56 protein-coding genes (1 of these 56 running past the window's edge) are annotated in these 57,671 nt (G+C 51.3%); 25 read left to right on the forward strand and 31 right to left on the reverse strand.

Going from position 1 to position 57,671, the window contains the following annotated elements:
* Positions 1-193 precede the first annotated feature (193 nt).
* The 5 genes from yqaB (at position 194) to OGW16_RS05130 (ending at position 5,198) form a co-directional block, all read left to right on the forward strand.
* Positions 194-760, forward strand: a complete 567-nt coding sequence (yqaB, locus tag OGW16_RS05110) for a fructose-1-phosphate/6-phosphogluconate phosphatase (RefSeq protein ID WP_043017322.1) — start codon at positions 194-196, stop codon at positions 758-760.
* Positions 757-1,185 carry a YqaA family protein gene (locus OGW16_RS05115; RefSeq protein ID WP_003825961.1) on the forward strand — a complete coding sequence of 143 codons (429 nt, stop codon included), beginning with the start codon at positions 757-759 and terminating at the stop codon, positions 1,183-1,185. Before yqaB ends, OGW16_RS05115 begins: the two co-directional genes overlap by 4 nt.
* Positions 1,186-1,262: 77 nt before the next feature.
* Entirely contained in the window at positions 1,263-2,819 is a 1,557-nt protein-coding gene (gshA, locus tag OGW16_RS05120) for a glutamate--cysteine ligase (protein WP_181231135.1), read from the forward strand.
* 149 nt (positions 2,820-2,968) lie between these two features.
* Positions 2,969-3,484, forward strand: coding sequence for an S-ribosylhomocysteine lyase (gene luxS / locus OGW16_RS05125; RefSeq protein WP_016154160.1), 516 nt, complete (start codon positions 2,969-2,971; stop codon positions 3,482-3,484).
* A gap of 346 nt (positions 3,485-3,830) precedes the next feature.
* Positions 3,831-5,198: a carbohydrate porin gene (locus OGW16_RS05130; RefSeq protein WP_047409242.1), complete on the forward strand. Its 1,368-nt coding sequence runs from the start codon at positions 3,831-3,833 to the stop codon at positions 5,196-5,198.
* A 48-nt stretch (positions 5,199-5,246) separates the two neighbouring features.
* On the opposite strand, the gene emrB is transcribed toward OGW16_RS05130, so the two are convergent.
* From emrB to OGW16_RS05200, 14 genes are all read right to left on the reverse strand, one after another.
* Complete coding sequence (gene emrB / locus OGW16_RS05135; RefSeq protein ID WP_181231137.1) at positions 5,247-6,785, reverse strand: multidrug efflux MFS transporter permease subunit EmrB; 1,539 nt, start codon at positions 6,783-6,785, stop codon at positions 5,247-5,249.
* A 15-nt stretch (positions 6,786-6,800) separates the two neighbouring features.
* Positions 6,801-7,973: a multidrug efflux MFS transporter periplasmic adaptor subunit EmrA gene (emrA, locus tag OGW16_RS05140; protein ID WP_043017319.1), complete on the reverse strand. Its 1,173-nt coding sequence runs from the start codon at positions 7,971-7,973 to the stop codon at positions 6,801-6,803.
* Between the two features lie 130 nt (positions 7,974-8,103).
* Positions 8,104-8,634: a multidrug efflux transporter EmrAB transcriptional repressor EmrR gene (gene emrR / locus OGW16_RS05145; protein WP_003037300.1), complete on the reverse strand. Its 531-nt coding sequence runs from the start codon at positions 8,632-8,634 to the stop codon at positions 8,104-8,106.
* 90 nt (positions 8,635-8,724) lie between these two features.
* On the reverse strand, positions 8,725-9,060 hold the full coding sequence (gene ygaH / locus OGW16_RS05150; protein WP_043017318.1) for an L-valine transporter subunit YgaH: 336 nt from the start codon (positions 9,058-9,060) through the stop codon (positions 8,725-8,727).
* Positions 9,050-9,787 (reverse strand): AzlC family ABC transporter permease, encoded by a 738-nt coding sequence (locus OGW16_RS05155; protein ID WP_047409251.1) that lies wholly within the window; start codon positions 9,785-9,787, stop codon positions 9,050-9,052. The genes ygaH and OGW16_RS05155 overlap by 11 nt, the downstream gene beginning before the upstream one ends.
* A 122-nt stretch (positions 9,788-9,909) precedes the next feature.
* Positions 9,910-11,094: an MFS transporter gene (locus tag OGW16_RS05160; RefSeq protein WP_043017316.1), complete on the reverse strand. Its 1,185-nt coding sequence runs from the start codon at positions 11,092-11,094 to the stop codon at positions 9,910-9,912.
* Positions 11,095-11,286: 192 nt separating this feature from the next.
* Positions 11,287-12,282: a glycine betaine/L-proline ABC transporter substrate-binding protein ProX gene (gene proX, locus OGW16_RS05165; protein WP_043017315.1), complete on the reverse strand. Its 996-nt coding sequence runs from the start codon at positions 12,280-12,282 to the stop codon at positions 11,287-11,289.
* 93 nt (positions 12,283-12,375) lie between these two features.
* On the reverse strand, positions 12,376-13,440 hold the full coding sequence (gene proW / locus OGW16_RS05170; protein WP_043017314.1) for a glycine betaine/L-proline ABC transporter permease ProW: 1,065 nt from the start codon (positions 13,438-13,440) through the stop codon (positions 12,376-12,378).
* Entirely contained in the window at positions 13,433-14,635 is a 1,203-nt protein-coding gene (gene proV / locus OGW16_RS05175; RefSeq protein ID WP_003037282.1) for a glycine betaine/L-proline ABC transporter ATP-binding protein ProV, read from the reverse strand. Before proV ends, proW begins: the two co-directional genes overlap by 8 nt.
* Positions 14,636-14,989: 354 nt before the next feature.
* Positions 14,990-15,949, reverse strand: a complete 960-nt coding sequence (nrdF, locus tag OGW16_RS05180; protein WP_172862307.1) for a class 1b ribonucleoside-diphosphate reductase subunit beta — start codon at positions 15,947-15,949, stop codon at positions 14,990-14,992.
* Between the two features lie 10 nt (positions 15,950-15,959).
* Positions 15,960-18,104: a class 1b ribonucleoside-diphosphate reductase subunit alpha gene (gene nrdE / locus OGW16_RS05185; protein WP_193145222.1), complete on the reverse strand. Its 2,145-nt coding sequence runs from the start codon at positions 18,102-18,104 to the stop codon at positions 15,960-15,962.
* Positions 18,077-18,487 (reverse strand): class Ib ribonucleoside-diphosphate reductase assembly flavoprotein NrdI, encoded by a 411-nt coding sequence (gene nrdI, locus OGW16_RS05190; protein WP_047409260.1) that lies wholly within the window; start codon positions 18,485-18,487, stop codon positions 18,077-18,079. The genes nrdE and nrdI overlap by 28 nt, the downstream gene beginning before the upstream one ends.
* The gene (nrdH, locus tag OGW16_RS05195) at positions 18,484-18,729 is read right to left on the reverse strand and encodes a glutaredoxin-like protein NrdH (RefSeq protein WP_043017310.1); all 246 of its coding nucleotides are present in this window, start codon (positions 18,727-18,729) and stop codon (positions 18,484-18,486) included. The genes nrdI and nrdH overlap by 4 nt, the downstream gene beginning before the upstream one ends.
* A 279-nt stretch (positions 18,730-19,008) precedes the next feature.
* Positions 19,009-19,440: a carboxymuconolactone decarboxylase family protein gene (locus OGW16_RS05200; protein ID WP_043017309.1), complete on the reverse strand. Its 432-nt coding sequence runs from the start codon at positions 19,438-19,440 to the stop codon at positions 19,009-19,011.
* Positions 19,441-19,530: 90 nt separating this feature from the next.
* Here OGW16_RS05200 and pdxR point away from each other — a divergent pair, with 90 nt between their 5' ends.
* Positions 19,531-20,865, forward strand: coding sequence for a MocR-like pyridoxine biosynthesis transcription factor PdxR (gene pdxR / locus OGW16_RS05205; protein ID WP_286518040.1), 1,335 nt, complete (start codon positions 19,531-19,533; stop codon positions 20,863-20,865).
* Between the two features lie 123 nt (positions 20,866-20,988).
* Positions 20,989-21,339, forward strand: coding sequence for a DUF2002 family protein (locus OGW16_RS05210; RefSeq protein WP_016154145.1), 351 nt, complete (start codon positions 20,989-20,991; stop codon positions 21,337-21,339).
* A gap of 36 nt (positions 21,340-21,375) precedes the next feature.
* On the opposite strand, the gene alaE is transcribed toward OGW16_RS05210, so the two are convergent.
* The gene (gene alaE / locus OGW16_RS05215; protein WP_016154144.1) at positions 21,376-21,825 is read right to left on the reverse strand and encodes an L-alanine exporter AlaE; all 450 of its coding nucleotides are present in this window, start codon (positions 21,823-21,825) and stop codon (positions 21,376-21,378) included.
* 547 nt (positions 21,826-22,372) lie between these two features.
* Here alaE and stpA point away from each other — a divergent pair.
* Positions 22,373-22,774 carry a DNA-binding protein StpA gene (gene stpA, locus OGW16_RS05220; protein ID WP_047409266.1) on the forward strand — a complete coding sequence of 134 codons (402 nt, stop codon included), beginning with the start codon at positions 22,373-22,375 and terminating at the stop codon, positions 22,772-22,774.
* 36 nt (positions 22,775-22,810) lie between these two features.
* On the opposite strand, the gene OGW16_RS05225 is transcribed toward stpA, so the two are convergent.
* The 3 genes from OGW16_RS05225 to OGW16_RS05235 all read right to left on the reverse strand — a co-directional run bounded on the left by OGW16_RS05225 (position 22,811) and on the right by OGW16_RS05235 (position 23,907).
* The gene (locus OGW16_RS05225; protein ID WP_043017306.1) at positions 22,811-22,990 is read right to left on the reverse strand and encodes a GDFGVC terminal motif YodC-like protein; all 180 of its coding nucleotides are present in this window, start codon (positions 22,988-22,990) and stop codon (positions 22,811-22,813) included.
* Between the two features lie 80 nt (positions 22,991-23,070).
* Positions 23,071-23,598 (reverse strand): rhodanese family protein, encoded by a 528-nt coding sequence (locus tag OGW16_RS05230; RefSeq protein WP_043017305.1) that lies wholly within the window; start codon positions 23,596-23,598, stop codon positions 23,071-23,073.
* Between the two features lie 9 nt (positions 23,599-23,607).
* On the reverse strand, positions 23,608-23,907 hold the full coding sequence (locus OGW16_RS05235) for an ArsR/SmtB family transcription factor (protein WP_181634373.1): 300 nt from the start codon (positions 23,905-23,907) through the stop codon (positions 23,608-23,610).
* A gap of 184 nt (positions 23,908-24,091) precedes the next feature.
* On the opposite strand from OGW16_RS05235, the gene OGW16_RS05240 reads away from it, so the two are divergent.
* Positions 24,092-24,250 (forward strand): YqaE/Pmp3 family membrane protein, encoded by a 159-nt coding sequence (locus OGW16_RS05240; protein ID WP_003037242.1) that lies wholly within the window; start codon positions 24,092-24,094, stop codon positions 24,248-24,250.
* Positions 24,251-24,346: 96 nt separating this feature from the next.
* Complete coding sequence (gene lysM / locus OGW16_RS05245) at positions 24,347-24,796, forward strand: peptidoglycan-binding protein LysM (protein ID WP_016154138.1); 450 nt, start codon at positions 24,347-24,349, stop codon at positions 24,794-24,796.
* A 12-nt stretch (positions 24,797-24,808) separates the two neighbouring features.
* Here the strand turns inward: lysM and csiR are convergent, their stop codons facing one another.
* From csiR to OGW16_RS05290, 9 genes are all read right to left on the reverse strand, one after another.
* Positions 24,809-25,495: a DNA-binding transcriptional regulator CsiR gene (gene csiR, locus OGW16_RS05250; protein ID WP_043017304.1), complete on the reverse strand. Its 687-nt coding sequence runs from the start codon at positions 25,493-25,495 to the stop codon at positions 24,809-24,811.
* Positions 25,496-25,539: 44 nt separating this feature from the next.
* Positions 25,540-26,940, reverse strand: coding sequence for a GABA permease (gene gabP, locus OGW16_RS05255; RefSeq protein ID WP_043017303.1), 1,401 nt, complete (start codon positions 26,938-26,940; stop codon positions 25,540-25,542).
* A gap of 144 nt (positions 26,941-27,084) precedes the next feature.
* Positions 27,085-28,368: a 4-aminobutyrate--2-oxoglutarate transaminase gene (gene gabT, locus OGW16_RS05260; RefSeq protein WP_100194762.1), complete on the reverse strand. Its 1,284-nt coding sequence runs from the start codon at positions 28,366-28,368 to the stop codon at positions 27,085-27,087.
* Positions 28,369-28,393: 25 nt separating this feature from the next.
* Positions 28,394-29,842, reverse strand: coding sequence for an NADP-dependent succinate-semialdehyde dehydrogenase (gene gabD, locus OGW16_RS05265; protein WP_075145752.1), 1,449 nt, complete (start codon positions 29,840-29,842; stop codon positions 28,394-28,396).
* Between the two features lie 23 nt (positions 29,843-29,865).
* Entirely contained in the window at positions 29,866-31,134 is a 1,269-nt protein-coding gene (gene lhgD / locus OGW16_RS05270; protein WP_047409284.1) for an L-2-hydroxyglutarate dehydrogenase, read from the reverse strand.
* Positions 31,135-31,153: 19 nt separating this feature from the next.
* The gene (gene glaH / locus OGW16_RS05275) at positions 31,154-32,131 is read right to left on the reverse strand and encodes a glutarate dioxygenase GlaH (protein WP_043017299.1); all 978 of its coding nucleotides are present in this window, start codon (positions 32,129-32,131) and stop codon (positions 31,154-31,156) included.
* A 240-nt stretch (positions 32,132-32,371) separates the two neighbouring features.
* On the reverse strand, positions 32,372-33,085 hold the full coding sequence (locus tag OGW16_RS05280; RefSeq protein WP_043017298.1) for an MgtC/SapB family protein: 714 nt from the start codon (positions 33,083-33,085) through the stop codon (positions 32,372-32,374).
* A 31-nt stretch (positions 33,086-33,116) separates the two neighbouring features.
* On the reverse strand, positions 33,117-34,352 hold the full coding sequence (locus OGW16_RS05285; RefSeq protein ID WP_043017297.1) for an MFS transporter: 1,236 nt from the start codon (positions 34,350-34,352) through the stop codon (positions 33,117-33,119).
* An 11-nt stretch (positions 34,353-34,363) separates the two neighbouring features.
* A complete protein-coding gene (locus tag OGW16_RS05290; RefSeq protein WP_043017296.1) occupies positions 34,364-35,188 on the reverse strand; it encodes an MBL fold metallo-hydrolase in 825 nt (274 codons plus the stop codon).
* A 338-nt stretch (positions 35,189-35,526) separates the two neighbouring features.
* On the opposite strand from OGW16_RS05290, the gene OGW16_RS05295 reads away from it, so the two are divergent.
* The gene (locus OGW16_RS05295) at positions 35,527-37,701 is read left to right on the forward strand and encodes an extracellular solute-binding protein (RefSeq protein ID WP_286518042.1); all 2,175 of its coding nucleotides are present in this window, start codon (positions 35,527-35,529) and stop codon (positions 37,699-37,701) included.
* Positions 37,702-37,744: 43 nt separating this feature from the next.
* Here the strand turns inward: OGW16_RS05295 and OGW16_RS05300 are convergent, their stop codons facing one another.
* Positions 37,745-38,353: a short chain dehydrogenase gene (locus OGW16_RS05300; protein WP_477100022.1), complete on the reverse strand. Its 609-nt coding sequence runs from the start codon at positions 38,351-38,353 to the stop codon at positions 37,745-37,747.
* A 92-nt stretch (positions 38,354-38,445) separates the two neighbouring features.
* Between OGW16_RS05300 and OGW16_RS05305 the strand changes: the two genes are divergently transcribed.
* Positions 38,446-39,336 (forward strand): LysR substrate-binding domain-containing protein, encoded by an 891-nt coding sequence (locus OGW16_RS05305; protein WP_087050848.1) that lies wholly within the window; start codon positions 38,446-38,448, stop codon positions 39,334-39,336.
* A 41-nt stretch (positions 39,337-39,377) separates the two neighbouring features.
* On the opposite strand, the gene OGW16_RS05310 is transcribed toward OGW16_RS05305, so the two are convergent.
* From OGW16_RS05310 to OGW16_RS05320, 3 genes are read right to left on the reverse strand one after another with little or no spacing between them, the layout of a single operon-like run.
* The gene (locus tag OGW16_RS05310) at positions 39,378-40,892 is read right to left on the reverse strand and encodes a tripartite tricarboxylate transporter permease (protein WP_043017292.1); all 1,515 of its coding nucleotides are present in this window, start codon (positions 40,890-40,892) and stop codon (positions 39,378-39,380) included.
* A gap of 10 nt (positions 40,893-40,902) precedes the next feature.
* Positions 40,903-41,337, reverse strand: coding sequence for a tripartite tricarboxylate transporter TctB family protein (locus OGW16_RS05315; protein WP_193145212.1), 435 nt, complete (start codon positions 41,335-41,337; stop codon positions 40,903-40,905).
* A gap of 14 nt (positions 41,338-41,351) precedes the next feature.
* Positions 41,352-42,329, reverse strand: a complete 978-nt coding sequence (locus OGW16_RS05320) for a Bug family tripartite tricarboxylate transporter substrate binding protein (protein ID WP_047409299.1) — start codon at positions 42,327-42,329, stop codon at positions 41,352-41,354.
* Between the two features lie 153 nt (positions 42,330-42,482).
* On the opposite strand from OGW16_RS05320, the gene tctD reads away from it, so the two are divergent.
* From tctD to OGW16_RS05385, 13 genes are all read left to right on the forward strand, one after another.
* Entirely contained in the window at positions 42,483-43,157 is a 675-nt protein-coding gene (gene tctD / locus OGW16_RS05325) for a transcriptional regulator TctD (protein WP_003826032.1), read from the forward strand.
* Positions 43,144-44,556, forward strand: coding sequence for a sensor histidine kinase (locus OGW16_RS05330; RefSeq protein ID WP_087050851.1), 1,413 nt, complete (start codon positions 43,144-43,146; stop codon positions 44,554-44,556). The genes tctD and OGW16_RS05330 overlap by 14 nt, the downstream gene beginning before the upstream one ends.
* A 440-nt stretch (positions 44,557-44,996) precedes the next feature.
* Entirely contained in the window at positions 44,997-46,412 is a 1,416-nt protein-coding gene (locus OGW16_RS05335) for an undecaprenyl-phosphate glucose phosphotransferase (RefSeq protein ID WP_043017288.1), read from the forward strand.
* A complete protein-coding gene (locus OGW16_RS05340) occupies positions 46,402-47,688 on the forward strand; it encodes an outer membrane beta-barrel protein (protein ID WP_080626196.1) in 1,287 nt (428 codons plus the stop codon). The genes OGW16_RS05335 and OGW16_RS05340 overlap by 11 nt, the downstream gene beginning before the upstream one ends.
* A 1-nt stretch (position 47,689) precedes the next feature.
* Positions 47,690-48,247 (forward strand): polysaccharide biosynthesis/export family protein, encoded by a 558-nt coding sequence (locus OGW16_RS05345; protein ID WP_043017286.1) that lies wholly within the window; start codon positions 47,690-47,692, stop codon positions 48,245-48,247.
* Between the two features lie 2 nt (positions 48,248-48,249).
* Positions 48,250-50,379: a GumC family protein gene (locus tag OGW16_RS05350; protein WP_286518044.1), complete on the forward strand. Its 2,130-nt coding sequence runs from the start codon at positions 48,250-48,252 to the stop codon at positions 50,377-50,379.
* Entirely contained in the window at positions 50,376-51,587 is a 1,212-nt protein-coding gene (locus OGW16_RS05355) for a lipopolysaccharide biosynthesis protein (RefSeq protein WP_075145756.1), read from the forward strand. The genes OGW16_RS05350 and OGW16_RS05355 overlap by 4 nt, the downstream gene beginning before the upstream one ends.
* A complete protein-coding gene (locus OGW16_RS05360) occupies positions 51,584-52,954 on the forward strand; it encodes a hypothetical protein (RefSeq protein WP_047409313.1) in 1,371 nt (456 codons plus the stop codon). Before OGW16_RS05355 ends, OGW16_RS05360 begins: the two co-directional genes overlap by 4 nt.
* A gap of 4 nt (positions 52,955-52,958) precedes the next feature.
* Positions 52,959-53,948, forward strand: a complete 990-nt coding sequence (locus tag OGW16_RS05365; RefSeq protein ID WP_043017282.1) for a glycosyltransferase family 2 protein — start codon at positions 52,959-52,961, stop codon at positions 53,946-53,948.
* Between the two features lie 14 nt (positions 53,949-53,962).
* A complete protein-coding gene (locus OGW16_RS05370; RefSeq protein ID WP_080626199.1) occupies positions 53,963-55,174 on the forward strand; it encodes a glycosyltransferase family 4 protein in 1,212 nt (403 codons plus the stop codon).
* A gap of 1 nt (position 55,175) precedes the next feature.
* Positions 55,176-56,288 carry a glycosyltransferase family 4 protein gene (locus OGW16_RS05375; protein ID WP_087050855.1) on the forward strand — a complete coding sequence of 371 codons (1,113 nt, stop codon included), beginning with the start codon at positions 55,176-55,178 and terminating at the stop codon, positions 56,286-56,288.
* A gap of 2 nt (positions 56,289-56,290) precedes the next feature.
* Positions 56,291-56,698 carry a hypothetical protein gene (locus tag OGW16_RS05380; protein ID WP_043017279.1) on the forward strand — a complete coding sequence of 136 codons (408 nt, stop codon included), beginning with the start codon at positions 56,291-56,293 and terminating at the stop codon, positions 56,696-56,698.
* 31 nt (positions 56,699-56,729) lie between these two features.
* Positions 56,730-57,671, forward strand: the 5' portion of a protein-coding gene (locus OGW16_RS05385) for a DUF4832 domain-containing protein (protein ID WP_220771555.1). The gene runs 450 nt beyond the window's last position; only the first 942 of its 1,392 coding nucleotides appear in the window; the start codon lies at positions 56,730-56,732; its stop codon lies off the right edge, out of view.

Raw genomic sequence — 57,671 nt, forward strand, 5'->3', positions numbered from 1 at the left:
ATCCGTAGCTCAGCTGGATAGAGTACTCGGCTACGAACCGAGCGGTCGGAGGTTCGAATCCTCCCGGATGCACCATCTTCCCCCTTTCGAATCATTTCCTCATACTCCCGGAACACCCCTTAATTCGCTGTCAGCGACAAAATCAATCAATTACGATAAAATAACGTCTGGTCAATCGGCTTGTGAGAAGACGATGTACGAACGTTATGCGGGTTTGATTTTTGATATGGATGGCACCATCCTGGATACCGAGCCTACGCACCGTAAGGCGTGGCATGAGGTATTGGGGCATTATGGACTACGTTTTGATGAACAAGCCATGGTCGCCCTCAATGGCTCCCCAACGTGGCGTATTGCCCAGTCGGTAATTGAGTTGAATCATGCCGATCTTGACCCACATGCCCTGGCACGTGAAAAAACCGATAAGGTGAGAAGCATGCTGCTGGATAGCGTCCAACCTTTGCCATTGGTTGACGTCGTGAAAGCCTGGCATGGTCGCCGTCCTATGTCGGTAGGTACGGGGAGTGAAAGCGCGATTGCAGAAGCTCTGCTCGCTCATCTTGGGCTGCGTCGCTATTTTGATGCTGTAGTCGCAGCCGATCACGTTCAACGCCATAAACCTGCTCCTGATACGTTTTTGCTCTGTGCTGAACGTATGGGCGTTGTTCCGGCGCGCTGTGTGGTGTTTGAAGATGCTGATTTTGGACTGCAGGCGGCGCGTGCCGCGGGAATGGATGCTGTGGATGTCCGGTTATTGTGAGTGATGGACTATCGCTCCTGTCACTGTTTGCCAGCAGTTTTCTCAGCGCTACGCTATTACCCGGTAATTCTGAGGTTGTTTTAGTTGCTTTGCTGGTTTCTGGGGTAAGTCATCCCTGGGTCTTAGTCTTAACAGCAACAATGGGTAATAGCCTTGGAGGGTTAACTAACGTTATCCTTGGGCGTTTCTTTCCATTGCGTAAAACATCGCGCTGGCAAGAAAAAGCCACTGGCTGGCTGCGGCGCTATGGCGCTGTCACACTATTATTAAGCTGGATGCCGGTTGTGGGTGATTTACTGTGCCTGTTAGCTGGATGGATGCGCATCTCGTGGGGCCCGGTACTCTTTTTCTTATGTCTTGGCAAGGCGCTGCGCTATGTTGTTGTCGCAGCGGTTACGACGCAAGGCATTATGTGGTGGCACTAATTGTGTTGTGAGATAGCCTACAGGGTAACCAATACCATTATGCTAATTAAAACGATTTTGACAGGCGGGAGGTCAATTTGATCCCGGACGTATCACAGGCGCTGGCCTGGCTGGAAAACCATCCTCAGGCGTTAAAGGGGATTCAACGTGGGCTGGAGCGCGAAACGCTGCGCGTTAATGCAGACGGGTCATTAGCAACGACAGGTCATCCTGAGGTGTTAGGCTCAGCGCTAACGCATAAATGGATAACCACTGACTTTGCCGAAGCGCTGCTGGAGTTTATTACGCCTCCTGGCGATGATATTGAGAAAATGCTCACGTTCATGCGCGATCTGCATCGTTATACCGCCAGAAATCTGGGCGACGAGCGTATGTGGCCATTGAGCATGCCTTGCTATATTGCCGAAGGCCAGGATATCGAACTGGCGCAGTACGGTACGTCGAATACTGGTCGTCTGAAAACGCTGTACCGTGAAGGCCTCAAAAACCGTTACGGCGCGTTGATGCAAACTATCTCTGGCGTACACTACAATTTCTCGCTGCCGATGGCTTTCTGGCAGGCGAAATGCGGCGTAACGGACGGTGAAGATGCGAAAGAGAAGATCTCCGCAGGTTACTTCCGCCTGATCCGCAACTACTACCGTTTTGGTTGGGTTATCCCGTATCTGTTTGGTGCCTCTCCGGCCATTTGTTCCTCCTTCCTGCAAGGAAAACCGACAACCCTGCCGTTTGAAAAAACCGACTGCGGGATGTATTACCTGCCATACGCGACGTCGCTGCGTCTGAGTGATTTAGGCTATACCAATAAGTCGCAAAGCAATCTCGGAATTACGTTTAACGATTTGCATGAGTATGTGGCAGGATTAAAGCGCGCGATTAAAACTCCTTCCGAGGAGTACGCGGCGATCGGTCTGGAGAAGGATGGTAAGCGTCTGCAAATCAACAGCAACGTTCTGCAGATTGAAAATGAGCTGTATGCGCCTATTCGCCCGAAACGTGTCACTCGTCGTGGTGAAACACCTTCTGACGCGCTTCTTCGCGGCGGTATTGAGTACATCGAGGTTCGCTCGCTGGATATCAACCCGTTCTCACCGATTGGCGTAGACGAGCAGCAGGTGCGCTTCCTCGATCTGTTTATGGTCTGGTGTGCGCTGGCCGATGCCCCGGAAATGAGCAGCGATGAATTACTGTGTACGCGTAAAAACTGGAACCGTGTGATCCTCGAAGGGCGTAAGCCTGGGCTGACGCTAGGTATTGGCTGTGAAACAGCCCAGTTCCCGCTGCCGAAGGTAGGTAAAGATCTGTTCCGCGATCTGAAACGCGTGGCACAAACGCTGGACAGCATCAATGGGGGAGAGGAGTATCAGAAGGTCTGTGATGAACTGGTTGCCTGTTTTGACAATCCTGAACTGACTTTCTCTGCAAGGATCCTTCGGTCTATGATTGATGAAGGCATCGGTGGCACGGGCAAAGCGCTGGGTGAGGCTTACCGAAATCTACTGCGTGAAGAGCCGTTAGAAATATTGCAGGAAGCTGAATTTATTGCTGAAACCGAGGCTTCAAAGCGTCGTCAGCAGGAGATCGAAGCGGCGGATACTGAGCCGTTTAGCGTGTGGCTGGAAAAGCACGCTTGATACAAAAGAAAAAGGCCACTCGGGAGTGGCCAAAATTTCATCTCTGAAAACAGGGATGATGATAACAAATGCGCGTCTTTCATATACTCAGACTCGCCCCGGAACAAAGAGTTCAGATTATTTTTAAAAAATTTATCGGAGGTGGCTAAATGCCGTTGTTAGATAGTTTTACTGTCGATCACACCCGGATGGAAGCTCCCGCGGTCCGGGTTGCAAAAACGATGAACACCCCGCATGGCGACGCAATCACCGTGTTTGATCTGCGTTTCTGCATTCCGAACAAAGAAGTGATGCCTGAGAAAGGTATCCATACGCTGGAACACCTGTTTGCAGGTTTTATGCGTAATCACCTCAACGGTAACGGCGTTGAGATTATCGATATCTCTCCGATGGGATGCCGCACCGGCTTTTACATGAGCCTGATTGGTACGCCGGACGAGCAGCGAGTTGCCGACGCGTGGAAAGCAGCGATGGCGGACGTGCTGAAAGTGCAGGATCAAAATCAGATCCCAGAACTGAACGTTTACCAGTGTGGTACGTATCAGATGCACTCGCTTAGCGAAGCGCAGGATATCGCTCGTCATATTCTGGAGCATGATGTGCGCGTTAACAGCAATGAAGAGCTGGCGCTGCCGAAAGAGAAACTGCAGGAACTGCATATTTAGTCTTACTAATTAGCTGTTTCAGTATTTAAATTAACCCCGGTTTGTAGCCGGGGTTTTTTATTGCTTAACATAATTTGTATTTATTATATTTGTGGAGGAAATACATCACGTATTAACTAAAGCATAGCCAGAGAAATAATAAAATGTGATCTGGTATACAGAAAGTGGCGGATGATTAACGATGCCAGACCGCATTGATCACATAAATTAAAAAACATAAATAATTAATAGAAAAACATAATGGAATGCACCAGATATCCGGGTAATAACAAGACTCTTTTAATAGCCGGTGGATGAGGTTTTTATCAAATCTTATCTGGTATACATTTAACTTTAGGGATAAAAAATGAAGGTGAAATATTTAGCGCTAGTGGTCGGCGCTTGCTTTTCGCATAACCTTTGGGCAGCGAATACCGCTATTGAGCAGCGTCTTGCCGAACTGGAGCAGCGTGTGATTAATGCCGAGCAGCGGGCTGCTGATGCCGAGTCGCAAATCCGTTCGCTGAAGCAACAGCAGGTAGCCACAGCACCGACCGTACAGGTGCAGTCAGCTGAGCCCGTCGCCGCTACGGAAAACCCACCTAAACTAACATTATCCGGTTTTAGCGATATTAAATTCTATGGTGATGTTGAATTTAATATGGACGCAGCAAGCCGTTCCGGCAGCCTGACATCAACGAGAACCTCTGCGAATAAAGATTGGGCGCCAGGAACAAATGAGCGTTGGGATATCAACGGTCGTATTTTGCTGGGTTTTGATGGTTACCAACGACTGAATAACGGTAATTTTGCCGGGTTCTCGGTCCAGCCCCTGGCAGACCTGACAGGAAAAATGAACCTCGATGATGCAGTATTCTTCTTTGGACAAGAAAAAGACTGGCAAATTAAGGTTGGACGCTTTGAAGCTTACGATATGTTCCCGCTGAATCAGGATACCTTTATTGAATATTCAGGTAATACGGCGAATGACCTGTACAGCGATGGCTACGGTTATATATATATGATGAAAGAGGGCCGGGGGCGTAGCGACAGCGGTGGTAACTTCCTGATCAGCAAAACCATCGATAACTGGTATTTCGAAGTGAACACATTGATGGAAAATGGCAGTACGCTCTATACCGAGAAGCAGTACCACGGAATGGACTTAACCAACGATAAAAACGTGGCCTATGTGCGTCCGGTGATAGCCTGGCAAAGCGGACGCTTCTCGACGGCGGTGGCGATGGAAAGTAACGTCGTCAACAACGCCTATGGCTATTATGAGAATGGGAAGTGGATCGATCAGTCCGATCGTACAGGCTATGGTTTTACTATGACCTGGGATGGTCAGAAAACCGATCCAGAAGATGGTGCGGTGATAAACCTGAACACCGCCTATATGGATGCGACCGACGAGACCGATTTTACCGCCGGGGTGAATGCGTTGTGGCACCGGTTTGAGCTGGGTTATATCTATGCGCATAACAACATTGACGCCTTCAACGCCACTAATCTTGAAGCCGTTTGCGAGGAAGATTGTTGGATAACCGATCCTGGCAGTTATGATATTCACACCATTCATGCCTCATATCTGTTCCCCAACGTACTGGATATGAAAAACTTTAACATCTACCTCGGTGCCTATGCCTCATGGGTTGAGGCCGATCCGAATAATGGCGATAACAGCGAAGATGCACGCTACGGCGGGCGCCTGAGATTTAAATATTACTTCTGATCGCGAGTCTAATAAAAAAGGGATCCGCAGATCCCTTTTATCAGAAGCTTAGTGTGCGCCGCCGCCACCACCGCCTGCGCCGAAGGGCGGTTTGGCAAACCACACCAGGCCAAGCAAAACCAGGAAGATCCCCGCCGACATCCAGAAGATTTCGTTGGCGGAAATAATCAGACCCTGATTGGTGATCTGCTGAGCTATCCAGCCTGACGCCTGCTGCTGCGTCATCCCTAAATCCTGCAGCTTATCGTACATGGCCTGCGCATTTGGGTTGTAGGGGTTTACGGATTCCGTTAACTGCGCATGGTGCAGCGACTCGCGGTTCGTCCACATCGTTGTCGTAATCGACGTGCCGATAGAACCTGCCAGCGTTCGCGTAAAGTTCGACAAACTTGATGCTGCGGCCAGACGCTCAGGCGGTAAGCCGGACAGCGTGATGGTCGTCAGCGGCATAAAGAAGCAGGCTACCGCGAACCCCTGAATAAACTGCGGCCAGGCCGATGCGCCAAAGTCCATACCCGGTTCGAACGTCCACGCACGCCAGTAGAAACAGACGGCATACATAATAAAACTGAACGTCACCAACCTACGCATATCCAGCTTGTGCGCAAAGCGGCCGATAATTGGCGACAGGATCACCGGAATGATCCCTACCGGCGCGGACGCCAGACCGGCCCAGGTTGCCGTATAGCCGTAAACCTCCTGCAATAGCTGCGGCAGCAGGACGATTGCGCCGAAGTAGAGCATATAGGCCAGGCTGATACACAGGCAGCCGATGGTAAAATTGCGCGACTTAAACAGCGAGAGATCGACGATGGGGTGCTCGTCGGTAAGCTCCCAGACGATCAGGAAGCAGATAGCGACAACCGCGACCACCGTCAGGATGATAATCTCCTGCGAGGCGAACCAGTCCAGCTCTTTGCCGCGGTCGAGCATAATCTGCAAACTGCCGATACCGATGACCAGCAGAGCCAGACCAATGGCGTCGATGCGCCGCTGCTCGGTTTTGGTTTCCCGTCCGCGCAGGGTTTGCAGGGTCATCAATACCACCGCAGCACCGATTGGCACGTTGATGAAAAATATCCAGCCCCAGTGATAGTTGTCGCTGATATAGCCCCCAAGAATAGGGCCACATATCGGAGCAACAATTACCGTCATCGACCATAGCGCGAGGGCGATGGAACGCTTGGCGGGAGGATAGTTATTCAGCAACAGGCTCTGTGACAGAGGAATTAATGGACCGGCGACAATCCCTTGTATCACGCGGAAGAAAATGAGCATGTTCAGGCTGGTGGACATCCCACATGCCCAGGACGCAATGACGAAGGCAATTGTGGACCACATGAAGAGCCTGACTTCGCCAAAGCGCTTTGCCAGCCAGCCGGTGATCGGAATAGAGATAGCGTTCGCCACCCCGAAAGAGGTGATCACCCAGGTTCCCTGGCTCAGCGAAGAGCCCAGGTTCCCGGCGATAGTGGGGATCGCCACGTTAGCAATGGTGGAGTCCAGCACCTGCATGAATGTCGCCAGGGACAGCGCGATCGTCATAATGACGAGCTGCGCGCCTTCCAGCGGTTTTTGCTGTTGCATCACACGCACCTTTAATTAGCCCGCGTTGGCCCGCACGATCTCTTCGATCATCTTATTGACCGGAGCAAGGTCGATTTCACGTGCATTACTTTCTGCTACCGGCGTGGTGCGAACCTGGCTTGCCAGAATCTGCCCGTCACGATTAGCGGTATCAACGGTTACCAGCGTAGACAAACCAATACGCAGCGGATGCTGCGCCAGTTGCTGCGCATCCAGTTCGATACGTACCGGCAGACGCTGGACGACTTTGATCCAGTTACCGGTCGCGTTTTGCGCTGGTAACAGGGAGAAGGCGCTGCCCGTACCCATATCCAGGCCGACTACTTTACCGGTGTATTTCACGTCATCGCCGTAAATATCACTGATAACGGTCGCCGGTTGGCCGATACGCATGTGCGCGAGCTGTGTTTCTTTAAAGTTAGCATCCACCCACAGATTAGTGGCCGGAACAACTGCCATCAGCGGCGTGGTTGGGCTAATTTGCGCGCCAGGCTGCACGGCACGACGGGAAACATAGCCGGTCATTGGGCTGACAATTTTAGTACGTTCCAGTGCCAGCCAGGCATTGCGCACTTCAGTGGCAGCCTGTTGCACGGCGGGCTGGTCTTCCAGCTTGCTACCCAGAATCATCGCCTGGTTAGCATTATATTGTTGAATTGCGACATCAAGCTGGGCCTGCGCGCTGGCGACAGCATCACGCGCATGTTGCAGTTCTTCGCGGCCAATCAGGTTGGCGTTGCCCAGTGGAACACGGCGATTAAAGTCGCTTTGCGCCTGCGCCAGTGCGGTTCTCTGCACTTCAATGCTGGCCTGTAACTGCTTGCTGTTGATCATCAACTGGTGCGTCTGACGCACGCTGGAAGCCAGCGCAGTTTTGGCTTTTTCAAATGCCTGTTTTGCGTCCGTCTGATCAAGGGTGACCAGTACATCGCCTTGTTTTACAAAGTCAGTGTTATCAGCCCAGACTTTCGTCACGCTGCCTGATACCTGCGCCATGATTTGAACCTGGTTCCCTGCCACGTACGCATCGTCTGTCTCTTCGACATGACGCAGTACTAAAAACCAATAAATCCCATATGCCACGGCAATGATAATAAAGAGCAAGGTCAGAAGGAGCAGCGTACTTTTACGTTTGCCATTCTTCTTGACCGGTTGCTGCGGGGTTTGAGTCTCCGCATTTGCGCTCATGTTGTTCTCCACGATCTTCTTTTTTTTCACATCGGCTGAGCCGACCTGTTTATCAGACAGGCCAGCAGTGTGCGTGCTGGCCTGTCGGTTTTTTCATTTATAAATCTGGATTTCTGAGCGAGTCGGCGCCTTAGCGCAGCGCTTCTAACACCGCACCATCCTGCTCCATCTGATCAAGACGGGTCAGAAGTTTACGGGTAATTTGCTCGAGCTGATCTTTTTCGGTGGTGCTGAGAGACGACCAGAGCTGATGCAGGCAGTTGTGCTGAGGCGGTAATACCTCTTGCAAAAATGCATGGCCTTTCTCGGTCAATTGCAGATGCAGACAGCGGCGATCGTTATCGCTTTCGCGACGTTCGATCCAGCCACGTTTTTCTAACTCATCCGCGATGCGGGTAGCGTTAGTGCGTGACGAGCCGAGCGCGCAACTCAGTTCAGAGGGCTGAATACTGTGGTTTTCCTGAGACTCCAGCGTAATCAACGCCATAAACAACGTCTCGTTAATCCCTTGAGCTTTCAGCATTTTATTGCGGTTTTCCAGCAGCTTGCCCTGCATGTGCATGCAGAGACGAGTCAGAAGCACTTCCTGATAAGGGAACTCTTCGTAGCGGCTGGCGCGAAATTTTAGCATTTGTTCAATGGGCGTAAACGAACTATCCATTTGGGTATAACCTCATTAATTTCAGCCGATATAGTAACGACAGTGACAAATAAAGTAAATGTATTATTTATTTAAATTGATTTCTTTTATCTATAAGCCAACCAGCATTTTCCAGGCTAATCCGTAGCCCAGAGCACTCAGTAAGGTTGGAATGATGATGCTGCGGGTCTTATAGAAGCTTGCGCCCAGTATGACAAACCCCACCAGCGTCGGTACGAACCGACGAGCGTCGTGCATCACTTCTGGCGCGGTAGACACCACCAACAGGGCGCAAATTGATGCTATGCCAATGGTGTCTAGTAATATGCCCGTTGCGCCGCGCCTGGTCGGGCGAACATTACCCACTCGAAGGCGCAGCGGTAAATAGCGAAAGCAGTAGTTCACGCAGCCGACCAACAGGCCAAGCAGCAGGACCTCATAGCTCATCAGGACCCCCCTGCCAAAATGACTGGATGAGAGCCGTCAGGCATCCGCAGACAATGCCGGCAAGGATGGCGGCAGGAATAGAAAACAGCATAACGCCAGCCAGCGCCCCGGCTAGCGCCGCAGTGACGCAGAGCGCCTGCTGACGCTGGAAAGAGGCCAGCAGGAAGCTCATGAACAGCGCCGGGAGCATGAAGCCCAGCGCCGCCTCAACGGCCGGGTAATCCTTAAGTAAACCGCTGCCGGAAAACGCGCCGATCACCGTGCCAAATACCCAGGAGGCCCATGAGCATAGCGCAATGCCAATCATCCAGTTCTCACTCCAGCGCCGGTTATCCCGTACCAGCTTTGCGGTTGCGGCGGCAAAGACTTCATCGGTGAGGCCAAAGGCCCACAGCGCACTTTTGGGTTTGCTCAGTCGCTGGGCGATTCGGCTACGCAGGGAAGGGCCGTACAAAACATGGCGTACATCCATGGCCATGACGGTCAGAGCGGCAACCCACAGAGAACTGCCTGCAGCGAGCATCGTGGTGATGACAAACTGGCTGGCTCCCGCATAGATAATGCAGGAGAAAAAGACGCTTTCAACGGGAGAAAAGCCAAGGCGAGTGGCATTGAGACCAAATGCAAAAGCGACCGGAATATAGCTAATGACTATTGGCAGGCTGTCTTTGAATCCTTCAGTTAGCGTTGCAGAACTGGGTTCAGACTGGGGTATAGGGCTTTCCATAGGGTTATAGGTTTCATTACCGAAATTAATATAACTTGGTTCAATGAGTTATAACCTTAGCAGACTGATGGGCTCCTTAACACCCTGTGGAGCCCAATCAGCGGTAAACATGCACTATACGCTTAATTTACGGCTTCCTGACGGTGAAAACCTCGCCACCAGACCAACAGATTGAGTAGGGCAACGGTCGTACCGGCCAGACAAACGCCAGCCCACCCGGCATGCTGCCAGGCGGAGGCTGAAATCAGCGACCCTGCTGCTCCGCCAATAAAATAGCTGGTCATGTATCCGGCGGTCAGGCGATTACGCGCGTCCGGATGAATGCGATAGATAACCGTCTGGTTGGTGATATGTACGCCCTGAACGGTGAGATCCAGCACCAGAATGCCGATAATCAGCATGGGGACGGAAGCGTGCCCAAACCAAATAGCTAGCCAGGAGAGCAGCAGCAATAACAGCCCAAGGGTGGTGGTCAGGTGAGATTTACCTTTATCGGCAAAACCGCCCGCCGGACGCGCGCCTAACGCCCCGGCGGCCCCCGCCAGGCCAAACAGACCAATCATGCCTTCTGAATAGTTAAACGGCGGTGCGGCGAGCAAAAACGCCATTGATGTCCAGAGGATACTGAAATTGGCAAAGGTCAGACAGCCCAGCATCGCGCGGGTACGCAGCAGTTTATCGTGGATAAACAGGCTGAATACCGAACCCAGAAGTTGCGGGTAGTTAAGATGCGTTTCTGATTTCATCTTCGGCAGACCGCGCCACAGCGCAATCGCCATCAGCGCCATTAATACCGATGCCACCCAAAACACGGTGCGCCAGCCGCCCAAATTGGCCAGTAATCCCGCTACGGTGCGCGCCAGCAGAATGCCCAACAGCAGGCCGCTCATAATCGTGCCGACGACTTTACCGCGCTTGTCTGGCGTGGCAAGTGTCGCCGCCAGCGGAACTAAAATCTGTGCGACTACCGAGAACAACCCGGTCAGGGCGGTGCCGAGGATCAGCATGCCCAGCGACTGGCTGCTGGCGGTAATCAGCATGCCGCCTGCCGCTAACAGCGTCATGGAGACGATCAGCATCCGACGTTCGAACATATCGCCAAGCGGGACTAAAAACAGCAGGCCAGCGGCATAGCCGAGTTGGGCCGCGGTGACGATAAACCCTGCGGTACTGGCAGATAGTGAAAAGTTACGGGCGATGGTGTCGAGCAACGGCTGAGCATAATAGTTACTGGCGACGGCGAGGCCGGTGGCGATAGACATTAACAGGATCAGCGAGGGGCTAAGTCCCTGAGTGGTTTTCGTCATTGTTTTCAACTGAGTAATGGGTTGCAGAAAACAATCATAACGGAAGTGATTAAATGTTGCTGATTTGTTGGGTGATGAATTGTGCGATTGGGGGGAGGGCGTCTATGCCGGATAAGGCGCATCGCGCCACCATCCGGCATTGGTATGGTTACAGTGCCTGATGAAACTACGCTCATCAGGCCTGCGAGCCGGTTATTTCTGCGCGGCCAGCGCTTCGTTCACCCAGCCGTCAAACTGCTGCTGGTGGGCTTTGATCCAGCCGTCAACGTGACCCTGCACGTCGGCTTCAGACGCTTTACCGTCATGCATCATCGCGTTCTGCGCGTTGATATCCGCCAGCGGCAGCTTCATGATGGCAAACAGTTTCGCTGCAGCCGGGTTTTTCTCCGCCCAGGCTTTATTGGCGACAATATGCATCGTGTTCACCGGGAAGCCGTAGTTGGCGCCGTTTGGCAGCTTGGTATCAATATCTTTCTGCTCGCCTGGCAGGGAAGAGAACGGTACCTGCAGCCAGACCACATCTTTACCCGGCTTCATGACGTCGCTGACCCAGTACGGTGTCCAGGTGTAGTAAAGAATGGGTTTGCCTTCTTTAAAACGGGTAATGGTGTCAGCCATCATCGCCGCATAGTTACCGTGGCTGACCTCGACGGTTTTTTCCAGATCGAAAGCTTTGTTCTGGTGGTTGATTACTGCTTCACAACCCCAGCCCGGTGAACAGCCCATCATATCGGCTTTTCCGTCACCGTTGGTGTCAAAGATTTTGGCGATCTTCGGATCTTTTAACTGAGCGATGTTAGTGATTTTGTACTGCTCAGCGGTTTTTTTGTCGATCAGATAACCCTGTGCGGCACCCGTAACGAATACCCCCTCGCGATAAAACTTTTTGTCTCCGCCCGCAGCGGCGTACATATCATCATGCAGCGGCTGCCAGTTCACGGCGGTAAAAGTTGCATCGCCAGAGGCAATGGAGGTATAGCCGACGTTGTAATCAACTTCGCTTGTTTTGTTAACGGTGTAACCCAGCTTCTCCAGCGCGCGGGCAACCAGCTGCGTCTGGAAGGATTCTTCAGAGATTGTGCTCTGAATTGGCTGTACGGTGATGCCTTTGCCCGGCAGGTCGGCAGCGAAAGTGCTGGTGGAGACAAGGGTAGCAAACGCTGTGGCAATAATTATTTTCTGTCGCATCGTTGTTCCTTATTACACTTCATCCTGAATGATTTTGTGCAAGTTAATGAATTGTAGGCCCGGTAAGCAATGCGCCACCGGGCAACGGGTGAATTACTTCGTGAAAGGGCGAGTGATAAGCCCAACGGGACCAGTGGTGTACCAGCGACGGTTGCCACGACTACGCGAGTCGCGACCAACGGCCTGCGTCAGGCGGTCCAGAATGATGGCGAGGATTACAATCCCAACCCCACCGACGGTGGCAAGCCCCATATCCAGACGACCGATTCCACGCAGCACCATCTGACCCAGCCCGCCGACGGCGATCATCGACGCGATGACGACCATTGAAAGCGCCAGCATCAGCGTCTGGTTGACCCCGGCCATAATAGTGGGCATCGCCAGCGGGAGCTGCACTTTAAACAGCATCTGACGCGGGCTGGCGCCAAACGAACGCGAGGCTTCAATCAGATCGGCTGGCACCTGGTTAATCCCCAGAATGGTCAGACGTACGATTGGCGGCAGGGCGAAGATAATCGTCACCACCACGCCCGGGACGTTACCAATACCGAACAGCATGACAATCGGCACCAGATAGACGAATGCTGGGGTGGTTTGCATGGCGTCCAGCAGCGGGCGAACAATTTTTGCTGCCCGCGGACTGCGTGCTAACCAGATCCCCATCGGCAGGCCAATCACTACGCAGAACAGCAGAGCGGTCAGTACCAGCGCCAGGGTTATCATGGCCTGCGACCACGCACCGATGGCACCGATGGCAATCAAGGAAATCAGCGTAGCAACGCCCATTCCGACACCGGATATCTGCCAGGCAATCAGGGCGAACAGGATAATCGCCACGGGCGCTGGCATACCTAACAGAAGCTGCTGGAAGCCGTTGAGAATGTAATCCACCGGAACACGAATGCCCTGGAAGACCGGACGGAAATGGGTAACAACCCAGTCGATCCCTTCGGTGACCCAACTATCCAGCGGGATCAGTGTTTTATGGAACGGATCCATAATATTGAAATGTTCTGGCGCCGGCGCAGGGGCGCTGGTCAGCCAGTCTGCGCTACCGCCGTCAGTGGGCGCACCAGATGGCGTGCTCCAGGCATCGGCAGTTTGTGCGGCGCTGTCGGCCGCAGGTGTGGTATCCCACGGATTAGTTTGATCAGCCATTGTTTACCCCCTCACGATCTAAAGCCTGTAACAGCATGCGTTTTGAAATGACGCCCACATACTGCTGTTCCTCATCAACAACCGGCACCGCGCACGGGGCCTGGCCGACATGAGAAAGCAACTCGCTGAGAGGAGTTTGCGCATCTACGGCTAACGGCTCATCGATCAATGCCGCTTCAATACCTTGCGCCTGACTTAACGCTGTTTTTAAGGAGTCGATTGAAACAACGCCAACGAATTTATTGCCGCGTTCGATCACGTAACCATATTCGCGATCTTTGTCCTGCAATAATTGCAGCGCTGAACGTGGACCCACCCCGGGCGTTTTACGAATTAAACCTTCGGGGCTACGGCGTGAAATATCTTTCGCACTGAAGACCTGGCTAATATCAACGCCACGGAAGAAGGTGCGTACATAATCATTGGCTGGATTATTCAGGATTTCATCCGGCGTGCCGACCTGGACCACTTCACCGTTTTGCATAATGGCAATTCTGTCGCCAATACGCATAGCTTCGTCGAGGTCATGCGATATAAAGACCACGGTGCGTTGATGTTTCGCCTGTAGTTTTACCAGTTCATCCTGCATCTCAGTACGAATTAATGGATCGAGGGCTGAGAAGGCCTCATCCATTAATAAGATGTCAGGGTTAATGGCTAATGCACGGGCGAGGCCCACACGCTGGCGCATTCCCCCGGAAAGTTCATCCGGGTATCCGTGAGCATAATTCTCCAGACCAACCTGACGTAGCGCATCTAACGCTTTTTCACGACGTTCATCCGCGCCGACACCGGCTAATTCCATGCCGAATGCCGTATTGTCCAGCACCGTCATGTGCGGCATCAGGGCAAAGGACTGGAACACCATCGCAATCTTTTTTCTGCGCACCTCGCGAAGCTCGGCATCGGATATGCGGGCGATGTCTACGCCGTCAATCAATACCTGTCCGCGGGTGGGTTCAATCAGGCGATTGAGAAGGCGTACCATTGTGGATTTACCCGAACCGGATAATCCCATGATGACAAATATCTCGCCTTCTTCAATGGCCAGACTGGCGTTCTTTACGCCAAGCGATAGCCCTGTTTTATCCAGAATCTGCTCTTTTGAAAGTCCTTTTTCAATATATTTGAAGGCTCTCTGGGGATGCTCTCCAAATATCTTATAGAGATTTTTAACTTCTAATTTAATTGCCATGCAATAGAATGATTCCTGTTATTTGTTTATATCGATATATTACCTGATGGAAATAGTGACCTTTTTCTACCCTAACATACTGAGAATCTGAGACAACCCTGAATTTGGTTGTGGCATGAATATTGCCGAAGGCCAGGCGGCGGGACTTCCCGTGATATAAGGGCTGAGCGCGAATGCGGGCGGGTTAATATTTTTTGTAAATGCCAATGAAAAATCGCCTGAATTGCTGGAATGCAGGCGAATAATGCGGCTGATATTGAGTGTAGATCACACAATTATATTTGCACGACAAAAGTGTGATCCTGTTAAAATATTTCCGCGAAAAATGTACGGTATTTCCCGCAGAAATGATTGCTAGAAATTCCAGTCGTCGTCTTCGGTTTCGACCGCTTTTCCCATCACATATGATGAGCCAGAACCCGAGAAGAAATCGTGGTTTTCGTCAGCGTTGGGCGACAGCGCGGCAAGGATTGCCGGGTTAACCTCGGCCATTTCAGATGGAAATAGCGCCTCATACCCCAAATTCATCAATGCCTTATTGGCGTTGTAGCAAAGGAAGGCTTTGACGTCATCCACCCAGCCTGTTTCTGCATACAATTCTTCCGTATAGCGCGCTTCGTTATCATACAATTCCATCAGCAGATCGAAGGCAAAGTTCTTTAACTCCTCGCGTGCGGACTCGGAAATATGCTCCAGACCTTTTTGATATTTATAACCAATGTAATACCCATGAACGGCCTCATCACGAATAATCAGGCGAATAAGATCGGCTGTATTGGTCAATTTGCCGCGGCTGGAAAAATACATCGGTAACCAGAAGCCGGAATAGAACAGGAAGGATTCCAGAAACACGCTGGCAATTTTCTTCTTCAACGGTTCGTCGCTGGCGTAATGTGCCAAAACGATCTGCGCCTTGCGCTGGAGTGGGGTATTTTCTTCACTCCAGGCGTAAGCTGTATCCACATCTTTGGTCTGGCAAAGGGTGGAGAAAATAGAGCTGTATGAACGGGCGTGTACCGCTTCCATAAAGCTGATATTCGACAGCACCGCCTCTTCATGCGGCGTTAACGAATCGGCCATTAACGCGGGTGCTCCGGCAACATTCTGAATGGTGTCGAGCAGCGTCAGCCCGGTAAAAACGCGGATGGTCAACTGCTGTTCGGCGGCGTTCAACGTTTGCCAGGCCGGGATGTCATTGGAGAGCGGGACCTTTTCCGGTAGCCAGAAGTTACTGGTCAGGCGGTTCCATACCTCGAGATCTTTATCATCCTCAATCTTGTTCCAGTTGATGGCGCTCACGCGGGATAATGTCATTTTCTCCTCCTTACAGCGCGCATGACACGCAACCTTCGATTTCGGTTCCTTCCAGCGCCAGTTGACGTAGTCGGATGTAGTACAGCGATTTGATGCCCTTACGCCAGGCGTAAATCTGCGCTTTGTTGATATCGCGCGTGGTGGCGGTATCGGGGAAAAAGAGCGTCAGTGAAAGCCCCTGATCGACATGGCGCGTTGCTTCCGCGTAGGTATCTATGATTTTTTGTGGACCAATCTCGTAGGCATCCTGATACAAGGCCAGATTCTCATTGGTCATAAACGGGGCAGGGTAGTAAACGCGCCCGGTTTTACCCTCTTTGCGAATCTCCACTTTCGACACGATCGGGTGAATGCTTGACGTGGCATGATTGATGTAGGAGATAGAACCGGTGGGCGGCACCGCCTGTAAATTCTGATTATAAATGCCGTAGCGCATCACATCTTCTCGCAGCTGCGACCACATTTCGCGCGTTGGCAGCGTAAGGCCGCTGGCAGCAAACAGTGTGCGTACCTTGTCGGTTTTTGGCTGCCAGTCGCCCTGCAGATACTGACTAAAATACTCGCCGCTGGCGTAGCGGGATTGTCTGAATCCGGCAAAGGTTTGACCGCGCTCGCGGGCGATCTTCATTGACGTATTCAGCGCATGCCAGGTGATGGTATAGAAATAGAGATTGGTAAAATCCAGCCCTTCCGGCGAACCATAGGCGATCCCTTCCCGCGCCAGATACCCGTGCAGATTCATCTGCCCAAGACCAATCGCGTGCGACGCGCTGTTCCCGGCTTCGATCGAAGGCACGCTGCGGATGTGGCTCATGTCCGAAACGGCGGTTAAGCCGCGAACCGCCGTTTCCACTGTACGACCAAAGTCCGGTGAATCCATGGTATGGGCAATGTTCAACGAACCGAGATTGCAGGAGATATCGTGCCCGGTCTGTGCGTAATTGAGGTTTTCATCGTAGGTGGAGGCGCTGTTAACCTGCAAAATCTCCGAGCACAGGTTGCTCATATTGATCCGACCGGCAATCGGGTTGGCGCGATTCACCGTGTCTTCAAACATGATGTAAGGGTAGCCAGACTCAAACTGGATCTCTGCCAGCCGCTGGAAGAAATCGCGGGCGTTAATGTATTTTTTGTGTACGCGTTGGTCAGCAACCAATTCGTCATACCGCTCGCTCACGGCGATATCACCGAATGGTTTGCCGTAAATTCGTTCCACGTCATACGGTGAAAACAGCGCCATCCGGGCGTTTTCTTTCGCCAACTGGAAGGTGACGTCCGGGATCACCACGCCAAGCGAGAGCGTTTTGATGCGAATTTTTTCGTCGGCATTTTCACGTTTGGTATCAAGAAAACGCAAAATATCCGGATGGTGCGCGTGCAGATACACTGCCCCCGCGCCCTGACGCGCCCCGAGTTGATTCGCATAAGAAAACGCATCTTCCAGCATTTTCATTACCGGGATCACGCCGGAGGACTGGTTCTCAATGCGCTTAATGGGCGCACCTGCCTCGCGCAGGTTAGAGAGCAAAAATGCCACGCCGCCGCCGCGTTTAGAGAGCTGTAGCGCCGAGTTTACCGCCCGACCAATTGACTCCATATTGTCTTCGATGCGTAACAGGAAGCAGGAGACCAGCTCGCCGCGTTGCTGTTTACCGCAGTTTAGAAAGGTTGGCGTGGCGGGTTGAAAGCGCCCGGAGAGCATTTCATCAGCCAGTTGCATCGCGAGCGCTTCATCGCCCTGCGCCAGCGTGAGCGCCACCATCGTGACCCGATCCTCAAAGTCTTCGAGATAGCGCTTACCGTCGAACGTTTTCAGCGTATAGCTGGTGTAGAACTTCCATGCGCCGAGGAACGTCTGGAAACGGAATCCGCTGGCGTGGGCGTGGGTGAATAGCTTCAGCACGAACGCGCGATTGTAGCGGGCTAACACGCTGGCATCGTAATAGCCTTCATCTACCAATGTGTCCAGGCGCTCCTGCTGGCTGGCAAAAGCCACCGAGTTGGGGCGGACGTGGGCGGCAAAGAAAGCCTCCACCGCCTGATGGTCTTTGTCGAACTGAATGCGTCCGGCTTTATCGTACAGATTCAGCATGGCATTCAGGGCATGGTAATCCAGCGTTGGCTGCATTACGCGTTCTGCGGTTGTCGTTGCCAAAATTCGCTCACTCCTTTCCGAACGTTGTCGATATCGCTTTGGGTGCCCATCAGCTCAAAGCGATAGAGCCACGGCACGCCGCATTTTTGTGAGATCACATCACCCGCGCGACCATAAGCATCCCCGAAATTGCGATTACCGGAGGCGATCACTCCACGGATTAACGCCCGGTTGTGCGTATCGTTTAAAAAGCGGATCACCTGTCTTGGGACCGCGCCAGCCGTACCGCCGCCGCCGTAGGATGGCACGATTAATATGTAAGGTTCGTCTACCCGGATCCGCTCGCGTTCGTTAAGCGGAATGCGGATGGCAGTCAGCCCCAGACGCTGGATAAAGCGGTGCGTATTTTCGGAGCTGCTGGAGAAGTAGACGAGCTGGCTCATGCGCTGGCCACTTGGGGTTCCGGGCGCAGACGGTTGATCATGTCCGGGCGAAATCCTGACCAACTGGCTTCCCCTGCGACCACGACCGGTAACTGGCGAAAGCCTTGCTCGCGCAGGCTATCAGCCAGATCGGGCTGTAAATCGACGTTCACCATCTCGAAGTTAAACCCGCGGCTTTCCATCGCCCGCCTGGTGGCGTGACACTGAACACAGTTGTTGCGAGTGTAAATAACAATGCGCATGATTCGTATTTCCGCTTATAAGTAAAAGATCGACGCGATAGAGGGCGTCGGGTTGTGTGCGTCTTGATACAGAAGATACTAGATGTAGTTTTAAAAAGATTCAACCATACAAGATATGGGAATTTTAGATTAATGAGGGCCGGGTGAGGAGCGTGACGGGGGAAGTGATATGTATCATCGCAGGTTGCTGGATGGCGGCGCGTCGCGTCTAATCCGGCCTACAGGAAAGGACTTCCCAGGCCGGATAAGACATTTATGCTGTCATCCGATAGCGCAGAATCACATACGCATCCCTACCGCCAGACGGTTAAAGCAGTTCATCAGGCTAATGGCAAACGTCAGGTCGCTAATTTCTTTCGCGCTAAAATGGGCGAGCAGCGGCAGATAAACGTCATCTTCGGCATGCGTACTGGCGATATGGGTGACGGATTCAGCCCACGCCAGCGCCGCACGTTCCTTTTCGCTGAAGTGGTGACTCACCCGCCAGCCTGCCAGTGCGTCCAGTTTGGCCTGCGCAACACCGGATTTACGCAGCGCCTTACTGTGCATTTCCAGGCAAAAGGCGCAGCCATTGATTTGCGAGACCCGTAAGTAAATCAGTTCCGTCAGCGTAGGTTCCAGCGCGCAGTTTTCCAGCGCTTTGCTTGCCTGAACCAGGGCGTTATAGATTTCAGGACTGAGTTCATAATAGGGCTGGCGTAACATTGTCATGGTATTTCTCCTCGTTTGGCTGACCCGCAATGTAGCACTATAATGGACTGCTAAAGAGAGCCATATTGTTGCAAAAAAAGCAGACCATAAATGCCGCGCTATCAGCAAATCGCCCGTCAGTTAAAAAACGCAATTGAGAACGGTGAACTCAAGCCAGGTACCAGATTACCTTCCAGTCGGACCTGGGCCCAGGAGCTGGGCGTATCACGCTCGACGGTGGAAAACGCCTATGCAGAGCTGGTGGCGCAGGGCTGGCTTGCGCGACGCGGACAAGCAGGAACGTTTGTCAGTGAACAACTGCGGCCTCAAAGCGCGCCAGCATCACCTGCCATCTTCGCCGGAGAAAAACCCAGACCGCAGCTTTTTCAGATGGGATTACCCGCACTCGATCTCTTCCCGCGCGACGTCTGGGCGCGGGTAATGGGGCGGCGTTTACGCACCCAAACGCGTTTTGATCTGGCGGTGGGCGATGTTTGCGGCGAACGGGTATTACGTCAGGCGATTGTTGATTACCTGCGCGTTTCACGCAGTATTGAATGCCAGCCGGAACAGGTTTTTATTACTTCAGGTTACGCAGCATCAATGACGTTAATTCTGCGCGCTTTGTCTCAACCCGGTGAGGGGATGTGGGTCGAAGATCCTGGCTTTCCGCTGATTCGCCCCGTGGTCGCTCAGGAACGCATTGAGCTGATGCCGGTGGCGGTTGATGCTGATGGTCTGGACGTCTGCGCTGGGATCCGCGATTTCCCGCAGGCGCGTTTTGTACTACTCACGCCCGCACACCAAAGCCCGCTGGGCGTGGCCTTGTCATTAGACCGTCGCCACCGGTTGCTGGAGTGGGCGACTCGCGCGCAGGCGTGGGTAATCGAAGATGACTACGACAGCGAATTTCGCTACCACGGTAAACCGTTGCCGCCGCTAAAAAGTCTGGATGCGCCCCAGCGGGTGATTTATGCCGGAACGTTCAGCAAATCTCTGTTTCCGGCTTTGCGCACGGCATGGCTGGTGGTGCCTCTGACTCAGGTCGAACATTTTCGTCAGCAGGCGGCGCTAACGGCCTGTAGCGTTCCGGTTTTATGGCAGCAAACGCTGGCGGATTTTATGCAAGACGGCCACTTCTGGCGACACTTAAAACGCATGCGTCAGCATTACGCCTTGCGACGACAATGGATGGAAAACGCCCTGACCGAACAAGGATTTAGCGTCATTCCTCAGGAAGGTGGGATTCAACTGGTAATGAGTGTAGACGGAGATGATGTTGCGCTGGTGCGCAAAGCGAATCAGGCTGGACTGGCGGTTCAGGCGTTAAGCCGCTGGCGAATAACTTCAGAAGGAAAGGGAGGAATATTGCTGTCGTTTACCAACATTAGCTCGCTGGAAATGGCGCAGCAGGCGGCATATCAGCTGCGGCTGGCGCTGGACTGAATCAGCACGGTTCTTAAGATATTCGTCCCACCATCGCCACTCGTTTATGGACTTTTCTGAAAGCGTTGCTAATGCTGAATCAGGTAAGGTAAGCCCGCAGTAAAAGATAACGAGGAAAAGAATATGTATTTACGACCAGATGAGGTGGCGCGCGTACTTGAAAAAGTGGGCTTTACCGTTGATGTTGTGACGCAGAAAACGTACGGCTATCGTCGTGGCGAAAATTATGTGTACGTTAACCGTGAAGCACGCATGGGACGTACCGCATTAGTCATCCATCCCACGCTAAAAGAGCGCAGCTCTTCGCTGGCGGAACCTGCTACGGATATTAAAACCTGCGATCACTACCAGCAATTCCCGCTGTATTTAGCCGGAGAGACCCATGAACATTATGGTATTCCACACGGCTTTAGTTCACGAATTGCACTTGAGCGCTATCTGAGTGGGTTGTTTGGCGACGTTAGCTCAAACTAATAATGCGACTGGCAGGGCCAGTCGCAAAGAATCGTATCAAGCTTTAGCCTGGTGATAGCTGCTGACCTTAAACAGGCGGCGGCAATAATCAAGAAAGTAGCCATAGACAGCGCCCATCAGCATTGACACCACGATGTTCGAACTTACTGCAGCCGTAATCTGGTGCCAGTCTGCGCCAACCGTTAACAGAATAATCACATATACCGGCGACTGGAAGGTGACGTAAGCCAACACGTCTGCCAGGTTTTTCCCCCATCCTGCCTGCGTGGCTTTCCGCGCCGCACGCATAAATAAATCGCGGTACATGCCGTAAGGCCATGCGATCAGGATGTTGACGGGGATAGCCACCAGTCTGGAGTACAGTGACTGTTCGAAGCTCATTCCTGAAAGGAATATTTCGATCAACATGTTCACGACAGAACAATAAACAACCATCGCGAACGTGTCTGCTACTGCATGACGCAAGCGTGACTGCGGAGAGAACATGTTAATGCTCCTTGTAAAAAGGGAAAAAAAGGTTTTGAATGCCTTCTTGCTAGTGATTTGTCTTGCTGCTTTCGCGTTTGAATAGGATATCTGTCTGGATAATAACTGGCAACTAGCTTAAAATTTTTATTTATAACCTTTTTGTCGATAAAATGCTCTGCAATGGTCTGTTTTTTGTTCGTTTTGGTATTTTCGTTGCTGTGTTAATTAAAGGTATTTTAGATCAATGGGTTATAGGAATTTGTTTTTCTGAATTTTTTGCGCTCCTTTTCTGAATGTTGACCAATGTGCAATATGTAGACGAGTTGCCCCGTGCGATGCCGTGGTCTGTTTCTCAAGTGACGTGCAGAGATAGCTTGCAGGTATATTCCTGGCAGCTATCCGGTAATGGAATATATTGCATGGACGATAGCAAAATAGATGCTATAAATACCAGGGTTGGCTATTTGTTTAATAACTCTCGAAGAAATTAGACTGGAAATATAATAAGCAGTTGCATACAATATTTAGCGTAATACTGTTTTTACGTTAAAGAGGTTTTGTTAATATGAGTTCAATGTTAAAAAACTTAAATAATATCCGCTCGCTGCGTGCAATGGCTCGTGAATTTTCCGTTGATGTACTGGAAGATATGCTTGAAAAATTCAGGGTAGTGACCAAAGAACGGCGCGATGAAGAAGAACAACTGCAGCGCCAACGTGCAGAACAGCAGGAAAAAATTAGTGCCTTGCTGGCGCAGATGCAGGCAGATGGGATCAGTCCGGAAGAGCTGTTGAGCATAACGCCTGCGACGGCACGTTCAGTTAAAAAACGTCAGCCACGCCCGGCGAAATATCGTTTTACCGATTTCAATGGTGAAACGCAAACATGGACCGGACAAGGTCGCACACCGAAGCCAATTGCTCAGGCGTTGGCTGCCGGTAAATCTCTTGATGACTTTTTGATCTAATTACGACGGCGGTGAGGGTGTCCTCACCGCTTATTTTCAGCAAACGCCGAAATCACCTTCTTCGGTATATCGCGTCACATCAGCTGCTTTCAGCGTGAATTTATCACCGCTTTCATTACTGGCTTGTACCGCCACAATTTGATCGCCATTGACTTCGATAACTTTCAGTTTGGGTCCGCCCATGCGCGGTTGAACCAGATCGCCAGGTTGAAACATATTGCTCTCCTTTATTTATCGCAGAACTCACCATAGATCACGTCATTCAACGGGTACAGCGCTGTTTCAATGATTACCGCTTAATGAGTACGTCGGTTCCAGGGCATGATATTCAGTACTCGCGCCATGCCGCAAAAGCCGGTCACGCCAGCGAGAATCAGCCCGGCGCCAACAAAACCGCTCAGCAGGAAGAACGCGCTGTTAACGGCGTAACCCAGAATGACGCCAAGTAAAGCAAGGCTGCCTGCGGCTATCTGTACCTGACGCATCAGCGGTAACGGTTGTGAACTGTCTTTCGCCACCGGCAAACCAGCGGCTTTCCAGCCGTCAATTCCGCCTTCCAGCAACCAGACCTGCGCAGGCGCGGCAATGGCGCTCAGTTTTGTCGCTGCGTTTTGTGTACGTTTGCCGGACTGGCAGTGAAAAATTACCTGACCGGCGCGTAAATTCTCAGGCAGCACTCCGTGCTCAAGCGTGGGTAACGGCACCAGATGCGCCTCAGGAATATGCTCGTACAGATACTCATCAGCATCGCGGATATCAATCAGTTTTGCACCTTGTGCGAGGCGCGTCTGCGCCTCGCGCGGGGAAATCGTCCCAATGGTCATGATGGCTCCTTATGGGCAATACAGTGTTTTTAATGTGGCGATCAGCGAATTCACGGCCGCATTTTTAATGGAGTAGAGGATGCGCTGGGCATCGCGCTGGCTCTCTATCAGACCTTCTTCGCGCATACGCGCCAGATGCTGGGAGGTGGCGGAAGGGCTCAGTCCGGTAGCGCGGGCTAACTCGCCTGCGCTGGTACCGGGCGAACCGCAGAGCATGCACAAAATCAGCAACCTTTTCGGGTTACTCATCGCTTTGAGCAGAGCGGCAGCCTGTTCCGCGCTGGCCTGGAGTTGTTCAAGTTCTGTCATATGTATTTAAGTATAGTCTAAATTAAGTAAATTCTAAAATAAAAAGCCAACGTATGCCAGCGTAAAGAGCGTAAAAGAGGGTAAAACAGCAGGGCGAGACGGACGGAGTTAGCTACACTGATTAATCTTAGAGATAAAATCTCTTTTTAAACAATGATTAACTTTTTGCTTGTAGGGAGTGTGTATGGGTTTCTGGAGAATCGTTTTTACTATTATTCTGCCCCCGCTTGGCGTGCTGCTGGGGAAAGGATTCGGCTGGGCATTTATCCTCAATATCGTTCTGACGCTGCTGGGCTACATCCCCGGTTTGATCCACGCCTTCTGGATACAGACGCGTAACTAATCCTCCTTCTGCTACGGCGCTTTGGCGCCGTTTTCTTTGCGTCTCGTTCTCCTCTGCTACACTTTTGGGTGTTGATTGTTAATAACCGAGGTGGATATGGGACTTTTCAATTTTGTAAAAGATGCGGGTGAAAAACTGTGGGATGCGGTCACTGGAAACCATGACACAGCCGATCTGGCAAAAAAGGTGCAGGAACACCTGAATAAAACCGGCATCCCGGATGCGGATAAAGTGAACGTGCAAATTAACGAAGGCAAAGCCACCGTTTCTGGCGATGGTTTAAGTCAGGAAGCGAAAGAAAAAATCCTGATTGCGATCGGTAATATCTCCGGTATCGCCAGTGTAGACGATCAGGTTAAAACCTCTGCGCCCGCGAGTGAAAGCCAGTTTTATACCGTAAAATCTGGGGATACCCTGAGCGCTATTGCCAAACAGGTTTACGGTAATGCCAACCTGTATAACCAGATATTTGAAGCGAATAAACCGATGTTGAAAAGCCCGGATAAAATCTATCCTGGGCAGGTTTTACGTATTCCGGAACAGTAATATTATTCAGGCTTATTCCGTCAGTAATTTGCCGGACATCGCCTGTTGAATAATCGGAATTGGCGTCAGCAGGTGCTGGCGCATTAATTCGCTGGCGCGCGCGGTATCGCGTGCCAGAATTGCTTCGGTCAGCGTCTTGTGTTGATCGTGTTTATCTTCCAGCATTTCAACTGACAACACCGTTTTACGCAGCCAGATAAACCGGTAGCGCGCCGCCAGAGAGAATAGACGTTCGCGCATTTGCAACAAGTATTGTGAACCGCAGCCGGCGACAATCGCCGAGTGAAACGCCTGATGGCGCTGATCCCACTCGTCGAGCATCTGTTCACTGGCGTCAATGGCTTCAAGTTTGCTGAGCATATGCGCCCGCGCCAGAATTTCAGCTTCCCAGGCGTCATCGCCGCGTTCAATCGCCAGCGCGACCAGCATGGCTTCCATATTGGCGCGGGCATCGAAAATATCGAGCAACTCTTGTTCTGACATCGGGGCGACACGATACCCTTTCTGATTAACCACCGTCACCAGCCGCTCCGCGACCAGTTGCGAAAGCGCTTCACGCAGCGGTCCCACGCCAAGATCGTAGCGCGAGGTCAGCAGACTCATACGCAGTTTTTCATCAGGCTGATAAACACCGCGAATAATGTCGTTCTTCAGCCAGCGGTATCCATCAATGGCCGTCGGTTGGGGAATGGCGGTCATGGTCTTACTCCTGAACGGATCCCCGGCCTGCGCCGGGAACAGGTTTAATGCGTATTTTGCAACGGTGCTTTTTGCCACGATAGCAGTTTTTTCCAGCGTGACATAATGGGCACGGTACAAATAATTCCTATGGCTAACAACCCGGTAGAGATAACTTCCAACTGTTGTGCTGGCCGAAATAACATGACTACCAGTACAAAGATAATAAACGCGATGACCAGCCAGGTAAGCCACGGATAGAGCCACATTTTCAGTTTAATTTCGCCGCCTTGCGCCAGTAGGATTTTGCGCATCCGTAGTTGTGAAATCGCAATCACCAGATACACCAGCAGCGCGATGGCACCGGAGCTGTCGATCAGGAATTTAAACACCTTGGCTGGGGCGTAATAGTTGACCACCACGGTGAGGAACGCGGCCCCCGTAGACAGCAATACCGCCACATAAGGCGTTTTACTGCGGTTTGTTTTACCCATAAAGGCGGGCGCATCGCCACGACGGCTCAGGGAGTAGAGCATACGCGAGGACGTATACAGCGCGGAGTTCAGACAGCTGGTCACCGACAGCAAAATAACGCAGTCCATGATCAGTTTCGCGTGCGGGATATGCAGTAACTCCAATACCGAGCGGTACGAACCCACCTCTTTCAGTCCCGGCATATTCCATGGGATCAGTGCCACCACCACGAAAATGGAGCACAGATAGAAGATGGAGATACGCCAGATAACTGAGTTGGTGGCTCGGACGATATGTTTGTCCGGTGTGTCGGACTCGGCGGCGGCGATGGTGACAATCTCCGCCCCCATAAAGGAGAACATGGTGATTAGCATCGCACTGAGCACTGCGCCAAAACCGTTGGGCATAAAGCCGCCCTGATCCCACAAGCGTGAAACGCCGCTGACGTCAGCATAAGGGTAGAAACCGCTAATTGCCGCCGCACCGAGGGTAATAAACGCCAGAATGGCAATCACTTTGCACAGCGCCAGCCAGAATTCGAACTCACCGTAATTTTTGACGCTCAGCAAATTACTGCCAGTTAATGCCAGCGTGATAACCAGAGAAAACAGCCAGACAGGAATGCCCGGCACCCAGGAGTGTAGAATGATGGCGGCGATATTCGCCTCCAGCGGGATAACCAACACCCAGAACCACCAGTACAGCCAGCCGATGGTATAACCTGCCCACGGACCGATGGCCTTATCGGCATAGGTGGAAAAGGAACCGGTATCTGGGGTGGCGACGGCCATTTCGGCCAGCATGCGCATAATCATCACCACCAGCAACCCGGCGAAAAGATAGGCTAATAATACCGCGGGGCCGGCTTCTGCAATCGCCACGCTTGAACCAACAAACAAACTTGCGCCGATAACCCCGGCAATAGACAGCATGGTGACGTGGCGTGATTTCAGCCCGCCCCCTAAATCATGTGATTGTGACACTTGCCCCATCTTTTAAACCTCTCGAAAGTATTTCACTTGGGAGAGCACCCCGGCATTCCCGCGCCGGGGCACGCGTATTATTGTTATTGACCCTGTTTGCCGGATGGCGGCTCCGCCTTATCCGGCTTAAAATTCCCCGTTCGGATACAGGGCTTAACCCTGCTTCGCCTCGGCAAAACACTGAGCGATAATGTCCAGCCCCTGGCGGATTTGCGCGTCTTCAATGGTCAGCGGAACCAGAATGCGCAGCACGTTGTAGTAAGGTCCGCAGGAGAGCAGGATCAGCCCTTTATCGCGTGCACGCGCCACCACTTCCGCAGTCAGTTTGGCGTCTGGCTTCGTGCGATCGCCGTCTTCAAACAGTTCGATAGCGATCATCGCGCCCAGTCCGCGCACATCGCCAATCTCGCGGTGGGTTTCCGCGATAGCCAGCAGGCCTTCGCGCAGGGTTTGTCCCAGCTCGTTGGCTTTTTGCAGCAGATTTTCCTGTTCGAAAATGTTCAGTACCGCCAGCGCGGCGGCACAGGCAATCGGGTTACCGGCATAGGTACCGCCCAGCCCGCCCGGTGGGATAGCGTCCATCACTTCGGCGCGTCCGGTCACTCCGGCCAGCGGGAAGCCGCCGGCGATGGATTTGGCGAAGGTGGTAAGATCGGGGGCGACGCCCATCTGCTCCATAGCGAACAGCGTACCGGTACGGCCCGCACCGCTCTGTACTTCATCGGCAATCAGCATGATCCCGTGCTCGTCACAAATGGCGCGCAGACGTTGCATAAATGCAGGTGAGACAGCGTAGAAACCACCTTCGCCCTGGACGGGCTCAATCACGATGGCAGCAACATCTTCCGGCGCGGCATCGTTTTTGAAGATGCGGTGAATGCTGGCGATAGCATCGTCGTCACTGATGCCGTGCAGCGGGCACGGATATAGCGCGCGATACACGTGGCCTGGCATCAGCCCCATTCCGGCTGAGTAGGGATTGACTTTCCCGGTCAGCGACAGGGTGTAGTGCGTACGACCGTGGTAAGCGCCGCTGAAAGCGATCGTGCCGGTTCGCTTAGTGGCGGCGCGGGCGATTTTTACCGCGTTTTCCACCGCTTCGGAACCAGTCGTTACCAGCAGGGTTTTCTTGGCGAAATCACCCGGCACTTTCTTGTTCATGATTTCGCACAGCTCAAGGTAAGGCTCATAGGCCAGCACCTGGAAACAGGTATGGGACAGCTTTTTCAACTGCGCTTCTACCGCAGAGACGATCTGCGGATGCAGGTGGCCGGTGTTCAGCACCGCGATACCGCCAGCAAAATCGAGGAATTCACGGCCTTCAACGTCCCACACCCGACAGTTTTCTGCCCGCTCGGCAAAAATTGGGTGGATCTGTCCAACGCCACGGGGAACGGCGTTGCTGCGACGTTGCATAAGTTCTTTGTTGGTGCTCATCAGGTGTTCTCCAGTATTTATTTTATTAAAGGCCGATGCACATATATTTGATTTCTAAGTAGTCTTCGATGCCGTATTTCGATCCTTCACGGCCAAGACCGGAGGCTTTGATCCCACCAAACGGGGCGACTTCGTTGGAGATAATGCCGGTGTTAATCCCGACGATGCCGTACTCCAGCGCTTCGCCAACGCGGAAGACGCGGCTCAAATCACGGGCGTAGAAATAGGCGGCCAGACCAAACTCGGTGTCGTTGGCCTGAGCGATGACGTCAGCTTCGTCTTTAAAACGAAACAGCGGAGCCAGCGGGCCGAATGTTTCTTCTTTGGCGACCTTTGCGTTATCAGGCACATCCACCAGAATGGTGGGTTGGAAGAAGTTCCCGCCGAGCGCGTGAGGTTTACCGCCCGCGATAATGCGCGCGCCTTTATCCAGGGCATCGGCGATGTGTTCCTGCACTTTGGCTACCGCTTTCTCGTCGATCAGTGGTCCGGTGGTGACGTCAGGTTGCAGACCATCGCCGAGGCGCAGCTTGCTTACCGCCTGTTCAAGTTTTTCGGCAAAACGCTCATACACGCCGTCCTGCACGTACAGGCGGTTGGCGCAAACGCAGGTTTGCCCAGCGTTACGGAACTTCGACGCCAGCGCGCCTTCCACGGCTTTATCGAGATCGGCATCGTCAAAAACGATGAACGGCGCATTGCCGCCCAGTTCCAGCGACACCTTTTTGATGTCTTTGGCACACTGCTGCATTAGCTGACGGCCAATTTCGGTTGAGCCGGTAAATGACAGCTTGCGCACCAGCGGGTTGCCGGTCAGCTCGTTGCCGACCGCGCCCGCAGAACCGGTCACCACGCTGAAAACGCCTGCTGGGATCCCTGCGCGATTGGCAAGCTCTGCCAGCGCCAGTGCGGAGTAGGGGGTTTGGCTGGCGGGTTTAAGCACCATGGTGCAACCTGCCGCCAGCGCCGGGCCAGCTTTACGAGTGATCATCGCCGCCGGGAAGTTCCACGGTGTAATCGCGGCGGTAACGCCGATCGGCTGTTTGATGACGATCAGACGTTTATCAGCCTGATGGCCGGGGATCGTATCGCCATAAATGCGCTTACCTTCTTCGGCAAACCACTCAATAAATGAAGCGGCATAGGTGATTTCACCTTTGGCCTCTGCCAGCGGTTTACCCTGTTCCAGGGTCATCAGGCGGGCGAGATCGTCCTGATGCTCAATCATCAGGTTGAACCAGCGACGCAGGATGTTGGCCCGCTCTTTGGCGGTCAGCGCACGCCATGCGGGCAGAGCGCGGTTAGCAGCGTTGATCGCTTCGCGGGTTTCATCCGCCCCCATTTTCGGTACGCTGCCCAATTGCTGACCGTTGGCGGGGTTGGTCACCGCGAGGGTCTCGCCGCTGTTGGCGTCACGCCAGTTGCCGTCGATCAATGCCTGCTGGCGGAATAAGGTTGGATCGTTAAGTTGCATAATTGCTTCCTGTCTTAATCGTGTTAACGGGTGAATGCGGCGTGTAATGTCTCCACGCTACGTGCCGCACGCAGCGTGCGTCCGGAATTACTCTGGTTCTCCAGTAACGCATGAACTTTGCTGACAATATGCGCGCCGATAGGGATCGCCGACGTTGCCGCCGGAGAAGGGGCGTTACAGGTGTGAATTGAGCGTGGCGTTGTGACAAACAGGAAATCGTCTATTAGCTTGCCATCAGGTGACACCGCCTGCGCCCGCACGCCCGCAGGCCAGGGCTGCAGATCGTTCTGCGTCAGACTTGGGCAGTACTTTTGCACCAACCGCAGATAGCCGCTTTTGCACAGCGAATTCTTCATTTCGCCAAGCCCTGAACGCAGGTTGTTTTGCAGCACGCGGCGAATGCCAGAAGAACCGAGGATCTCCAGCGTATCGCTGAGCGAGAAGTCGCGTTTACGGTAGCCTTCACGTTTAAATGCCAGTACCGCGTTGGGACCCACGGTGACGCTACCGTCAATCATCCGGGTCAGATGAACGCCGAGAAACGGCATCGCCGGGTCGGGGATGGGGTAGATCAGATGGTTAACTATCTGGTTATGTTCTGACGCCAGGCGGAAATATTCGCCACGGAATGGACAGATGATAAAGCCGGGTTCAACGCCGAGCATTTTCACCAGTCGGTCCGCCATCAGACCAGAGCAGCTAATCAGCGTTGCCCCCTCAAATTCCTGCCCCTGGCGGGTATGGACGATCACGCCCGCAGCGTGCTCCTTTAGCGCGCTGACCTCGGCGTTGTAAATAATCTCGCCGCCTTTGGCCTGGAAAATCTTCGCCATCGCGGCGGTCACTTCACGGTAGCTGACGATCCCGCTCGACGGGACGAAAATGCCGCCCAGCCCGGTGATATTGGGTTCACGCTCACGTAGCTCCTGCGCATTCAGCCATTCGCGCTCCAGGCCGTTAGCGGCGGTGCGATCCCAAAGCGCCCGCATGCGCTCCATTTCCAGTGAGGAGGTGGCAACCAGCATTTTTCCGCAGACGTCGTAGCGGATGCCGTTTTGGTCGCAAAAGGCTTTTGTGGCGCGATTACCGGCCAGGCAAAATTGCGCCTTCAGGCTGCCGGGGGTGTAATAGACCCCGGCATGAATTACGCCGCTGTTATGGCCCGTCTGGTGGCAGGCCGGACCGGACTCTTTTTCCAGCAGCGCTATTCTGGCGTCCGGATAGACATCAATCAGTTGCATGGCGGTCGACATGCCGATAATGCCGCCGCCAATAATCACAAAATCATACATCCGCTTTTTTCCTTCGCGCTTACTGATGAGTCTGGTAGTGGTTTGTCGCGTAAGCGAAATAACCACGTTGGCGCATCAGTTCGCGGCGCAGGTCAGGATGCGAGGTGAAGCGGTCACGACCATGCAGCCAGAACAGGTTGTTGATCAGCAGGAATTTACCCACTGGAACCGGAACGGAAATAATGCTCTTACTGGTTTCCAGCGCATCGGACAAATCGCTCAGCCAGACGCCTTCTTCATAGTCTTTAGGCTGGACGAACTGGTCGATGTAACGCATTACCGGACGCCCCTGCTGGTCAACGTCAAACACCGGATGGAACACTTCCTGGCTGACGTTTTTGCTCGGCGGCGCGGCAAAACGCATCGCGCGACGCGCCAGCGGATGGGTAAAGTAGTGATCCAGATGTTCCCAGTCGTCGAGGTGCAGCAGCAGCGAGTTACCACCGGTCATGTTCTGTTCGTCAATTTTCATCATCAGCACATAGTCGGTGATCTCTTCGAGGTAGGTTCCGTCGTTATGCAGCTCCATGACACGGTGCGGCTGGCGCAGGTAGCTGTCTGAGTTATCAACGTTTTTCACCACAAAACGCGCATAATATTGCCCACTCATCGCATCAAAATTGGAGCGTCCGATCAGATGTGCCACCGCCGTCGCCAGCTTAACCATCTCTTCGGCCTGCGCGACATCATCTACGCCGACGGCATTGATCAACAGCGCGCCTTCGGCACGATCGAGCAACGTTTTCAGCAGCACAGGCTGCAACTGATTACCGCACAGATCATCGAGGATTTTGCCCACTTTGAAGCGCAGGAAGGATTTGTATTCCAGGGCCTGTACCGGCCACTGCGCAACGGCCTGTATAAATTGTTCAGTGGTCTCAGCGGAAAAAGTCAGCTCCAGCAGACGTGGGGACTGGGCTGATGGTTTCAGCGTGAAACCGCTGTAGTGCTGGGCAGGATCTTCAGCGTTCTGTTTTACGGCAGTCAGTGCGTTCATCAAATCGTTCCTCTCAGTAGATTGTCAGGGAGATATGGCGCAGCTCGTTTCGTAGCCATAAATTAAAAATATCTACATTTTTGAAAAACGCGCACAGAATGAGCTTGTTTGTTTATTATTTGTGATCAAAAACAACAATTATTTAACATTGCAAAAGGTGAGGATTTAGAGGCTGGATGGATACTGAGTGGCTATTTCAGGGGCGAAAACCCCTGATTTTAAAGAGGAAGATAAGGTGTGTTAATGTTCCAGAGCGATGGCGCAGACGTGTTCCACATGGGTCAGATCGTGGTATAAGTCGGGCAAGGTCATCTTTTGACGAATTACGATTTTGAGATTGACCTCAATTTTGCCCTTCTTGATATCCCTGATCGTGATGTTTTCGATAATGTTTTTCTGTTGATGAATGCGGGTTATCAGACTTTCAAGAGCGTCTCGTTCATCAAGAATAACCCGCACTTTAACTTTTCCGGGAAACTGGTTTCTGGTCTGTAAGAAAATTATGAATGGGCTTAGTTTGATCGCTAATAAAAATAAAGCCGTGGCAAAAACAGCATGCAAATAAAAACCGGCTCCGCAGGTAATTCCCACCCCTGCAGATGCCCAGACAATTGCCGCAGTAGTGAGACCAGAGATAGCATCGTCGTGTCGGTGCAGAATGACTCCCGCACCGAGAAAACCAACGCCGCTGATAATCTGCGCCGCCAGGCGCATAGGATCGCTACGGATATTCATCGAAATTTCAGCATAGTATTCAGCAGATTGTATTGATACGACAGTTAACACACAGCTGGCTACGGATAAAATAACGCAGGTTTTGAAGCCGACCGGTTTCCCTTTCGATTCTCTTTCCAGGCCAATAATGCCACCCAGAATAAATGCAATACTGATTTTGATGATCGTAGTTAAAGGCAACAATCCTTGCTCATTGATGATGGCGGCCAGATTATTCATGCAATTACCTTAATAAGAGAGTCTTTAACGATCAGGAGTTTGCTTTTTTCAATGTGAGGTCCGTTTTGCGTTTCGAAATATCGTCCCGGAAGAAAATCAGGAAGAATACGCTGACCACTGCAGCAACGCCTGCTGAAACTAGCCAGAATGTCTCCCATTGTGGCAACGCCTCTGGACCTTGTTCCGTCACGGTGTTGTTAAAGATTTGCCCGCATACGGTGGAAGCAAATAGCAGACCAACGCCGTTGGAGACGATAAATCGCAAGCTTTGGGCTTGTGCTTTAATCTCTGGCGCTGCTTTACGGTCAACATAAATGTCGCCCACGGTAAAGAAAAAGTCCCAGCAGAATCCTTGTAACATCAGGCCGATCAGCACAAACATCATGTTGGCATCCAGCGAGGCATTAGCAAATAATAGTGTGCGGATAATCCAGCAAACGGCGCCTAACATCAGCGTGATTTTGAAGCCAGCTTTCAGTAAGAAGAACGACAGCAGGAACATGAAAATGACTTCACAGGCGATGCCAACCTGCATCATTGAGGCGGCGTTATCGAATCCAAGCGCTTTTAAAAAGACCGGGATATAGGCGGAATAAGCCGTTTTAGGGATCATCAGGACAAAAATACTGAGCATCAAAACCGAGAAACTGCGGTCTTTGAAGAGCGCCAGAGCATCCAGACATAACAGATCGCGAAGCGTAAACACACTTCCTTTTGCTTTCGGTGGGGTATTTGGCAACGTAAAACAGTACAGGCCGAGAACGACACCGGAAGCCGACGCGATATACCAGGTGATGGTATTTCCAGAATAACCCATTTCACCAATGATAAAGCCGATGACCATAAAGCCAAATGTGCCGAATACACGAATAAATGGGAAGTATTTTACCCCGTTAATGTGGCTGAAACTGATACTGTTCGCCAGCGCAGTTGTAGGATAAAACAGCAGACCAACCAGGAAAATCATGGTTAACGTCATACCTGTATTTTGTGCCTCAATAAATTGCGGAACAAACAACAGTACACCAGCATTAATTAAATGCAGGATCGCCATGACTTTTTGTGACGAAAAAAAGCGGTCGGCGACCATGCCAATAAATAGCGGGGAAAGAATAGTCGCCAGGCCAAGCAAAGCATAGGATGAGCCAATAATTGTCGCCATACCATAGGTGCTCAATACCAGCCCCATGGTCATATTCCAGGCACCCTGCATGAAATATTGTATGAACATCATAATCAACAGGCGTGGTGTTTTATTAAGGTCCATATTGCATATCCTTATTGGTTGATGCTCAGGTTAAGCCCGTCCCAGGCGACAAGAATGTTCTCTTTGTCGCATGCCGCAACGAGATCGTCGTGCAGCAGACCTCCGCTGTGTGAAATATGCGAGACGATAAGTTGGCTATTTTTCTCGAGGCAACCGAGTTCCGCAAGCCTGTCTCTGGCGGCGAAGACGGTTTCCAGGCTCATGTGGTTATTCGTACGATTATCACCATTAAAACCGTAGGTGCACTCCAGGACAGCCAGATCGATTTTTTTCCCTTTCAGCCACTGCCATGTGAGCTCAGGAAACCAGCCTGAATCATGTCCGTAGAAAATTGACTGGCCTTCTTTTTCGATAAACCAGGTATAACAAAGCTCCCACTTGGCATGGTTAGCCAGCAGCGGAGTGATGCGGTATCCGCGAGTTTCAACGGTCACGAAAGGAACCAGACAATGAAAAGCAAATCTTTCAGCGCTGTAGCCCGGTAGCACTTCCGCGGCACCGTTAATTGCACGGTCATTACCAAAAATGTGCAACGGATGAGTAATTTCAAATCCATACCCTTCCATTCGGCTAAATAGATCGCCGACGTTGAAATGATCGGGATGAGTATGTGTGAACAATAGCGATCTGATCTCTGTTGCGTCCAGGCCATCTCGCAGCAGTTGTTGGCTGAATTCAGGCGCCACGTCAATGAGCAGTTCATCGTCGATAATCGCTGAAGAGTGTGTGCGTAAGTCTTTGCCTTTCCGAATGCGGGCTTGCTGGCAGTGCTCACAACGGCAAAAAGGATTGGGGATCCCTTCAGATGCAGCGGTTCCCAGAAAATGAATCTTCATGTTTCCCTCTTAATGACAAATGTGATCGTTGTTTTTTTAGGCAATAATGTAATAAAACGTAATTGGAACGTGTCAATTATGATTCCGGCGTTTTATATGAACAACGATCTTTTTCTTCAGAAGTGATCCTCTTCAAGTATTATAAAATTTATACTTATATTTCATTGTGTTAATGTTTTTATGTTATGAGACTTGTCTATCAACAACATCAGGCTTTTTTATTATGACATGTTTATAAAATGCACTTTTTAATATTGTAACGTTCAAATTTAAGTGCTGAAGATAGTTTCCTGATGAGCGCCGTGCTAGCATCAAAGCATCAGGGGAAGGATGTAAAAATGCCAACTATCAAAGACATAGCAAGAATTGCCGGTGTGTCGCATGGAACTGTCTCGAATGTGCTCAATGGCAGAGGGAATGTAAGCGTCGAGAAGATTGAAGCGGTTCAACGTGCAGCCCGAGAAGTTGGCTATCAGTTGAATGCGCAGGCGCAATCGTTGAGAGCCAGCAAAAGTCAGGGATTGGCACTGATTCTGCCCGACATCAATGCCGAACAGTACTTTCAACTCTATCGGGGATTGCATCAGGTTTGGCAGCCTTCATTAAGCGAACCGATTGACCTTTACCTGACCAACGATCTGCCCAATCTTGAGCTGGAGATTCTGCAAACGCTGGCGGCAAAGTCCTACCAGGCTGTTGTCTCGGTCAGTTGCCTGAATGACAGTCAGCCCTATTACGACTTGCTCAGGCTCTCCCCGGAAAATGTTCTGTTTGCATATCGCCAGCCTGTCGGCGCAGTTTGTTATTTTAGCCTTGACTATGTGACTGCAGGCGAAGAAACAGCGAGGAGGGCGCTGGCGCAGCAGCCGGGCCATATTGGTATATTCTGCGAACGTCTGGAATTTTCCCATAGCGCGAGCTTTACTCAGGCGATACAGGAAACCTGCCGGGAATTAAGTCCGCATACGAAGCTAACGATTTTACCTGCACATGCCAGTGAAGCTAACACCGTCGCTTTTGACTTTTTTCGCGGGGCAATTCCCGATCTGTTTATTGTCCAGGACTCTGAGAGAACGCGAGCACTGACGCAAGCAGCCTGGTTTGGTAGCTCCCAGTCCTGCCCGCCGATATTGCAACTGAGTGATAATCTTCCTGCATCCTTCGACGGGATCACAAGCTACCAGATGGATTATGGTCGCTTGGGGACAACTATTGCCTCCAGTATTCGCCTGCCCAAAAGTAAAGAAAAGCATCGTATTCTGACGAATTGCGGTTTTTCCTGGAATGGACAGTACGTGCCGCCGCCTGAAACCGAGGCGACGCTGAATATGTTAATTTTACCAAGTCCTTCGACTGATGCGTTGAAGAAATTGTTACCCCACTTTTATCGCCAGACCGGTATTAAGGTTAATCTGGCGGTTTATCCCTATGATGAAGTTTTTGAAATCCTTTCCCATCTTCATCTACATCCTTATTACGATTTATTGCGAATCGATATGGCGTGTTTTCCCTGGTTTGCTGAGAAAGCACTATTGCCGCTGGAATCCGTCTCTTCTGAGCTTCCGCTGCTGTTGGAAAATTTCTCTGAGCAAATTCAACAGCACTTCAGCATGGTGAATGGGACGGCATGGGCAATACCCTTTGATGCCAGTATGCAGCTTCTGTTTTATCGACGAGATCTGTTTGAAGACGCGACGATTAAACGGATGTTTTATGAAGCAACGGGAAAAGAGTTAACGCTGCCAGAGAGCTTTGCACAATTTGATGAGATAGCGGCTTTCTTTAGTCAATTACATCAGCCAGAAAACAGACAGCGCCCGATGGGAACTGCGGTGACCCTGGGAAGCTCGGGGCTTATTGCTACCGAGTATCTGCTGCGTTACTACGCGCTCGGTGGGCGTTTAGTGCGTGAGGGCGAGCCGGTACAACTCGAGCCTTCACTTGCCGCAACTGCACTCGAACAATATCTACAACAGCTTTCTATCGCCGTGAATCTCCCCGGTGAGTGGTGGAGTGACGCGGTAAAACAGTTTGAGCGTGGAAATCTTGCCATGCTGATCATGTATCTCAATTTGTTTAATGATGTGGCGCACACGGCCATAGCGCCCACTATCGGCTATGCTCCCGTTCCAGGGCAACTTCCACAATTGGGGGGCGGTTCCATTGGAATGTCCCGCTACAGTAAAAAGAAAAAACAGGTTGAGCAGTTCTTTCATTGGCTTTATTCCGATGAAATTGCGCGTCATCTGGTTTTGCTGGGAGGAAATAGCGCCTGGTCTGGAATATGTCACGATCAAAACGTTCTCAATCTCTACCCGTGGTTTAATTTATTGAATGAAAAAGGCATGACGGGAATAAGGGAGTCTGAGGGAAGTAAAGGTGAACCTTTCAACCTGCGCCAGGCAGAGATTATTATCGGGCAAGGTGTGACGAATGCAATTAACGGCATTATGAATGTCACTGAGGCCGTGGAATATATCAATGCGCGAATAAGAAACGAAACGGGTGCCTGAGCCTGCCTCTTCCTGTTGACGTAAGAGGCAGGGTAATGCTTTGTCAGTAACCGACTTTATAAATACGCCCGGTTTGGATGCCTTCCACACTGCGGCGATAGGCGTTGGCGACGGTGGCGGCGGGCACACTTTCAAAGCCCGGGAAGAAATCGTCGTAAGCTTCGGCGGACTCACTGAGCACGGTTGGGCTTATCAGGTTAATACGCTGACCACGCTCTAATTCGCAGGCCGCGGCGCGAACAAATCCTTCCAGACCGGCATTGATCGTTGCCGCATTCGCTCCCTGTGCGATGGGTTCATGGGCGATGATGCCGCTAATTAGCGTAATTGAGCCGCCATCATTGAGAAAATGCTGCCCGGTTAGTGCCAGACGAATCTGGCCTAACAGCTTATCCTGTAACCCCTGATTAAAGTCCTCATCGGTCATCGTCGACAGCGGCCCAAAGAACAGATTGCCGGTGGCGGAAACGATCGCATCTACCCGACCGACTTTTTCAAACAATGCCTCGACACTCTCCTGCGAGGTGATATCAACCTGGTAATCTCCCTGCGTGCGACCTACGCGGATCACCTCATGTTTACGGCTTAACGCTTCTGTGACTGCGCGCCCCACTGTGCCGCTGGCACCAATAATGACGATTTTCATAACCACCTCCGCAATAGTGTGAGCGACTATTCTTTAATGAAAATGAAATCGGATAAACTGGCTAAAAGTTAGATGATTACTAACCAGGGGTTTGTAATATGGATAAACTGCGCGGCATGGAAACGTTTATCGCCGTGGTGGAGAGCGGGAGCTTCACCGTTGCAGCAACGAGACTCGAAATGTCTGCGGTGATGGTGGGTAAATATATTACCCAACTGGAAGCGCAGCTTGGCACGCGTCTGCTGGAGCGTAATACGCGCCGCCAGAGCCTGACCGATGCCGGGCGAGTCTATTTTGAAGAAGCCCGCCGCGTGCTGGAGCAGGTGTCGATAGCCGAACGTTCGGTAGAGCGTTTGCGGCTGGCACCGGCGGGGACGCTACGCATTAGCGCGCCCACTTCTTTTGGCGCTTGCGTGATCTCGCCGCTGGCCGCTGCATTTTTACAGGCCTGGCCAGAGGTGCGCATTGAGCTGGATCTGACCAACCGGATGGTTGATCTGGTGAATGAAGGCGTTGACCTGGCAATCCGTATTGGCGATATCCATCAGACTGACGTGGTGGCAAAATACCTGTGTCCCTACCGTATGGCAATCTGTGCTTCGCCAGAATATCTTGCCCGCTATGGTACTCCCCGGACGCCCGCGGAACTGGTGGACCATCTGTGCCTGTCCCATACCGTGTGGACGGCTCGCAACGAGTGGATACTGCCTGGCGTGACGGGTGAGGTCAGATGGAAACGCGATGCGATCCTGCGCTGTAACGATGGCCACGGCCTGCGTATGGCGGCGGTCGCGGGGGCCGGACTGTTATTGCAACCGGAGGTGTTGCTGGCGCAAGAACTGGCTACGGGGAAATTGATTCGGGTGCTGGAAGGGTTTACGCCGCAGCCGCGGTCGATTCATCTTCTTTGGCGACAGGATTTGCGTCCTCTGCCCAAACTCACAAGGTTTGTTGAGCACGTGCTGGAAGGAACGCGAAGTTTGCGTTGAAGATGAAAATGCCGGATGGCGCTACGCCATCCGGCTTAATACTAACCGATATCCACCTGCGGTTTGCTGTTACGTTTGCGGATCAGTCGCAGCACTGGCGGGACTACGATAACCAGTACCGCCAACACCAGCAGCACTTTCGCCACGCCGCTGGCCCACAGAATATCCATATTACCGTTACTGATAGACAGCGCCCGGCGCAGGTTCTGCTCCAGCATTTCCCCGAGAACGAAGCCTAAAATCAGCGGCGACATCGGGAAGTGCATTTTACGCAAAATGTAGCCCAGTACGCCGAGGGCGACCATCAGCACCAGATCGAAGGTGGTGCTATGGACGGCATACACGCCAACCGCGGAGACTGCCGCGATAGCCGGTACCAAAAACCACAGTGGGATGGTCAGCATACGGGTAAACAGGCCGATTAGCGGGATGTTCATTACCAGCAGCATCACGTTGGCAATCAGCAGCGCCGCAATCAGCCCCCAGACGATATCCGGTTGTTCGGTAAACATCGCCGGACCCGGGGTGATGTTGTACAGCGTCAGCGCGCCCATCATCACCGCCGTGGTGCCGGAGCCCGGTACGCCGAGCGTCAGCATCGGGATAAAAGATCCGCAGGCCGAGGCGTTGTTGGCGGCTTCGGGGGCCGCCACGCCGCGAATATCACCCTTGCCAAAGCTGTCGCTGTTGCCGCTGAGCTTTTTCTCGGTCATGTAGGTGATTGCGCTGGCAATGGTCGCGCCAGCGCCAGGCAGAACGCCGACGAAAAAGCCAATCACCGATGAACGCAGGGTTGCGCCAACGCACTGCGCACCTTCTTTGGCGTTAAATAACATGCGGCCCGTTTTACGCACCAGCGTCTGGCCACTGCTGGTATGTTCCAGCATTAACAGTATTTCAGAGACGGAGAACAGCCCAATCACCACCACGATAAACTGCACACCGTCGGAGAGATGGACGCTGTCAAAGGTAAAGCGATAAACCCCGGTATTGGCGTCTACGCCGACGGTCGCAAGGCCGAGACCGATAAGCGCTGCCAGAAATGATTTCAGCGGATTTTGCGCCATCATACTGCCGAGGCAGGCAATAGCGAAAACCATTAAGGCGAAGTATTCCGCCGGCCCGAAGGCCAGCGACCATTGGGCTAACGCTGGGGCAAACAGAATGATGCCGCCGATAGCGATAAGCGAACCAAAGAAAGAACTGACCGCCGAGATAGAGAGTGCGACGCCGCCGCGGCCTTGCTGCGCCATCGGATAGCCATCGAGCGCGGTCATAATCGCCGCCGCATCGCCGGGAACATTCAGCAGGATGGAGGAGATACGCCCGCCGTATTCACAACCAATGTAGACGGTCGCCAGCAGGATCAGCGCAGATTCTGCGGGCAGATGCAAAGCGAATGCCAGCGGCAGCAGGATCGCCACGCCGTTAATGGGCCCAAGTCCAGGCAGCAGTCCGACAATAGTACCGACAAAACAGCCAATCAGGGCGATGACCAGGTTTTCCGGTGTCATTGCCACCGCGAAACCCTGAGAAAGATAAATCCAGGTATCCATCGTTTCTCCGTTAACCCAGCCAGGCGCCGAGTGGTAAGGTGACGTCAAGTAGTCGGTCAAAGGCATACCACAGCAGAATGCCAAGCACCGCGCCGGAAATACCCGCAGCCGGGATAGTTGCGCCGAACAACATGCCGATCACCACGGTGAGAATGGCGGTGGCGATGGGAAAACCGAGCCACTCAAAACCCCAGGCATACATCAACAAAACAATCACCATCGTCAGCAGCTTTTGCAGTACGTGGCGACGAGGCCAACTGATGGTATCGGGATGGCGCAACAGCAGCGCCACGGCGCATATCAGCATCAGGCTGATAATGCCAAGCGGAAAGGGACGCGGCCCAACCGGTTCATAGCTGTATTCGCTGGTGATTTGCCAGGCCACGAACAGCCCGGCTATACAGAGCAACAGCCAGATACCTGCAAAAATACGATCGCTCATCATCTTTGCCTCTGTGCTTATTTCGCCAGACCGAAGGCTTTCGCCTGCTCACGATAATCCGTGACCTGCTTTTTTACGTACTCGTCGAGCTGTTTACCGCTCATGTTGAATTCAAACAGGCCGCGCAGATCGCGCTGCTTTTTAAACTCATCGGTCTGCTGGAGTTTGTTAAAGGCATCAACCCACCACTGATATTCGGCGTCGCTGACTTTGGGGCCCACGTAGAAGCCGCGAATGATAGGCCACACGAGGTCATAACCCTGCTCTTTGGCGGTTGGCACGTTAGCTAACTGACCCGGCAGGCGTTCTTCCGAGAACACCGCGAGCACGCGAATTTTGTCGCCGCTGAGATAAGGCACCATTTCACTGAGATCGCCGGAAACCACCTGCACGTGATTGCCCATCAATGCGGTAACCGGTTCGCCGCCGCCTTCAAAGGCGACGTAGCGCATCTTATGCGGATCAACGTTGGCTTTTTGCGCCAGCAGCGCCGACTTCATCCAGTCCTGGCTACCGATAGAGGCGCCTGCGCCAATGACCACGCTGTTGGGATCTTTCTCCATTGCCGTCAGCAGATCTTTCAGCGTTTTCCACGGAGAGTCCTGGCGTACGGCAATCATGCCGTAGTCGGTACCCACGCTTGCCAGCCAGCGGACATCATCCACGCCGTAGCGACCAAACTTGCCCTGTGACAGGTTCAGCAGTGAGCCGCCGGAGAAGGCCACTACGGTACCCGCTTCAGCCGGGCGTTGAGCGACGATCGCGTTATAGGCCACGGCGCCAACGCCGCCAGGCATGTAGGTTACGCGCATCGGTTTTTCGATAGCGCCGGTTTCCATCATGCTCACCTGGATCAACTTACAGGTGAGATCGAAACCACCGCCGGGTTTAGCTGGAGCGATACATTCCGTGCGCGATGGCGCTTGTTCGGCCAGAACAGAGGTACTCATCAGTAAAATGCTTGCAGTAAGGGTACGAAGTAACTGTTTTTTCATTGTTTATCCTCACGCCGGAAAACCGGATTTTCGGGTACGGAAGAAGATTTTTGTGATTATGTGAGCCGATGTGTAGCAGTTCGGTTGCGTGATTGTTAAAACATTAACCTTTCAATTCCCTTTCAATGCGGCAGAAACTTTACAGGATGTGATATGCGTCTCTTATTAGCGGAAGATAACCGTGAGTTAGCTCACTGGCTGGAGAAAGCGCTGGTGCAAAACGGTTTTGCCGTCGACTGCGTTTTTGATGGCCTGGCGGCCGACCATCTTTTACATAGTGAAACGTACGCGCTGGCGGTGCTGGACATCAATATGCCGGGGCTGGACGGCCTTGAAGTCGTTCAGCGGCTGCGTAAGCGCGGGCAGACGCTGCCTGTACTGCTGCTGACGGCGCGTAGCGCGGTGGCCGATAGGGTGAAAGGGTTGAACGTCGGGGCCGATGATTATCTGGCAAAACCGTTTGAAATCGAGGAACTGGATGCCCGACTGCGGGCCTTGCTACGCCGTAGCGCGGGGCAGGTGCAAGGTATACAGCAATTGGGGGAATTGGCCTTTCACGATGAAGGCTATTTTCTGTTGCAGGGGCAGCCCCTGGCGCTCACTCCGCGCGAACAGGCATTGCTGACGGTGCTGATGTACCGTCGATTACGACCGGTTTCGCGCCAGCAGTTGTTTGAACAGGTTTTCAGTCTGAGCGATGAGGTCAGTCCCGAAAGTATCGAGCTGTATATCCATCGCTTGCGTAAAAAACTACAGGGAAGCGATGTGCGTATCGCCACGTTGCGCGGCCTCGGCTATGTGCTGGAGCGTAGCGATGAAGTGGGCTAAACCCCAATCGTTGTATCTGCAACTGCTGATGTTTCTGGGCCTGCCGCTCATGTTGCTGTGGGGACTGTCTGCATTTAACAGCTATGTCAGCGCGCTACAGGCGGCGACGCAGGCATATGACCGAACGTTGCTTTCGTCCGCGAGGACTGTCTCCGAACGACTGGTGGTGCGCAATAAACAGCTGGAAGTAAATGTGCCGTGGGTGGTGCTGGACAGCTTCGAACTCAACATGAACGACAGGTTGTATTACAAGGTGGTCGATCCGATGGGGAAGGTTATCTCAGGTTATGACGATTTACCGGCGATGCCGCCTGCAACCTCGCGTACGCGGCTATATCCGGCGCTGGCGTGGTTTTATCACACTGAATATCGCGGCGAGGCCATTCGCGTGGCGCGTCTGCTGCAGCCCGTCAACGAGGGCGGTATTGCCGGCATGGCGGAGATTTATGTCGCTGAAACGCTGCAATCTCGGCGTTATCTGGCGCGACAGTTGCTGTTTTCCTCATGGGTTTCACAAGGTCTGCTGGTGCTGCTCACGCTGGTGCTGGTTGGCTGGCTGCTGCGTCGGGTGTTGCGTCCGATGCGCCAGTTATCATCGTTGATGGTGCGTCGTGAGCCAGGCCTGTTGACGCCGTTGCCAGAGCTGCTGCCGTGGTCGGAAACCCGTCTGCTGATTGTGGCATTCAATCGTTATCTGGACCGACTTCGCGGCCTGATCTCTCGCCAGGAACGCTTCAGCGCGGATGCTTCACATCAGCTTAAAACGCCGCTGGCGGTGCTGAAAACCCAGGCCTCGGTGGCCCTCGCCAGCCAGCAGCCGCAGCAGTGGTATGAGAGTCTGCAAGCCATGAGCGCCACGCTGGATAACACCATTCAACTGACTGAAAGGCTGTTACAGCTGTCGGCGGTGAAGCGCAAAGAGCAAGGAGAAAGGCACTTCTCGCCGGTTAATTTGTATGAGGTGGTGCAAAGCAGCTGTTTTACCCGGCTGGCGCAGGCGCGTAGTAAAGGGATCGATCTGGGCTATGAAGGAGAGCAGGACGCGGTGTGGATTGAGGGGGATGAAGTTCTGCTCGGCGAACTGAGCGGAAATCTGCTGGATAACGCACTGAAATATACGCCGCCGCATGGTGTGGTGACTGCCCGATTGCTGCGAGAAGGAGAGGTGGTGGTGCTGGTGGTTGAAGATAGCGGGCCGGGTATTGATGAGCAGATGGTGCATCAGGCGCTGCTGCCGTTTCATCGTCTTGATAACGTCGGTAATGTTCCCGGTGCCGGGATCGGACTCGCGCTGGTCAACGATATTGCTCGTCTGCACCGCACGCACCCTCAGCTCTCACGGAGCGAAGCATTAGGCGGGTTAAGCGTGCGGGTGCGATTTTTAAGCGTAGCGAGCTGAAATATCTTTTTGATGATGCGAACGGTATTAATATAATTAAAAGTAATTAATTGTATTGTTATTGTAATTTTAAATTTCGCCGCGAGGCCGTGAATTATATTTTACTTGCTGTATTTAACAGCAATTTAGCGTCAATTAAACTAAACTTTTGCGTTATTTATCATACATAAATCACTTTTCATAGACCACGAATTGTTACCTGTCAATAGCAAAAGTGTTGTTAAAAGTCATCTTTTTTGCTGAATTGGCTAAAACTTTTCTTGACTCAATCATCATCAAAATCATATAGATATGATTGTGCTCGGGATATTTATCACAGTAAGAGACATTATTTTTTACATTTACTGACAATGTGCCATTGCGTTTTTTAGACTTGTGATATAATTAGCAACATAAATGAGAAAAAAACAATTAAAGATCAATAAATAATGGGCTGAGATATGCTTAAAAAATCGCTAAAGATTAGCAGCCAAGGATATCCAGTCTTTTTAAAACTGGTCGATTTCATTGTAATCAATGCGACGTTGGTTTTTAGCGCCCATCTGTTAGGTCTGGCGCCATTTAACACCATTGCCATTCTGAGTATTCTCTTCTCAGTCTTTTTCTTGCTGTTTGCTGAATACATAAAAATGTATCAACAAAAGATCAAGACGATCGGTTTACGTAATCAAAAACGGTTGGTTTTTTGTACGCTGTTGGCGATTTTTTTTAACGAACTGGTCAGCATGACGGTGGCTGAACCCGAATCACTCGGCTACCTCGACAAACTGCCTTCACCATTTTATTCAGCCATTATTTACTGGTACTTTATCCCATTACCTTTTCTTTATTACATTCGCTTTTTCATTTTTAAATATTCAACGAAAAAGAGTATGCGCGTGGCGATTATTGGTCTGACCGACAATGGCCTGGCTGCAGAAAACGCGTTAATGAATGAATACGCCAATATCACACTCGATCTGGCGTTTTACGATGAGCGCGCCTTATCCCGCTGCGGCGATATCGTAGATAAGGTGAAAAGCCCCTTCCGTGGCCCGGTGATCAATCTGGTTGAGGAAGCCCGGCAGGGAAATATAGACGAAATCTACATCGCCTTACCGATGGTCGCTTTACACCGTATTCGTCATTTTTTAGCGATGATGTCGGACACCACTGTAGACACCTATATTGTTCCTGACTTCTATACCTACAGTAACAACATGTCCAAGCTGCGCTCCATTCACAACCTGCAAACTATCGGAATCTTTAGTTCGCCGTTTGAAGGGGCGGGTTCATTTATCAAGCGGGCGGAAGATTTGGTGCTTGGCAGCATCATTATGGTGATGATTTCTTCGCTGATGTTGGCAATTGCCATTGGAATCAAACTCACTTCCCGCGGGCCGGTGTTTTTTAAACAAGATCGGTATGGTCTTAGCGGACAAAAAATTAAGGTCTGGAAGTTTCGCTCAATGCGCGTCATGGAGAACGCCGACACGGTTATTCAGGCTACGAAAAACGATCCACGGGTAACCAAATTCGGGAGCTTTTTACGCCGTACTTCGCTGGATGAACTGCCGCAATTTATCAACGTATTGCAGGGAAGTATGTCGATTGTCGGCCCCAGACCTCATGCGGTTACGCATAATGAGCAGTACCGCAAACAGGTCGAAAATTACATGATCCGCCATAAAGTTAAGCCTGGGATCACCGGGCTTGCGCAGATTAACGGTTTCCGCGGGGAAATCGATGCGCTTTATAAGATGGAAAAAAGGGTTCAGTACGATATTGAGTACATTCAAAACTGGTCGTTATGGCTGGATATAAAAATTATTATTAAAACTATTTTCAAAGGATTTGTCGGTAAGAATGCATACTAAATTACTCGTTATTACCGGAATCGTGATATCGCAGCCCGCATGGGCTGATTTAACACCGAAATCACACATTGGCTTTGCAGGGATCGACTTCCAGAGCAAGGTCGCTGTGGACTATGGTTATAATGATAACGTGACTTATCAGCCACATAGCAGCGATGCTATCGGTTCCTCGTTTCAGAGCGCGGCGCCCGTTCTGAGTATGAGCGGAGAACGCGGTCAGGATAAGTATTTGCTGATGTACTCCGGAGATTATCGTAATTACTCAAGCGATTCCGCGGATAACTATAACGACCATTTTTTTCGTTTTAACGGCGCCTGGCGGTATGGGCTCAAGCATGGCTTAACCCTCAATCTGGAGGATACGCTTGGGCATGAGTCCCGCGGTCGTGGTATCACCGAAGGTTTTCTCCCTGGGCAGTTCGAGCAGTATGGGATTAAATCTCCGCTGACGACGAATTTTATCAACAGTGAATTGCGCTACAGCTACGGCGCACCCGATGGGCGCGGAAAAGCGGAACTGGCGTTGTTGTACAAAAAACTGACCTTCGGCAATACGTCTGATGTCCAGGACAGTAGTGAAGATTTCTACAATTATATTCAGGAACAGGAATGGCACGAAAATAGCCTGGTGGCAGAAATTTTTGACCAATACACATCCAGAACGCGTTTTCGCTATAGCTTTATTACTAACCAGCGTCGCTATGATAACAACTCAGAAAAAGACACTAATGAGTATTATTTGCTGTATGGCCTGAAGTCGCAGTTGACGGGAAAAACCAATGTCGACATGAATATTTCATGGCTGTACAAGACATTTGAAAACAACGCAAACTCGCATGATTTTAATGGTCTAAACTGGGACATAAAAGGGGAGTGGAAACCGTTACAACAGTCTGTTTTCACGGTTCACTCGGCGCAAAGCATTAAAGACCCATCGGAAGTTGGGGGTTATATTTTAGTGACCCAGTATGGTCTTTCTTATCAACATTTCTGGTTAGGCAACCGTTTTTCTACCTTGCTGGATTACTCATACACTTCAGAAGACTATAAAAAACAGAATAAGGATCGGCATGATAAAGATGGGGTATTTAGCGTAACCATGAGCTATGACTACACGCCGTCAGTTAATTTTGAGATTAAATATCAAATAGATACATTGAATTCGAATAAGGATACTGATTCGTTTTATATCGGTCCCAACGACAATCAGGAAGTCATTAGAACGTTGGGTTATGATAATTCTATGATTATGCTTAAAGCTAAGGTTCAGATCTAAAATGAAAATAATAGAACTGTGCGCGGTTTTGCTATTCAGTATCCTGATGGTCGGATGCACAACGTCCAGCCCGAGATTAATGGACGATCCTGCTACTGTTCAGCAGGATTACCGACTTGGGGCAGGGGATACTGTCAATATCGCTGTTCATGGTCAACCCGATATGACGATGCGATTTATTTTGGATAAGAGTGGGGAGATCAATTTCCCGTTTGTTGGCGCTCTTAAATTAAAAGATAAAACTGTCGATCAAGTGACCAACGAATTAACTCAACGCCTGACCGGAGATTATTTTACAACTCCGATGGTGACGGTGAGTATTGCCGAGTTCCGTAAATATTATGTTTCTGGCGAAGTGAAAAGTCCGAATGGATTCGCCTGGGAGCCAGGACTTACCGTCGAGAAATCTATTGCGCAGGCGGGCGGGTTTACAGATCGTGCTGACCGAAAAGATATCAACATTCGTCTGTCAGGTAGCAATCAGCTGCTGGAGAATGTTGATTTAACGCACTCTGTTCATCCTGGGGATGTCGTGATTATTGGCATGGGGTTCTTCTGACGATGAAACTATCAATAGTGGAAAACGGCAAAAAACGAGAAAGCACGGTCGAATTCTCCCGCTTTGCCAAAGAGCTGAAAAAGAACGCCTGGAAAATCGCGCTGGCCGGTATTGTAGCCGGGGTTGTGGCTTATCCGTTAATCAGCATGATGTCCTCAAAGTATGTTTCAACGGCGACGGTGCTGATCAAAGCGCAGGCCGATAACGTTTCTCCGTTTCCACAGGTTGATGGGTTCGATTCAACGCGCAGTGGTTACTACGAAACGCAATATGCGTTGATGCATTCGCGGATTGTGCTTGAGCAAGCCGTGCGCGATATGAAGCTGGATGAAAACCCGGAGTTTACCGGGGAAAAAGCCGGTGCTCAGGGGGCCGATAGCAGTGAAGGTCGGCAGCTGAGAATGGAGCAAGCGCTGAAAACGTTATCGAAAAACCTGAATGTCATCGGTATTCGCACGACGAATCTGGCTTCCATTACCTATGAATCAACTTCGCCTCAGGTTGCGGCTGATATTGCCAACGGCGTCGCGCAGGCTTTCATCAACTATACGGTGGAACAAAAGCGTCTGAAAGCAGAGAAAGCCCGCGAACTGAATTATGAAAAAATGGAAGAGATTCAGAAGTCGATAGCCAAGCAAAAAGAAGAGATGGACAGCTATCTGAAAAACGCCGGGCTGCTGACCTTCCGCGGTATTGATGGTTTTGAAACCGAACAGTTAAGTATCGTGACCAATCGCCTGGCCGATGCGACCCAGCGTCGTGTTGCGGCTGAATCCGTCTATAACGAGGTGAACGGGGGAGGGAAGTCCGTTGAGAGCGTTATCTCACTGCCTTCAGTCTCTAACCACGCTCAGATCCAGGATTTGCGCATTGCGTTGATTCAGGCGCAGCGTACCTTGTCTGAACTACGCAAAGTGTATGGGCCAAAAAACCCCGCTATTTTAAAAGCCGAGGCCGATGTTCAGTCGATCCAAAGCCAGACAGGACGGGTGTTGGGAGAGCTGAAAGTCGGTTTGCGCCAGCAATATCTGGCGGCGCTGGCGGATGAAAAGAACTATCAGCAGCAGGTGGCGCAGCAGAAAGAGGTCTTCCAGAAAATGGCGTCTAAGCGGGATGCTTATAACAGCCAAAAACTATCGTTAGATAAAATGGAAGACCTGTATAAATCGCTTTATCAGCGTACTCAGGAGCTATCGCTGTCCGGCGTGAGTGCCGATGCGGTGTTATACGACCCTGCCGTACCCGCGCTAAAACCGGCGAAACCGAATAAATCACTGCTGTTGGTGATGGTGGTCATGCTGGTGGTCGTGTTCAGCATCATGTATTTCATTGTCAAAGCGGCGATGGATAACTCAATCGCAACCCTGAGTCGCATGAAAAAACGGCTCAATGTTGCTCCGCTGGGTGAAATCCGTCGTTTTAGCGGAACTTCTGGGCGCGCGCAGGTGCGGGACATGATCATGAAGAACCCGCTAAATGCCGATATTGTGCACGGTATCCGTACCCTGATTATGCTGGATAATCGACCATTACAGACGCTCGCCGTGGCGTCGACGGAGCATGGCGATGGGCGTTCTTTGTTAGCGAATCTGTTAGCGAACTCCTTTAGCTTCGACCAGAAAACGCTGCTTATTGATGCGGATTTCTTTAACACTGGCGGGCTCTCTTCAGAGCTGGCATCAGCCACATCCGCAGGCGTAGCGGAACTGCTGCGCGGGGAGACTGAGCTTGAACAGGCGCGGATCACGCTCAGTGATCATCTCGACTTTATCCCGCACGGCAAGAGCACCATCTCTTCTTTACTGATGCTGTCGTCGGAGCACGTTGAACCCTTAATGCGCGAGCTGAAATCGCATTATCAGCGCATCATTATTGATGTTGCTGCTGTGAATCAGAGTCAGGATGTTCAACTGATCAAACGTGCCGTCGATGGGGTTGTTTTCATTGTGAAAGCCGGGGCCGGATCGGCGGGACAAATCGCCAACGCGCTGGATAAGATCGAGGAAAATAACGGTGTTGTGATTGGCGCGGTGCTCAATGCAGTTGAAGAAAAAGATCTTGAGACGCAAGAAGGTCTGCGTTCACTCAACTTCAGTACCGATCAACTGATGACGACGCCAGGCCGCGTATGAGTCTACTGAAGAGCGCTTCCACGATAGCCGGTTCATCAGTCATCTCGCAGTTGATTGGTGCGCTGTCTATCTGGTTGATTTCACACAAGTACGATATGGCTGAAGTGGGGCTTTATGCGCTCAACTACAGTATCGCCGTGGTGGGCGCTCAGGTATGTACCTTTGCATCGCAGCTTTTAATTCCAAAACAGCACGACGACGAACTGGTACAAAACGTTGTATTTTGCCTGCTCCAAAGCACGATCATTGCCTTACCGTACGCTGTGCTCACCGCGTGGCTGTTTCATCAGAACATCTTGTTCCTCTATCTGCTGACGCTGGCAACGGCATGGGTTTTAATCTCGGAAAACCTGTCGCTACGCACGGCCAATTTTCGTTTTCTGATTTTCCAGCGCATTTCTGTCTCGGTGGTGGTATTACTTTCGGTTCTGGCTACGCATCATGTGCAACTGTTTTATTGGTCATGGGCCTGTGCAACGATGGCGCTGACCATTAGCTGTATTTTGCACTCGTTTGATATTCGGGCGGTGGCGGCCCGACATCTGCGACCCGCCAGTAATTGGCATTTTTTCAAACAGAATATTCATCACATTACCAAAGTGGGCAGTGCGGAAGTGCTGGCGATGGCCAGCAGCAATTTGCCGGTTATGCTGATTAACTTTTGGTTCTCGGCGCTGACGGCGGGTTATTTTTCCGTGGTTAGCCGCTTTTGCCTGGCGCCGGTGGTGATCATTGGCAACGCGGTGCGCAATACTATTTTTTCCAAGTGGTCTATCGATTTCAGAAATAACACCTTTAATTATCAGGAATATACCAGGGTGCGGATGCTGCTGTTGGTGCTGGGTGTCATCTGTACCCTTGGGGTGTTTATTTTCTATCCGATAGTGATGCGTCTGGGCTTTAGCGAAGACTGGATTAACTCCATTGAAACGTCGCGCTACATGTTGCCCTATTTGTTCCCGGCACTGGCGATAAGCCCTCTGACGGTGATTGAACTTATTTTTGGCTCCCACCGCTATTTTCTGCGCATCCAACTGGAACAGCTGGCGATCGTGTTATTCGCTTTTGTCGTCATTCCCTATTTTTATAAAGATTATGCCACGTCGGTTATCCTGTTTTCTTCACTGACATTTATTCGCTACGCCTTCATTTATCTGAAAATGAATAAGCGAGCCAATCTCCTGAAAGATAAGCCGGTGATACTATGACGCTGAATACCGGATACTATTTGCAGGTTTATACCTTTGTCACGCTAATCCTGTGTGGTCTGGTGCAATACTTTACCGGCATGCAGTCGGTGCTGTGGATCCCCTTTTTCCTGACCCTGTTGATGGTGGGATTATTGGTGATGCAGACGCGTGATAGCTCGCTGCAACTGGATGCGCAGGAGACGATTGTCCTGGCGTTGTATTTCTCGTTCCTGGTGCTGGCTGGAACATCGACGCTGATTCAGGGCGGGATCACCGTCGCGATTGTGGCATTTAAAAACGAAATTGCATTGTCGCTGGTGATGATCTGTTTGCTGCTGGGATTTTGCCGGGAATCGCAGATTTATCGGGCAACGCGCTATCTGTATTGGGTGTTTTACGCGCAGATCCCGGTAATGATTTATCAGGTTTTACTGGTCGTTCCCCAGCGCGTCGCGGTGCGTGGTGAAGATGAGAAATGGGACTCCGTGGTTGGCACGTTTGGCGGAGACCCCATGGGGGGCGGTAACACTGCCGCGATGGGCCTGTTTTGCCTGTTGATTATGTTGTTAAAAGTCTCTGAGTATAAGCATGGGCTGACCTCGTTTAAGTCAATGGCGTTGCACATTGTTCTGGGGATCGGGCTTTGTATCATTGGCGAAGTGAAGTTCGTCATTCTGCTTTCGCCTCTGTTTCTGGCGTGGGTGTGGATCTCACCGAGCTACGTCAAAGACGTTAGTAAGGTCAATCTGAAGACGCTGTTGGTTATTGTGGCAGGCATGTTACTGCTGATTAGCCTGTCGATCGTGATCCTCGCGTACTATTATTCTTCCGCGTTTGGCGGCGATCCCTCGAAAAGCTCGCTAAGCATTTTCATCGACTCCTTAAGCTATATTTTTGACCCGAACTACATTATGTCTACCGGGGAGTTAGGGCGCTTTACGACGTTTTTGTTCTGGTTAAAAAATAACGATCTGTGGGGGCTTTCAGGAACGTTATTTGGTTACGGGCTCAACGCCACTAACAGCGGGAGTACGGTGTCGCCGGGCTTTTTGAATATCATCTATAACTTAATTCTCGACTCGACTTCCCTGAGTATGCTGCTGTGGGAAGTTGGGGTGATCGGCACGTTACTCTTTATTAGCTTATTCATTTATATCCTGAAAGTTTGTCAGCCAAAGCCATTACTGACGCTTGAACAACTGGACCAGCAGGACCTCCAGTTATTGAGCTTTGCACCGGCGTTTAACGCTTTTGCTATCAGTTGCTTAATTAGCTTACCTTACAGCCAGATACTGATGATTACACCGATGTTACAATTCCTGTTCTATTTATCACTAGGATCAAGTTTAGTGATTCGTCGAACCGTCCTTCGCTGTGTAGGGTAATTGTATGGACCAAAAACCGTTTATTTCAGTGAGTATTAAAACACTCAATGAATCTGAATGTATTGAGAAAACGATCGACAGTATTCGCCGGCAGCTTGTTGATTATCCACATAAAATTATAGTGGCAGATAGTCTGTCAACGGATAACACCCAACAGCTTGCTATCGATAAAGGGGCGACCGTGGTGTCCTTAACTAACCCAGACGATCGCTGCTGCGGCGTCGGGCATCAGTTAGGTTATCTGTATAGTGAAGGGGAATATCTGCTACTGATGGATGGCGACATGGAGCTGGAAGAGGGCTTTGTGGATCAAGCTGTCGCATTTTTGCAGGCTGAGCCGGAATATGCAGGCGTCGCGGGAACCGTTGAAATGGACGATGCCGTTAACTATGAATTTAAATCGCGTAAGCAGCGTATTAATAAAATTTATCCGCTCGGGGATAGTGACCATTTAGGCGGTGGCGGGTTATATCGTCGATCTGCAATTGAAAAAATTGGTTATCTTACCAACCGTAATTTGCACGCTTATGAAGAAGCCGAACTGGGCCTGCGTTTGCTCGATGCGGGTTATAAACTGCGTCGTCTGAATATTCCGTATTTTATTCATACTTCCCATACTATGCCGACCTTTCAGATGCTCAAGCACCGCTGGAAAAGCGGATACTATCAGGCTCCGGGCGAGCTTTTACGTTGTGCCTGGGGAAAACCTTATTTCGGCAAAGCGTTAAAAATGGTCAGGAACGAGGCGATTTTTTCTGTTTATTTGATTGCTTTGTTCATTGCGGCGGTGACCTTCAATCTCGAACTTTTCGACATTGCATTTTTGCCGTTGCTTGCGTTTATTGTCCTGAAAACCGTGCAGAATCGATCGTTATTGAACGGATTGCAGAGCGTAATGAACCTGGCCGTGCTTTCTGCCGGACTGGTTAAAGGCTTGACTAAACCAGTACGCGATCCGTTGACTCCGCCTGACAGTAAAATCATTCATGAATAACTAAGGCTGGCGCAATGAAAGTTTTATTAGTGAATAAGTTTTTTTTCATTAAAGGCGGCGCGGAAACGGTTTATTTTCAAGAGCGCGATATGCTGAAACAGGCTGGTGTGCAGGTTATTGATTTCTCGATGCAGCATGAGAAAAATTTCCCTTCAGACTATGCGGATTATTTCGTCAGCAATGTGGACTATCACAAAGAAAGCAATCTGCTGGGTGGGCTCAAAACGGCGGTTAACTTTATTCATAATTCGCAGGCCTGCAAAAAGATGCTGGCGCTACTACAAAAAGAGCGTCCGGATATCGTCCACTTTCATAACATTTACCATCAGTTAACGCCGGCGTTAATTAAAGTTGCCCGCAATTTTGGCTGCAAAACAGTGCTGACCGCGCATGACTATAAGATAGTCTGTCCCGCCTATTCCATGCTGCGCGACGGCAAGGTGTGTGATTCCTGTATCACCGGAACGGTTTTTAATGCTTTCAGGTATCGTTGCCAGGAAGGGTCTGCCTCAAAAAGTCTTCTGCTCTCTTTGGAGGCGACCTGGCAGTATATTGCGCAAAATTACCAGGCGCTGGATGTGATCGTGTCGCCAAGCGTCTTTTTACGCGGGGTATTACTGCGTACGCTGCCGAATTCGCGTATTGATGTCATCGTCAATGGCGTTGATGACAGCCGTCCCCTGGATGAGGTAAGCGACGAGGGTTATATGCTGTACTTCGGTCGCCTGAGCCGTGAAAAAGGTGTGGCAACGCTGTTGGCGGCGCATGAGAAAATGCAGAACAAAGCGCCGCTGAAAATTGTGGGTCACGGTCCGCTGCACGATGAGTTAGCCGCCAAATACCCGGACGTTGAGTTTTTAGGTTATGTGCAACAAGGGGAAGCCCTCGACAACCTTATTAAACATGCGCGGGCGGTGATCCTGCCTTCAGAATGCTATGAAAACTGTTCAATGGCGATATTAGAGGCGATGTCCTTAGGCAAGCCGGTTATCGGGTCGCGCATTGGCGGCATCCCCGAACAAATTCGTGACGGTATCGAAGGGATTTTATTCGAACCGGGCAATGCGCAGGAGTTAGCTAATGCGATGGATGCCCTGGCCGACTCGCCAGAGAAAGCGCGGGTCATGGGCTTACTTGGTCGTGCGCGGTTGAGTGAAAAATATGCGCTGAGTAAACATATGGATACCCTCCAGGCGCTCTATAAAGAACTGCTGAGCAGGCCATAGTATGAGTAAAAAAATAACGGTTTTTGGAACGCGTGGTATTCCCGATGTATTGGGCGGTGTAGAGACACACTGTCAGAATCTATATCCTGCCATTAAGCAGCAGTTCGACGTGGATATTTGCGTGATTGCTCGCTCGCCATATGTAAATTACAAACGATCGGTATATAAGAAAGTCGAAACCTACGCGCTGTGGGCGCCCAAAAAGCGCTCGCTGGAAGCGATTGTCCATTCCGTTTTAGCGGCGTTTAGGACAAGTATCGACCATTCGGATATTGTGCATGTCCATGCTATTGGACCAGGCCTTGTGATCCCATTATTACGCGTGTTAGGGAAGAAGGTGGTTTTTACCCACCATGGGCCCGATTACGATCGGCAGAAATGGGGTTTCGTTGCCAAAAAAATATTGCTACTCGGTGAGCGTTGGGCGGTGAGATATGCCAACGAAGTGATTGTGATTTCTGACGTTATTAATCAACTGATCCAGAAAAAACACGGTCGCTATGATGCACATTTAATTCACAATGGCGTAAACGAGCCGCGATTGTTATCTGATCTGACCATCGACAATACGCTCTCCCGCTTTGGGCTGCAGCCGAAAAACTACCTCGTGGTGGTTGGGCGATTTGTGGAAGAAAAAGGGATGCATGATGCCATCGCCGCCTATCAGCGCAGCGGTTTGACCATGCCGTTAGTGTTAATTGGCGATGCGGATCATCCGACCGAATACAGCGTGCGCCTCAAAAAGCTTGCCGCGGACACGCCAGGCGTCGTGATGACCGGTTTCTTACGGGGTGATGAGCTGCAGGCGGTATTTTCGCAGGCCAGGCTGTTTGTGATGCCTTCATACCATGAAGGATTGCCCATTGCGCTACTGGAAGCGATGTCATTCTCTCTTCCTGCCGTCGTCAGTGATATTCCGGCTAATCTTGAAGTTCAACTGCCCGCCGAGGCCTATTTTAAGGTGGGGGATGTGGCCAGTCTGGCCGAGAAATTAACCCAGTGGGCGACAACCAATAGCGTGGACTATCGTGTATATTTACAAAACTACAATTGGCATGAAATCGCCAAAAAGACGGTTAACGTCTATCACTCCATTGATAAAGATATAGGTTAATTTTGACCAGTCCTCAAAATCGTCCTCCCGTCATCGAACGATTTTATTCTCATCTTGATGAGTCGATTGTTGAGGGGTTGACCCCTGAACAAAAGGAAGGGGTGGAAAATGCTATCCTGGCATCGACGCTGGCTTCGCGGCATCAGATCGATATTCGCCGAAGCTTTCCTTTTTTCAGTAAGCGTTATTATCTGGTTTTTTTGTTTGGCAGAGATTTACGCCGCCAGCACCGCCAGGAATCGACCCTGTCGAGAATGTTGCTAACTTTTTTGCTGCTGATTGCCGTGTTGTTCGTCACCTGCTGCGTATTGCTGACGCTGTATATGATCAAATCCGCGTTAGGTATTGATGTGTTCCAAAATTTTCATGTAGGTATCTGGGACTGGTGGTTAAGCCTGAAAGACCGCTAGCGTTAACAAACCTGTGGAGGGCGTCACTGCGATGAAGTGTAAATGGGTTTCTGCGCTGTTGTTGATGTCCTTTCCGTTGACGGTCATTTCCGCATTAACGACCGTTACCCCCAAAGCATTGACTGGCCCGCTGACCAATCCAGGGATTGGCGTGGCAAGTTTTCATCAGGGATATGGTGAAACGCTGGGGCTGGCTGATTATCCCAATACCGGGTTTGAGTACGAGCGGTTTTACTGGCGAGACCTGGAGCCCATTGAAGGTCAGTATAATTTTGCGCTGGTGGATGATGCCTTCAAATACGCGGCGGCGCATCGTCCCGCGATGAACGTTGGACTGCGGTTTATGGCGCTAGCTGACCCGGGGGATGGTACAAAAATTCCCGACTGGCTGATTAAAAAAGGCGTGAAAGGCACCTGGACGCCCGATAACAAAACATTTATTCCAGACTTAGACGACCCTCTGTTTATTGAGTACAGCCAGCGTCTGCTGAACGCATTCGGAAAACGCTACGACGGCAATGAGAATCTTGCGTTTGTGGATATCGGCATGGTGGGGGCATGGGGTGAATGGCATAACAGCAATTTCTCTAATCTGCAGCCACTGCTGGAACGGTACACCACCGCGCAGTTGGACCGCTACGTCGCAATGCATTTTTCTGCCTTCCCTTCGACGCCGAAAATTATGTTAATGAGCGGTGGGCAAAGCCTGGCGAATGCGGTGGCGCGCGGTGCGGGATGGCGGGCGGACTGCTGGGGCGATCTGCGCGTATTTTCAAACACCTGGAACCATATGGCTGATGATTATCCGCAGCGAATATTGGCCGCGCAGCAGAGTTATTCAGGGTTTAATGACGCCTGGAAACGTGCGCCGGTTAGTCTGGAAATCTGTTCATATATGCAGGACTGGAAGAATACCTTCCACTATACGCGCGCCGAAGTGCAGGGCATTTTTGACTGGGCGATCAAGCAGCAC

It is taken from the genome of Citrobacter sp. Ce104, from assembly GCF_030334595.1.
Taxonomy (GTDB): domain Bacteria; phylum Pseudomonadota; class Gammaproteobacteria; order Enterobacterales; family Enterobacteriaceae; genus Citrobacter; species Citrobacter europaeus.

Bases quoted from the DNA above. Each gene is read 5' to 3' on its own strand.
- OGW16_RS05130 (WP_047409242.1), top strand. From the start codon at position 3,831: ATGAAGGTGAAATATTTAGCGCTAGTGGTCGGCGCTTGCTTTTCGCAT.
- luxS (WP_016154160.1), top strand. From the start codon at position 2,969: ATGCCGTTGTTAGATAGTTTTACTGTCGATCACACCCGGATGGAAGCT.
- stpA (WP_047409266.1), top strand. From the start codon at position 22,373: ATGAGTTCAATGTTAAAAAACTTAAATAATATCCGCTCGCTGCGTGCA.
- OGW16_RS05340 (WP_080626196.1), top strand. From the start codon at position 46,402: ATGCATACTAAATTACTCGTTATTACCGGAATCGTGATATCGCAGCCC.
- OGW16_RS05305 (WP_087050848.1), top strand. From the start codon at position 38,446: ATGGATAAACTGCGCGGCATGGAAACGTTTATCGCCGTGGTGGAGAGC.
- OGW16_RS05330 (WP_087050851.1), top strand. From the start codon at position 43,144: ATGAAGTGGGCTAAACCCCAATCGTTGTATCTGCAACTGCTGATGTTT.
- lhgD (WP_047409284.1), bottom strand. From the start codon at position 31,134: ATGTATGATTTTGTGATTATTGGCGGCGGCATTATCGGCATGTCGACC.
- glaH (WP_043017299.1), bottom strand. From the start codon at position 32,131: ATGAACGCACTGACTGCCGTAAAACAGAACGCTGAAGATCCTGCCCAG.
- gabT (WP_100194762.1), bottom strand. From the start codon at position 28,368: ATGAGCACCAACAAAGAACTTATGCAACGTCGCAGCAACGCCGTTCCC.
- OGW16_RS05310 (WP_043017292.1), bottom strand. From the start codon at position 40,892: ATGGATACCTGGATTTATCTTTCTCAGGGTTTCGCGGTGGCAATGACA.
- OGW16_RS05345 (WP_043017286.1), top strand. From the start codon at position 47,690: ATGAAAATAATAGAACTGTGCGCGGTTTTGCTATTCAGTATCCTGATG.
- emrB (WP_181231137.1), bottom strand. From the start codon at position 6,785: ATGCAACAGCAAAAACCGCTGGAAGGCGCGCAGCTCGTCATTATGACG.
- OGW16_RS05375 (WP_087050855.1), top strand. From the start codon at position 55,176: ATGAGTAAAAAAATAACGGTTTTTGGAACGCGTGGTATTCCCGATGTA.
- OGW16_RS05230 (WP_043017305.1), bottom strand. From the start codon at position 23,598: ATGACCATTGGGACGATTTCCCCGCGCGAGGCGCAGACGCGCCTCGCA.
- OGW16_RS05200 (WP_043017309.1), bottom strand. From the start codon at position 19,440: ATGACAATGTTACGCCAGCCCTATTATGAACTCAGTCCTGAAATCTAT.
- OGW16_RS05290 (WP_043017296.1), bottom strand. From the start codon at position 35,188: ATGAAGATTCATTTTCTGGGAACCGCTGCATCTGAAGGGATCCCCAAT.
- pdxR (WP_286518040.1), top strand. From the start codon at position 19,531: ATGCCGCGCTATCAGCAAATCGCCCGTCAGTTAAAAAACGCAATTGAG.
- gabD (WP_075145752.1), bottom strand. From the start codon at position 29,842: ATGCAACTTAACGATCCAACCTTATTCCGCCAGCAGGCATTGATCGAC.
- emrR (WP_003037300.1), bottom strand. From the start codon at position 8,634: ATGGATAGTTCGTTTACGCCCATTGAACAAATGCTAAAATTTCGCGCC.
- nrdH (WP_043017310.1), bottom strand. From the start codon at position 18,729: ATGCGCATTGTTATTTACACTCGCAACAACTGTGTTCAGTGTCACGCC.
- OGW16_RS05240 (WP_003037242.1), top strand. From the start codon at position 24,092: ATGGGTTTCTGGAGAATCGTTTTTACTATTATTCTGCCCCCGCTTGGC.
- yqaB (WP_043017322.1), top strand. From the start codon at position 194: ATGTACGAACGTTATGCGGGTTTGATTTTTGATATGGATGGCACCATC.
- csiR (WP_043017304.1), bottom strand. From the start codon at position 25,495: ATGACCGCCATTCCCCAACCGACGGCCATTGATGGATACCGCTGGCTG.
- ygaH (WP_043017318.1), bottom strand. From the start codon at position 9,060: ATGAGCTATGAGGTCCTGCTGCTTGGCCTGTTGGTCGGCTGCGTGAAC.
- OGW16_RS05160 (WP_043017316.1), bottom strand. From the start codon at position 11,094: ATGACGAAAACCACTCAGGGACTTAGCCCCTCGCTGATCCTGTTAATG.
- OGW16_RS05280 (WP_043017298.1), bottom strand. From the start codon at position 33,085: ATGAATAATCTGGCCGCCATCATCAATGAGCAAGGATTGTTGCCTTTA.
- OGW16_RS05365 (WP_043017282.1), top strand. From the start codon at position 52,959: ATGGACCAAAAACCGTTTATTTCAGTGAGTATTAAAACACTCAATGAA.
- gabP (WP_043017303.1), bottom strand. From the start codon at position 26,940: ATGGGGCAAGTGTCACAATCACATGATTTAGGGGGCGGGCTGAAATCA.
- nrdI (WP_047409260.1), bottom strand. From the start codon at position 18,487: ATGAGCCAGCTCGTCTACTTCTCCAGCAGCTCCGAAAATACGCACCGC.
- OGW16_RS05285 (WP_043017297.1), bottom strand. From the start codon at position 34,352: ATGGACCTTAATAAAACACCACGCCTGTTGATTATGATGTTCATACAA.
- OGW16_RS05225 (WP_043017306.1), bottom strand. From the start codon at position 22,990: ATGTTTCAACCTGGCGATCTGGTTCAACCGCGCATGGGCGGACCCAAA.
- OGW16_RS05335 (WP_043017288.1), top strand. From the start codon at position 44,997: ATGCTTAAAAAATCGCTAAAGATTAGCAGCCAAGGATATCCAGTCTTT.
- proW (WP_043017314.1), bottom strand. From the start codon at position 13,440: ATGGCTGATCAAACTAATCCGTGGGATACCACACCTGCGGCCGACAGC.
- alaE (WP_016154144.1), bottom strand. From the start codon at position 21,825: ATGTTCTCTCCGCAGTCACGCTTGCGTCATGCAGTAGCAGACACGTTC.
- OGW16_RS05210 (WP_016154145.1), top strand. From the start codon at position 20,989: ATGTATTTACGACCAGATGAGGTGGCGCGCGTACTTGAAAAAGTGGGC.
- OGW16_RS05155 (WP_047409251.1), bottom strand. From the start codon at position 9,787: ATGGAAAGCCCTATACCCCAGTCTGAACCCAGTTCTGCAACGCTAACT.
- OGW16_RS05360 (WP_047409313.1), top strand. From the start codon at position 51,584: ATGACGCTGAATACCGGATACTATTTGCAGGTTTATACCTTTGTCACG.
- OGW16_RS05315 (WP_193145212.1), bottom strand. From the start codon at position 41,337: ATGATGAGCGATCGTATTTTTGCAGGTATCTGGCTGTTGCTCTGTATA.
- OGW16_RS05350 (WP_286518044.1), top strand. From the start codon at position 48,250: ATGAAACTATCAATAGTGGAAAACGGCAAAAAACGAGAAAGCACGGTC.
- proV (WP_003037282.1), bottom strand. From the start codon at position 14,635: ATGGCAATTAAATTAGAAGTTAAAAATCTCTATAAGATATTTGGAGAG.
- OGW16_RS05355 (WP_075145756.1), top strand. From the start codon at position 50,376: ATGAGTCTACTGAAGAGCGCTTCCACGATAGCCGGTTCATCAGTCATC.
- OGW16_RS05295 (WP_286518042.1), top strand. From the start codon at position 35,527: ATGCCAACTATCAAAGACATAGCAAGAATTGCCGGTGTGTCGCATGGA.
- OGW16_RS05235 (WP_181634373.1), bottom strand. From the start codon at position 23,907: ATGACAGAACTTGAACAACTCCAGGCCAGCGCGGAACAGGCTGCCGCT.
- lysM (WP_016154138.1), top strand. From the start codon at position 24,347: ATGGGACTTTTCAATTTTGTAAAAGATGCGGGTGAAAAACTGTGGGAT.
- emrA (WP_043017319.1), bottom strand. From the start codon at position 7,973: ATGAGCGCAAATGCGGAGACTCAAACCCCGCAGCAACCGGTCAAGAAG.
- OGW16_RS05320 (WP_047409299.1), bottom strand. From the start codon at position 42,329: ATGAAAAAACAGTTACTTCGTACCCTTACTGCAAGCATTTTACTGATG.
- tctD (WP_003826032.1), top strand. From the start codon at position 42,483: ATGCGTCTCTTATTAGCGGAAGATAACCGTGAGTTAGCTCACTGGCTG.
- nrdF (WP_172862307.1), bottom strand. From the start codon at position 15,949: ATGACATTATCCCGCGTGAGCGCCATCAACTGGAACAAGATTGAGGAT.
- proX (WP_043017315.1), bottom strand. From the start codon at position 12,282: ATGCGACAGAAAATAATTATTGCCACAGCGTTTGCTACCCTTGTCTCC.
- OGW16_RS05370 (WP_080626199.1), top strand. From the start codon at position 53,963: ATGAAAGTTTTATTAGTGAATAAGTTTTTTTTCATTAAAGGCGGCGCG.